Annotated in this window: 52 protein-coding genes and 1 pseudogene (2 of these 53 only partly in view); 36 read left to right on the plus strand and 17 right to left on the minus strand. The window is 69.9% G+C overall.

Going from position 1 to position 56485, the window contains the following annotated elements; genetic code table 11:
• On the plus strand, window positions 1-262 hold the end of the coding sequence (locus AQJ27_RS10575) for a hypothetical protein (protein WP_067365336.1). It extends 317 nt beyond the left edge of the window; the window shows 262 of its 579 coding nt (coding positions 318-579); its start codon lies off the left edge, out of view; its stop codon occupies window positions 260-262.
• A gap of 48 nt (window positions 263-310) precedes the next feature.
• Here AQJ27_RS10575 and AQJ27_RS10580 read toward each other — a convergent pair whose 3' ends face one another.
• Window positions 311-616: a ferredoxin gene (locus tag AQJ27_RS10580; protein WP_067365339.1), complete on the minus strand. Its 306-nt coding sequence runs from the start codon at window positions 614-616 to the stop codon at window positions 311-313.
• A 253-nt stretch (window positions 617-869) separates the two neighbouring features.
• Between AQJ27_RS10580 and arc the strand changes: the two genes are divergently transcribed.
• The 6 genes and pseudogenes from arc to prcA all read left to right on the plus strand — a co-directional run bounded on the left by arc (window position 870) and on the right by prcA (window position 6816).
• On the plus strand, window positions 870-2636 hold the full coding sequence (gene arc / locus AQJ27_RS10585) for a proteasome ATPase (RefSeq protein WP_067366395.1): 1767 nt from the start codon (window positions 870-872) through the stop codon (window positions 2634-2636).
• Window positions 2637-2870: 234 nt separating this feature from the next.
• On the plus strand, window positions 2871-4382 hold the full coding sequence (gene dop / locus AQJ27_RS10590) for a depupylase/deamidase Dop (RefSeq protein ID WP_341866068.1): 1512 nt from the start codon (window positions 2871-2873) through the stop codon (window positions 4380-4382).
• 166 nt (window positions 4383-4548) lie between these two features.
• Window positions 4549-4767 carry a ubiquitin-like protein Pup gene (locus AQJ27_RS10595; protein ID WP_060902297.1) on the plus strand — a complete coding sequence of 73 codons (219 nt, stop codon included), beginning with the start codon at window positions 4549-4551 and terminating at the stop codon, window positions 4765-4767.
• Between the two features lie 219 nt (window positions 4768-4986).
• Window positions 4987-5214 (plus strand): annotated as a pseudogene (locus AQJ27_RS51945) (endonuclease VII domain-containing protein); the annotation flags it as partial.
• The gene (prcB, locus tag AQJ27_RS10600; RefSeq protein WP_067365345.1) at window positions 5166-6011 is read left to right on the plus strand and encodes a proteasome subunit beta; all 846 of its coding nucleotides are present in this window, start codon (window positions 5166-5168) and stop codon (window positions 6009-6011) included. The pseudogene AQJ27_RS51945 and the gene prcB, both read left to right, overlap by 49 nt.
• Window positions 6012-6069: 58 nt before the next feature.
• Complete coding sequence (gene prcA / locus AQJ27_RS10605; RefSeq protein WP_067365348.1) at window positions 6070-6816, plus strand: proteasome subunit alpha; 747 nt, start codon at window positions 6070-6072, stop codon at window positions 6814-6816.
• Window positions 6817-7009: 193 nt separating this feature from the next.
• On the opposite strand, the gene AQJ27_RS10610 is transcribed toward prcA, so the two are convergent.
• Window positions 7010-8026 carry a LacI family DNA-binding transcriptional regulator gene (locus tag AQJ27_RS10610; protein ID WP_067365351.1) on the minus strand — a complete coding sequence of 339 codons (1017 nt, stop codon included), beginning with the start codon at window positions 8024-8026 and terminating at the stop codon, window positions 7010-7012.
• A gap of 123 nt (window positions 8027-8149) precedes the next feature.
• Here AQJ27_RS10610 and AQJ27_RS10615 point away from each other — a divergent pair, with 123 nt between their 5' ends.
• From AQJ27_RS10615 to AQJ27_RS10670, 12 genes are all read left to right on the plus strand, one after another.
• A complete protein-coding gene (locus tag AQJ27_RS10615) occupies window positions 8150-9409 on the plus strand; it encodes an MFS transporter (RefSeq protein ID WP_067365354.1) in 1260 nt (419 codons plus the stop codon).
• A gap of 9 nt (window positions 9410-9418) precedes the next feature.
• On the plus strand, window positions 9419-10780 hold the full coding sequence (gene pafA / locus AQJ27_RS10620; protein WP_067365357.1) for a Pup--protein ligase: 1362 nt from the start codon (window positions 9419-9421) through the stop codon (window positions 10778-10780).
• A gap of 129 nt (window positions 10781-10909) precedes the next feature.
• Window positions 10910-11917 carry an FKBP-type peptidyl-prolyl cis-trans isomerase gene (locus AQJ27_RS10625; protein WP_067365360.1) on the plus strand — a complete coding sequence of 336 codons (1008 nt, stop codon included), beginning with the start codon at window positions 10910-10912 and terminating at the stop codon, window positions 11915-11917.
• Between the two features lie 69 nt (window positions 11918-11986).
• The gene (locus AQJ27_RS10630; RefSeq protein WP_067365363.1) at window positions 11987-12358 is read left to right on the plus strand and encodes an FKBP-type peptidyl-prolyl cis-trans isomerase; all 372 of its coding nucleotides are present in this window, start codon (window positions 11987-11989) and stop codon (window positions 12356-12358) included.
• Between the two features lie 197 nt (window positions 12359-12555).
• Entirely contained in the window at window positions 12556-13509 is a 954-nt protein-coding gene (locus AQJ27_RS10635; protein WP_067365366.1) for a helix-turn-helix transcriptional regulator, read from the plus strand.
• 17 nt (window positions 13510-13526) lie between these two features.
• A complete protein-coding gene (locus tag AQJ27_RS10640) occupies window positions 13527-14543 on the plus strand; it encodes a helix-turn-helix transcriptional regulator (protein ID WP_067365369.1) in 1017 nt (338 codons plus the stop codon).
• A complete protein-coding gene (locus AQJ27_RS10645) occupies window positions 14540-14917 on the plus strand; it encodes a hypothetical protein (protein ID WP_425275201.1) in 378 nt (125 codons plus the stop codon). Before AQJ27_RS10640 ends, AQJ27_RS10645 begins: the two co-directional genes overlap by 4 nt.
• 10 nt (window positions 14918-14927) lie before the next feature.
• Window positions 14928-15122: a hypothetical protein gene (locus AQJ27_RS10650; RefSeq protein WP_067365373.1), complete on the plus strand. Its 195-nt coding sequence runs from the start codon at window positions 14928-14930 to the stop codon at window positions 15120-15122.
• 259 nt (window positions 15123-15381) lie between these two features.
• Window positions 15382-15666 (plus strand): Sec-independent protein translocase subunit TatA, encoded by a 285-nt coding sequence (gene tatA, locus AQJ27_RS10655; protein ID WP_067365377.1) that lies wholly within the window; start codon window positions 15382-15384, stop codon window positions 15664-15666.
• 47 nt (window positions 15667-15713) lie between these two features.
• The gene (tatC, locus tag AQJ27_RS10660; RefSeq protein WP_079064901.1) at window positions 15714-16661 is read left to right on the plus strand and encodes a twin-arginine translocase subunit TatC; all 948 of its coding nucleotides are present in this window, start codon (window positions 15714-15716) and stop codon (window positions 16659-16661) included.
• Window positions 16662-16692: 31 nt separating this feature from the next.
• Complete coding sequence (locus AQJ27_RS10665) at window positions 16693-17583, plus strand: diacylglycerol kinase (RefSeq protein WP_067365391.1); 891 nt, start codon at window positions 16693-16695, stop codon at window positions 17581-17583.
• Window positions 17584-17623: 40 nt separating this feature from the next.
• Entirely contained in the window at window positions 17624-20485 is a 2862-nt protein-coding gene (locus AQJ27_RS10670; protein WP_067365394.1) for a DEAD/DEAH box helicase, read from the plus strand.
• Between the two features lie 66 nt (window positions 20486-20551).
• On the opposite strand, the gene AQJ27_RS10675 is transcribed toward AQJ27_RS10670, so the two are convergent.
• The 5 genes from AQJ27_RS10675 to AQJ27_RS10695 form a co-directional block, all read right to left on the minus strand.
• Window positions 20552-21478, minus strand: a complete 927-nt coding sequence (locus tag AQJ27_RS10675; protein WP_067365397.1) for a hypothetical protein — start codon at window positions 21476-21478, stop codon at window positions 20552-20554.
• A gap of 171 nt (window positions 21479-21649) precedes the next feature.
• Entirely contained in the window at window positions 21650-23311 is a 1662-nt protein-coding gene (gene atzF / locus AQJ27_RS10680) for an allophanate hydrolase (RefSeq protein ID WP_067365400.1), read from the minus strand.
• Window positions 23312-23409: 98 nt separating this feature from the next.
• Window positions 23410-26925 carry a 5-oxoprolinase/urea amidolyase family protein gene (locus AQJ27_RS10685; RefSeq protein WP_067365404.1) on the minus strand — a complete coding sequence of 1172 codons (3516 nt, stop codon included), beginning with the start codon at window positions 26923-26925 and terminating at the stop codon, window positions 23410-23412.
• On the minus strand, window positions 26922-27527 hold the full coding sequence (locus AQJ27_RS10690) for an urea amidolyase associated protein UAAP2 (RefSeq protein ID WP_067365407.1): 606 nt from the start codon (window positions 27525-27527) through the stop codon (window positions 26922-26924). Before AQJ27_RS10690 ends, AQJ27_RS10685 begins: the two co-directional genes overlap by 4 nt.
• Window positions 27524-28348, minus strand: a complete 825-nt coding sequence (locus AQJ27_RS10695; protein WP_067365410.1) for an urea amidolyase associated protein UAAP1 — start codon at window positions 28346-28348, stop codon at window positions 27524-27526. Before AQJ27_RS10695 ends, AQJ27_RS10690 begins: the two co-directional genes overlap by 4 nt.
• Window positions 28349-28700: 352 nt before the next feature.
• Between AQJ27_RS10695 and AQJ27_RS10700 the strand changes: the two genes are divergently transcribed.
• From AQJ27_RS10700 to AQJ27_RS10725, 6 genes are all read left to right on the plus strand, one after another.
• Window positions 28701-29327 (plus strand): TetR/AcrR family transcriptional regulator, encoded by a 627-nt coding sequence (locus AQJ27_RS10700; protein WP_060899895.1) that lies wholly within the window; start codon window positions 28701-28703, stop codon window positions 29325-29327.
• Between the two features lie 290 nt (window positions 29328-29617).
• Window positions 29618-31231 (plus strand): ATP-binding protein, encoded by a 1614-nt coding sequence (locus AQJ27_RS10705; RefSeq protein ID WP_067365414.1) that lies wholly within the window; start codon window positions 29618-29620, stop codon window positions 31229-31231.
• Window positions 31228-31635 carry a roadblock/LC7 domain-containing protein gene (locus tag AQJ27_RS10710; protein WP_054231184.1) on the plus strand — a complete coding sequence of 136 codons (408 nt, stop codon included), beginning with the start codon at window positions 31228-31230 and terminating at the stop codon, window positions 31633-31635. The genes AQJ27_RS10705 and AQJ27_RS10710 overlap by 4 nt, the downstream gene beginning before the upstream one ends.
• Window positions 31632-32069, plus strand: a complete 438-nt coding sequence (locus AQJ27_RS10715; RefSeq protein ID WP_054231185.1) for a DUF742 domain-containing protein — start codon at window positions 31632-31634, stop codon at window positions 32067-32069. The genes AQJ27_RS10710 and AQJ27_RS10715 overlap by 4 nt, the downstream gene beginning before the upstream one ends.
• The gene (locus AQJ27_RS10720; RefSeq protein ID WP_054231186.1) at window positions 32050-32670 is read left to right on the plus strand and encodes a GTP-binding protein; all 621 of its coding nucleotides are present in this window, start codon (window positions 32050-32052) and stop codon (window positions 32668-32670) included. The genes AQJ27_RS10715 and AQJ27_RS10720 overlap by 20 nt, the downstream gene beginning before the upstream one ends.
• Window positions 32671-32791: 121 nt before the next feature.
• Window positions 32792-34261, plus strand: a complete 1470-nt coding sequence (locus AQJ27_RS10725; protein WP_067365417.1) for a cytochrome P450 — start codon at window positions 32792-32794, stop codon at window positions 34259-34261.
• A 16-nt stretch (window positions 34262-34277) separates the two neighbouring features.
• Here AQJ27_RS10725 and AQJ27_RS10730 read toward each other — a convergent pair whose 3' ends face one another.
• Together AQJ27_RS10730 and AQJ27_RS10735 are read right to left on the minus strand one after the other, a co-directional pair.
• Window positions 34278-35225: an RluA family pseudouridine synthase gene (locus AQJ27_RS10730; RefSeq protein WP_067365421.1), complete on the minus strand. Its 948-nt coding sequence runs from the start codon at window positions 35223-35225 to the stop codon at window positions 34278-34280.
• 36 nt (window positions 35226-35261) lie between these two features.
• Window positions 35262-36812 (minus strand): amino acid permease, encoded by a 1551-nt coding sequence (locus AQJ27_RS10735; RefSeq protein WP_067365424.1) that lies wholly within the window; start codon window positions 36810-36812, stop codon window positions 35262-35264.
• A gap of 251 nt (window positions 36813-37063) precedes the next feature.
• Here AQJ27_RS10735 and AQJ27_RS10740 point away from each other — a divergent pair, with 251 nt between their 5' ends.
• The 3 genes from AQJ27_RS10740 to AQJ27_RS10750 all read left to right on the plus strand — a co-directional run bounded on the left by AQJ27_RS10740 (window position 37064) and on the right by AQJ27_RS10750 (window position 39695).
• Window positions 37064-37714, plus strand: a complete 651-nt coding sequence (locus AQJ27_RS10740; protein WP_235613609.1) for a PadR family transcriptional regulator — start codon at window positions 37064-37066, stop codon at window positions 37712-37714.
• Window positions 37715-37905: 191 nt separating this feature from the next.
• Entirely contained in the window at window positions 37906-38922 is a 1017-nt protein-coding gene (locus AQJ27_RS10745) for an ATP-binding cassette domain-containing protein (protein WP_054231191.1), read from the plus strand.
• Entirely contained in the window at window positions 38919-39695 is a 777-nt protein-coding gene (locus AQJ27_RS10750) for an ABC transporter permease (RefSeq protein ID WP_067365426.1), read from the plus strand. Before AQJ27_RS10745 ends, AQJ27_RS10750 begins: the two co-directional genes overlap by 4 nt.
• A 47-nt stretch (window positions 39696-39742) precedes the next feature.
• Here the strand turns inward: AQJ27_RS10750 and AQJ27_RS10755 are convergent, their stop codons facing one another.
• Together AQJ27_RS10755 and AQJ27_RS10760 are read right to left on the minus strand one after the other, a co-directional pair.
• The gene (locus AQJ27_RS10755) at window positions 39743-40591 is read right to left on the minus strand and encodes a siderophore-interacting protein (protein ID WP_067366404.1); all 849 of its coding nucleotides are present in this window, start codon (window positions 40589-40591) and stop codon (window positions 39743-39745) included.
• Between the two features lie 235 nt (window positions 40592-40826).
• Entirely contained in the window at window positions 40827-41759 is a 933-nt protein-coding gene (locus AQJ27_RS10760) for a 5'-3' exonuclease (RefSeq protein WP_235613617.1), read from the minus strand.
• A gap of 120 nt (window positions 41760-41879) precedes the next feature.
• Between AQJ27_RS10760 and AQJ27_RS10765 the strand changes: the two genes are divergently transcribed.
• From AQJ27_RS10765 to AQJ27_RS10785, 4 genes are all read left to right on the plus strand, one after another.
• Entirely contained in the window at window positions 41880-42959 is a 1080-nt protein-coding gene (locus AQJ27_RS10765) for a quaternary amine ABC transporter ATP-binding protein (protein ID WP_067365432.1), read from the plus strand.
• Window positions 42952-45561 carry an ABC transporter permease/substrate binding protein gene (locus AQJ27_RS10770; protein WP_067365435.1) on the plus strand — a complete coding sequence of 870 codons (2610 nt, stop codon included), beginning with the start codon at window positions 42952-42954 and terminating at the stop codon, window positions 45559-45561. Before AQJ27_RS10765 ends, AQJ27_RS10770 begins: the two co-directional genes overlap by 8 nt.
• Before the next feature lie 909 nt (window positions 45562-46470).
• Complete coding sequence (locus AQJ27_RS10780; RefSeq protein WP_067365443.1) at window positions 46471-47052, plus strand: helix-turn-helix domain-containing protein; 582 nt, start codon at window positions 46471-46473, stop codon at window positions 47050-47052.
• Window positions 47053-47174: 122 nt separating this feature from the next.
• Window positions 47175-47930: a helical backbone metal receptor gene (locus AQJ27_RS10785; RefSeq protein WP_201264345.1), complete on the plus strand. Its 756-nt coding sequence runs from the start codon at window positions 47175-47177 to the stop codon at window positions 47928-47930.
• Window positions 47931-47966: 36 nt separating this feature from the next.
• On the opposite strand, the gene AQJ27_RS10790 is transcribed toward AQJ27_RS10785, so the two are convergent.
• From AQJ27_RS10790 to AQJ27_RS10805, 4 genes are all read right to left on the minus strand, one after another.
• Window positions 47967-48959, minus strand: a complete 993-nt coding sequence (locus tag AQJ27_RS10790; protein WP_067365450.1) for an aldo/keto reductase — start codon at window positions 48957-48959, stop codon at window positions 47967-47969.
• 111 nt (window positions 48960-49070) lie between these two features.
• Window positions 49071-50180, minus strand: coding sequence for a PP2C family protein-serine/threonine phosphatase (locus AQJ27_RS10795; RefSeq protein ID WP_067365453.1), 1110 nt, complete (start codon window positions 50178-50180; stop codon window positions 49071-49073).
• A gap of 194 nt (window positions 50181-50374) precedes the next feature.
• Window positions 50375-50941 carry an NADPH-dependent FMN reductase gene (locus tag AQJ27_RS10800; protein ID WP_067365456.1) on the minus strand — a complete coding sequence of 189 codons (567 nt, stop codon included), beginning with the start codon at window positions 50939-50941 and terminating at the stop codon, window positions 50375-50377.
• A gap of 80 nt (window positions 50942-51021) precedes the next feature.
• Entirely contained in the window at window positions 51022-51792 is a 771-nt protein-coding gene (locus AQJ27_RS10805) for an SDR family NAD(P)-dependent oxidoreductase (protein ID WP_067365458.1), read from the minus strand.
• A 237-nt stretch (window positions 51793-52029) separates the two neighbouring features.
• Here AQJ27_RS10805 and AQJ27_RS10810 point away from each other — a divergent pair, with 237 nt between their 5' ends.
• Window positions 52030-52467 carry a winged helix-turn-helix transcriptional regulator gene (locus tag AQJ27_RS10810; protein ID WP_235613610.1) on the plus strand — a complete coding sequence of 146 codons (438 nt, stop codon included), beginning with the start codon at window positions 52030-52032 and terminating at the stop codon, window positions 52465-52467.
• Here AQJ27_RS10810 and AQJ27_RS10815 read toward each other — a convergent pair.
• Together AQJ27_RS10815 and AQJ27_RS10820 are read right to left on the minus strand one after the other, a co-directional pair.
• Entirely contained in the window at window positions 52460-53584 is a 1125-nt protein-coding gene (locus AQJ27_RS10815; RefSeq protein ID WP_067365465.1) for a TDT family transporter, read from the minus strand. The two genes, AQJ27_RS10810 and AQJ27_RS10815, sit on opposite strands and share 8 nt — an antisense overlap.
• A 140-nt stretch (window positions 53585-53724) precedes the next feature.
• The gene (locus AQJ27_RS10820; RefSeq protein WP_159064339.1) at window positions 53725-54990 is read right to left on the minus strand and encodes a tyrosine-type recombinase/integrase; all 1266 of its coding nucleotides are present in this window, start codon (window positions 54988-54990) and stop codon (window positions 53725-53727) included.
• Window positions 54991-55131: 141 nt separating this feature from the next.
• Here AQJ27_RS10820 and AQJ27_RS10825 point away from each other — a divergent pair, with 141 nt between their 5' ends.
• The 3 genes from AQJ27_RS10825 to AQJ27_RS10835 form a co-directional block, all read left to right on the plus strand.
• Complete coding sequence (locus tag AQJ27_RS10825; RefSeq protein ID WP_159064340.1) at window positions 55132-55377, plus strand: helix-turn-helix domain-containing protein; 246 nt, start codon at window positions 55132-55134, stop codon at window positions 55375-55377.
• Complete coding sequence (locus AQJ27_RS10830; protein ID WP_107120676.1) at window positions 55374-55964, plus strand: GIY-YIG nuclease family protein; 591 nt, start codon at window positions 55374-55376, stop codon at window positions 55962-55964. Before AQJ27_RS10825 ends, AQJ27_RS10830 begins: the two co-directional genes overlap by 4 nt.
• A gap of 167 nt (window positions 55965-56131) precedes the next feature.
• A protein-coding gene (locus AQJ27_RS10835) for a hypothetical protein (RefSeq protein WP_067365477.1) crosses the window boundary here: on the plus strand, window positions 56132-56485 show its 5' portion. Its footprint extends 90 nt past the window's final position; 354 of the gene's 444 nt are visible here — the first part of the coding sequence; the start codon lies at window positions 56132-56134; its stop codon lies beyond the right edge, outside the window.

Below are 56485 nucleotides of genomic sequence, written 5' to 3' on the forward strand. Positions count from 1 at the left end.
CCCGCCCAACGGCGTCTACGTCCTCACCCAGGGCGGGGCGGGAGCGAAGAAGCCCCGCGTCGTGGCCACCCTGGTCGACCCGAAGGACCGCCTCGACGTCACCGACTTCGCGGTGCGTGACGGCGCCGTCACGGCGACCCTGCTCGGCTACTCCTCTGCCGACGTGCCGAGTTGCTGCCCGGACGTGAAGGAGCAGGCCAAGTGGCAGTGGAAGAACGGCACGTTCATCCGCTCGACACCCTCCGGGGCCCAGAACGCATGAGAAGCGTGTGAGAAAAGAGACATGTCGTGACGTGGAGTGCCCTTCGGGTCACTCCGCGTCGGGACCGTAGACCTCGACCCTGTCCGAAACTCGACGTACGTGGATGCAGTCGCCCGGGCACTCCTTCGCGGAGTCGGCGACATCCCGCAGAAGCGTCAGCGGTACGGGCGTTGTGGCGCCCGGGGCCTGCAGGAGCTCGTCGTCGGCGCTCTTCACATAGGCCAGACCGTCGATGTCCAGCTCGAAGACCTCCGGCGCGTACTGGGCGCAGATACCGTCTCCGGTACAGAGATCCTGGTCGATCCAGACCTCGAGAGCCTCGCTGCCGCCTGGGGCCTCCTGCTGCACGGTCATTTCTCCTGCCGTTTCCTGCGTCGAGCGATCCGGAGACTGGGGAATCGGGCCAGCTCTGACGGGTGTTGAACACGTCGACCCTACCTCCGCCCGCTTCCCGACCGTGTTCGGTGGGTATTCCCCTGGCGTGAGGGAGAGCGCAAGGGTGAAGATCGGACACACCTCGACAGTCTTTGTGATCTAGGGGTTTCAATCGACACCCACCCAGGTAGGGTCTGGAAGCGTCCAGCTCCCCTTGGAGGAGGTGAGGACCGTGGCAGCCCACGACGACGACATGAACCGCGGCATCCGCCCGGGACGAGGGTCCGATGACCCTGCCGGGCAGGTTGCCTACCTTGAGCAGGAGATCGCCGTCCTGCGACGCAAGCTCGCCGACTCTCCGCGGCACACGAGGATTCTCGAAGAGCGGATCGTCGAGCTGCAGACCAACCTGGCCGGCGTGTCCGCACAGAACGAGCGGCTCGCCAACACGCTCCGTGAGGCCCGCGACCAGATCGTGGCCCTCAAGGAAGAGGTCGACCGGCTGGCGCAGCCACCGGCCGGCTTCGGTGTCTTCCTCGTGGCGAACGAGGACGGCACGGCGGACATCTTCACCGGGGGCCGCAAGCTCCGGGTGAACGTCAGCCCCAGCGTGGAGCTCGAAGAGCTCAGGCGCGGCCAGGAAGTGATGCTCAACGAGGCCCTCAACGTGGTCGAGGCCATGGAGTACGAGAGCGTCGGCGACATCGTCACCCTCAAGGAGATCCTCGAGGACGGCGAACGCGCCCTGGTGCAGGGACACACCGACGAGGAACGGGTGGTACGGCTCGCCGAGCCGCTCCTGGACGTCGTCATCCGTCCCGGCGATGCCCTGCTTCTCGAACCCCGCTCCGGCTATGTCTACGAAGTTGTCCCCAAGAGCGAGGTCGAGGAGCTCGTCCTCGAAGAGGTCCCGGACATCGGCTACGAGCAGATCGGCGGCCTGGGAAACCAGATCGAACTGATCCGCGACGCGGTCGAGCTCCCCTACCTCTACCCCGACCTGTTCAAGGAGCACGAACTGCGGCCGCCCAAGGGTGTGCTGCTCTACGGGCCCCCTGGATGCGGCAAGACGCTCATCGCCAAGGCGGTCGCCAACTCGCTGGCCAAAAAGGTCGCCGAGGTCACCGGCCAGGCCACCGGAAAGAGCTTCTTCCTCAACATCAAGGGCCCCGAGCTCCTGAACAAGTACGTCGGCGAGACCGAGCGGCAGATCCGCCTCGTCTTCCAGCGTGCTCGTGAGAAGGCCAGCGAGGGCACCCCCGTCATCGTCTTCTTCGACGAGATGGAATCCCTCTTCCGCACCCGTGGATCGGGCGTCAGCTCGGACGTGGAGAACACCATCGTCCCCCAGCTGCTCGCCGAGATCGACGGCGTGGAAGGCCTGGAGAACGTGGTCGTGATCGGCGCCTCGAACCGCGAGGACATGATCGACCCCGCGATCCTGCGCCCCGGACGACTCGACGTGAAGATCAAGATCGAGCGCCCGGACGCCGAGGCCGCCAAGGACATCTTCGCCAAGTACCTCACACAACGCCTCCCGCTGCACTCCGACGACCTCGGAGAGCACGGCGGGGACCGGGCGGCCACCGTCCACGGCATGATCCAGACCGCCGTGGAACAGATGTACGCCGAGTCCGAGGAGAACCGCTTCCTCGAGGTCACCTACGCCAACGGCGACAAGGAAGTCCTGTACTTCAAGGACTTCAACTCGGGCGCCATGATCGAGAACATCGTCGGCCGCGCCAAGAAGGCAGCGATCAAGGCCTTCCTCGAGCAGAACCAGAAGGGCCTTCGGGTCTCCCACCTCCTCCAGGCGTGCGTGGACGAGTTCAAGGAGAACGAGGACCTGCCGAACACCACCAACCCGGACGACTGGGCCCGAATCTCCGGAAAGAAGGGCGAACGGATCGTTTACATCCGTACGCTCGTCACCGGAAAGCAGGGCGCGGACACCGGACGCTCCATCGACACGGTGGCGAACACCGGGCAGTACCTGTAAAAGACAGGGCGGCTGCGGGTGCCCTCCACGGGTACCCGCAGCCGACTGCTTTCCGGGGCACGGCTGGAGCAGAGCAATGACGCAAATGATCTCCCCACCAGCGCAGAGGCGTTCTAGGCTCTTTCGTACCGCCGAGTCGCGCGTTGCGGGGACGGGCACCGCACACGCACCGGAGCACCAGCGGTACTTGAGCAGCGCCCCCGACCGAGGGCGCTGCCGGGCAAGGAGGGCCGCATGACCGTACGGCGAGTAATGGGCATCGAGACGGAGTACGGGATCTCCGTCCCCGGCCACCCCAACGCCAATGCCATGCTCACCTCGTCCCAGATCGTCAACGCGTACGCGGCGGCGATGCACCGGGCGCGCCGCGCCCGCTGGGATTTCGAGGAGGAGAACCCGCTGCGGGACGCGCGAGGCTTCGACCTCGCCCGCGAGGCCGCCGACTCCAGCCAGCTCACCGACGAGGACATCGGCCTGGCCAATGTCATCCTCACCAATGGCGCACGGCTGTACGTGGACCACGCGCACCCGGAGTACAGCGCTCCCGAGGTCACCAACCCGTGGGACGCCGTCCTGTGGGACAAGGCCGGCGAGCGCATCATGGCGGAGGCCGCGGAGCGCGCGGCCCAGCTCCCCGGCGCCCAGCCGATCCACCTCTACAAGAACAACACCGACAACAAGGGCGCCTCGTACGGCACGCACGAGAACTACCTGATGAAGCGGGAGACCCCCTTCTCGGACATCGTGCGCCACCTCACGCCGTTCTTCGTCTCACGCCAGGTCGTCACCGGAGCGGGCCGCGTCGGTATCGGCCAGGACGGGCACGAGCACGGCTTCCAGCTCAGTCAGCGCGCGGACTACTTCGAGGTCGAGGTGGGCCTCGAGACCACGCTCAAGCGCCCCATCATCAACACCCGCGACGAGCCGCACGCGGACGCCGAGAAGTACCGCAGGCTGCACGTGATCATCGGTGACGCCAACCTGTCGGAGATCTCGACCTATCTCAAGCTGGGCACGACCGCCCTGGTCCTGTCCATGATCGAGGACGGCTTCATCGCCGTCGACCTGGCCGTCGACCAGCCCGTGCGCACGCTGCACCAGGTCTCGCACGACCCCACTCTGAAGCGGCTCGTCACGCTGCGCAGCGGACGCACGCTGACCGCGGTGCAGCTCCAGATGGAGTACTTCGAGCTGTCGCGCAAATACGTGGAGGAACGCTTCGGGGCGGACGCCGACGACCAGACCAAGGACGTCCTGGCCCGCTGGGAGGACACTCTCAATCGCCTGGAGAACGACCCGATGAGCCTCTCGGGGGAGCTCGACTGGGTCGCCAAGCGGGAGCTCATGGAGGGCTACCGGCGCCGTGACGGCCTCGACTGGGACGCGGCACGGCTGCACCTGGTCGACCTCCAGTACGCCGACGTACGGGCCGAGAAGGGCCTGTACAACCGTCTGGCGGCGCGCGGCAAGATGAAGCGGCTCCTGGACGAGCAGGACGTCGAGCGGGCCCGCACGAAGCCGCCCGAGGACACCCGTGCGTACTTCCGCGGGCGCTGTCTGGAGCAGTACGCGGACGATGTGGCGGCGGCCTCCTGGGACTCGGTGATCTTCGATCTGCCGGGCCGGGACTCGCTCCAGCGCGTCCCAACCCTGGAGCCGCTTCGCGGAACGCGTAATCACGTCAAGGAGCTCCTCGACCGCTGCCGCACGGCGGAAGACCTGGTCAGGGTCCTGTCAGGCGGCTGACCGGGCCGCCAGGGGCGTAGGAGCCCGGGCGGCACAACGGGGTGGAAAGACGCGACGTCCGGGAATCATCGAGGTGGCTCCCGGACGTTGTAGCAACTGCGGGGCCGATGTCGGACCCTGCTTGTAGGGTCTGATCAAGAACGTCGAACCGAGCGGGGTGAGGGTTATGGCGACCAAGGACACCGGCGGCGGACAGCAGAAGGCGACGCGTTCCACCGAGGAGGTCGAGGAGCAGGCGCAGGACGCGCAGGTATCGGACGACCTCAAGGAACGCCAGGAGAAGCTGAGCGACGACGTCGACTCCGTACTGGACGAGATCGACGACGTACTCGAGGAGAATGCCGAGGACTTCGTGCGCTCCTTCGTTCAGAAGGGTGGCCAGTAGGCCGCTTTTCCCTTCGATTCGAAAGCCTTACTCGAGGGCGACTGAACGCCGGATGGGCTGGGCGTGAAGTGCTGCTCGCGGTGACGGGAGACCGGGCCGCGGGCAGTCTTCTTCGGCCGTGCCCGGCGGCGCTCGAAGGGGTGTCGCCTCTTCCGTGGGGCTGCGCGTGATCAAAGGGCTCTGTGAGTTCAAAGGGCCCCGTGAGATCAAGGCGGCTCCGCGTCGTCAACGGGGCTCTGCGGGATCGGTCTGAAAGGTCCCGCAGTTCATGTGGATCACCGCCACGAGACGGGTAGGGTCCGTGGCGTACCGTGCTTCAACTGCAATTCGGCCATCGGCAAGTTGGGAGATGATCCCGACGCTGTTCGTCGGGCTGCCGCCTACTTGGAAGGATCCCCGTGGAAGCCAACACTCGTAGCACCGGGCGTCTACCGGCTGCCTTCCTGACGCCCGGGTCGTCGTCCTTCATGGACTTCCTGTCCCAGCACCAGCCGGAGATGCTGCCGGGCAAGCGGCAGCTGCCGCCCGTCCAGGGCGTGATCGAGGCCCCGCACGGCACGACCATCGTCGCCGTCACGTTCCCCGGCGGAGTGGTTCTCGCCGGCGACCGCCGGGCCACCATGGGCAACATGATCGCTCAGCGCGACATCGAGAAGGTCTTCCCGGCCGACGAGTACTCGGCGGTGGGCATCGCCGGTACGGCCGGTCTGGCCGTCGAGATGGTCAAGCTGTTCCAGCTGGAGCTGGAGCACTTCGAGAAGGTGGAGGGCACCACGCTCTCCCTGGAGGGCAAGGCGAACCGGCTCTCCACCATGATCCGTTCCAACCTCGCCATGGCCATGCAGGGCCTGGCCGTGGTCCCTCTCTTCGCGGGTTTCGACGTGGACCGCGACAAGGGCCGCATCTTCTCCTACGACGTCACCGGCGGCCGCTCCGAGGAGCACGGCTACGCCTCCACCGGCTCCGGCTCGATCTTCGCGCGCGGTGCCATGAAGAAGCTCTACCGCGACGACCTGACCGAAGAGCAGGCCACGACCCTCGTCATCCAGGCGCTGTACGACGCGGCCGACGACGACTCGGCGACCGGTGGTCCCGACGTCGCCCGCCGGATCTACCCGATCGTCACCGTGATCACCGAGGACGGCTTCCGCAGGCTCACCGACGACGAGTCCTCCGACATCGCCCGCGCGATTCTGGAGCGGCGTCTGGAGCAGCCGGACGGTCCGCGGGCCGCGCTGCTCTGAGCTCGGCTCCTTTTGCCAAGGTGACCCAGTGACTTCGACAGAAAGGGACGGATAACCGGTGTCGACGCCGTTCTATGTCTCACCCCAGCAGGCCATGGCCGACCGGGCGGAATACGCCCGTAAGGGCATCGCCCGCGGTCGCAGCCTCGTTGTGCTGCAGTACGCCGACGGCATTGTGTTCGTCGGCGAGAACCCGTCCCGCGCGCTGCACAAGTTCAGCGAGATCTACGACCGGATCGGCTTCGCGGCCGCCGGTAAGTACAACGAATACGAGAATCTGCGGATCGGCGGCGTGCGCTATGCCGATCTGCGGGGTTACACCTATGACCGTGATGATGTGACCGCCCGGGGTCTGGCGAATGTGTACGCACAGACGCTGGGCACGATCTTCTCCTCGGCCGCCGAGAAGCCGTACGAGGTGGAGCTCGTTGTCGCCGAGGTGGGGGAGACCCCCGAAGGCGACCAGATCTATCGGCTGCCGCACGACGGGTCCATCGTGGACGAGCACGGGTCGGTCGCGGTGGGTGGCAATGCCGAGCAGATCAGCAGTTATCTGGACCAGCGCCACCAGGACGGGATGTCGCTGGCGGAGGCGCTGAAGCTGGCCGTGCAGTCGCTGTCGCGGGAGCCGAACGGGGGCGAGCGGGAGATCCCCGCGGAGCGCCTGGAGGTCGCGGTCCTGGACCGTACGCGTCCGCAGCAGCGCAAGTTCAGGCGGATCGTCGGGCGTCAGCTGGACCGGCTGCTGGAGGAGGGCGGCGCGGAGACCGCCACGGAGGCCGAGGACGCCGAAGACGAGGAGTGACCGTTGGTCTTCGCCCTGCCCGCCGGGTGCCGGTGGGTGGGGCGGGGCCGTGCCGGTACATCAGCCCGTCGCCGCCGGATCGGACGTTGCCCTACGGGGAGCCGTTCCAGATCCGGACGTGAGCGACGGGCTTTGATGTACCGGCACGGCCCCTTTCGCGCGTCGGCGACCGCGGGTGAGTGGGGCGAGTGGTCTATGGGGCGCCCGGTGGGGCCGTGGAGCCTCGTACGACCAGGTGCACCGGGATGTCCCCCGCCGGAGGTGTGCGGCCGTCCAGGACGGCCAGGAGGGCTTCCATGCCCCGTTCGCCGAAGCGTTCCGCGTCCAGGCGGACGGTGGTGAGCTCCGGGTCGATGGCCTGGGCCAGGGCCAGGTCGTCTAGCCCTGTGATGGAGAGGTCCTCGGGGATGCGCAGGCCCAGGCGGCGGGCGGCCTTGTAGGCGCCGGCCGCCAGTTTGTCGTCGTCGCAGACCAGGGCGGTGGGGCGGGGGCCGGGGGCGGCGAGTGCCGTCTCCGCGACGGACAGGGCGTCCTCGAAGGAGATCGGGGCTCGGGCGGTGTCCAGGTGTGTGCCGGGGACCTTGTCCAGTTGTGCGCTGAGTTCCCGGGCGCGTACCACGAAGGTCCAGGACGGGATGTCCGCCGCCAGATGGAGGAAACGGCGGTGGCCCAGGGACAGGAGGTGCTCGGCCACCTGCCGTACGCCGTCCTTGATGTCGAGGTTGACGGTCGCCGCGCCCAGGCTGCCCTCGGGGTCGCTGTCGAGCATCACCAGGGGGAGCTGGTCGCCCCGGATGGCGGTCAGGGCGTCCGCGGCCATGGAGGAGGCGATGACGCCGTCCAGGGCGGCCGCCGCGGAGCCGAACGGGTCACGGGCGGGGCCGATGCCCTCGGGGGAGGGGTACAGGACCACGCCGAAGCCGTGTGCCGCCGCGACGCGGGCCGCGCCGGTGTAGACCCCGGCGAAGAACTCGGTGGTCAGCGCGGGGACCACCAGGAGGACCGTACGGGTGCGGCCCAGGCGGAGGTTGCGGGCGGCCAGGTTCGGGCGGTAGCCGAGCTCCTGGGCGGCCTCGCGGACGCGTTCCGCGGTCGTCTCGGAGACCCGGCCGCGCCACTTGTCGCCCAGCACGAGGGAGACCGCGGCCTGGGACACCCCGGCGGCCTGGGCGACGTCACGGCTCGTCGGGCGGGTGCTACCTCGTGCCACCGGCGACCTGCTCCTTCGTCTGGACTCGCGGACTGGGCACATGGTACGTATGACACAGGACGTTATACGTAAAACCTCGTGTGCATGACCATCGGGCGTCACGGGTTACCGGAAGGGCATGACATGGCCGCGGGATACCTGGAGATCCTCAGGGCGAGGCACGCCGCACGGCTGCTCGCCGGCACGCTCACCGGGCGGCTGCCCAACGCCATCGCCGCCATCGCCGTCGTCCTCTTCGTCCGGGCGGAGGGCGGGACGTACAGCCTGGCCGGTGCGCTCGCGGCCGTGTACGGGGTGGGCAATGCCGTGGGGCAGCCGCTGCTCGGGCGGCTCGTGGATCTGTACGGGCAGCCGCGTGTCCAGTTGCCGGCCGCGCTCGTCTCGGCCCTCGGGATGGGCGTCTTCGCCTTCTCGGGCACCGACCCGCTGCCGGTGGCGTATCTCTCGATGGTCGTCGCCGGGCTCTTCACGCCGCCCCTGGAGGGCGGGCTGCGGGCGTTGTGGCCGTCCGTGCTGCGCCGGGAGGAGCAGGTGCACACCGCGTACGCGATGGACGCCGTGGCGCAGGAAGTCATGTTCACCGTCGGACCGTTGCTGCTGACCCTGTGTGCCTCGCTCTGGTCCGCCCGGGCGGCGCTGCTGATCCTGAATGTCGTCGGGGTGCTGGGCGCCCTCTCCGTGGTCCTCTCGCCACCCTCGCGCGCGTGGCGTTCGGCACCGCGCGAGGCGCACTGGCTGGGCGCGTTGCGCTCCCCCGGGCTGCTGGCGCTGCTCGGCGCGTTCCTGTTCGTGGGGATCGCGCTCGGCTCGATCACGGTCGCCGCGGTGTCGTACGCCGACGACCACGGCGGTGACGCGGTGTACGGCTGGCTGATGGCGGCCGTGGGGCTCGGGGCCCTCGTCGGTGGGACGGCGTACGGGGCGCGGCGGTGGAGCGGCGCGCCCGAGCGGCGACTGCGGGTGCTGGTCGCCCTTCTGGCGGTGTGTTATCTGCCGCTCGTGCTGATGCCGGGCGCGGTCGCCATGACGGCCCTCGCGGCGCTCGCCGGGGTCTTCCTGGCGCCCTGCATCGCCTGCGCCTTCATCATCGTCGACCGGCACGCGCCCAGGGGCACCGTCACCGAGGCGTTCTCCTGGCTTGTGACGACGTTCACCGTGGGCGCTTCGGTCGGAACGGGCCTCGCGGGCCCGGTCGTCGAGCGGGGCGGGGCGGTGTGGGGCTTCGCCCTGCCGGGTGCCGCGGGTGCCGCCGCGCTGGTGGTTCTGCTGGCCACGGGGCGGGTCCTCGCAGCTACCGGGGATGGTCCGGTCGTTGCGGTCTCATCGGAAAATGATCCAAACCGTGCCGTCGAACCCCGTTTCAGCTCGGGGGATCGGGCGTAATGTTCAGTCATGGACCGCCGCATTTTCGGGCTGGAGAACGAGTACGGCGTCACGTGTACGTTCAGGGGACAGCGCCGCCTGTCTCCCGACGAGGTGGCGCGGTACCTCTTCCGCCGTGTCGTGTCATGGGGCCGCAGCAGCAATGTCTTTCTGCGGAACGGTGCCCGCCTCTATCTCGACGTGGGATCACATCCGGAATACGCGACACCCGAATGTGACAACGTGACGGAACTCGTCACCCACGACAAGGCCGGCGAGCGCATTCTCGAAGGACTCCTGGTCGACGCCGAACGACGCCTGCACGAGGAAGGAATCGCGGGCGACGTCTATCTGTTCAAGAACAACACCGACTCGGCGGGCAACTCCTACGGGTGCCACGAGAACTATCTGGTGGCCCGGCACGGGGAGTTCTCCCGGCTCGCGGACATTCTCATTCCCTTCCTGGTCACCCGGCAGCTGCTGTGCGGTGCCGGCAAGGTGCTGCAGACTCCGCGCGGCGCCGTGTACTGCGTGAGCCAGCGCGCCGAGCACATCTGGGAGGGCGTCAGCTCGGCGACGACCCGCTCCCGGCCGATCATCAACACCCGCGACGAACCGCACGCCGACGCCGAGCGCTACCGGCGGCTGCACGTCATCGTCGGTGACTCGAACATGTCCGAGACGACGATGCTCCTCAAGGTCGGCGCCACCGACCTGGTGCTGCGCATGATCGAGGCCGGTACGGTCATGCGCGACCTCACCCTGGAGAACCCCATTCGGGCGATCCGCGAGGTCAGCCACGACATCACGGGCCGACGCAAGGTGCGTCTGGCCAGCGGCCGGGAGGCCTCCGCGCTGGAAGTGCAGCGGGAGTACTTCGAGAAGGCCGTGGACTTCTGCGAGCGCCGCGGCATCCGCACCGGCACGGTCGAGCAGGTGCTCGAACTGTGGGGCCGCACGCTCGACGCGATCGAGGCCGAGGACCTCGACCGGATCGGTACCGAAATCGACTGGGTGATGAAGTACCAGCTCATCGAGCGGTACCGGGCCAAGCACAACATGACGATGTCGAATCCCCGGGTCGCGCAGATAGACCTCGCATATCACGACATCCACCGGCGTCGTGGTCTGTACTACCTGCTGGAGAGGAAGGGACAAGCCACCCGGATCTGCAACGATTTGAAGATCTTCGAAGGCAAGTCCGTGCCGCCGCAGACCACTCGGGCCCGGCTGCGCGGCGACTTCATCCGGCGCGCTCAGGAGCAGCGCCGCGATTTCACCGTCGACTGGGTCCACCTCAAGCTCAACGACCAGGCACAACGCACGGTGTTGTGCAAGGACCCGTTCCGTTCGGTCGACGACCGGGTGGAGAAGCTGATCGCGGGAATGTGAGCGCTGAGTTCCGGGTGTGATGACGGAACGCAACGCGGGGCGCCGTACGTTTTCCGTACGGCGCCCTTCTCACGTCGTAGAGTTGCGCGCACGCCATCAACCAAGATCGATCGATACGAGGCCCTCACCGTGCGCCGACGCTCCCTCATGATTGCCGTACCCGCCGGACTGGTCACGCTCGCCGGATGCGGTGACGACAAGTCGGACAAGGCCAAGTCCAGCACCAGTAGCCCGTCCCCGTCGGCCGCCGCGTCCGCCTCTGCGCCGCCGCCGCCGAAGATCGTCGACGGTCCGCTGCCGGCGATCACGGCCGGGACGAAGTTCGGTGAGAAGCCGACCGTGGCCAAGGGCAGCGGCTCCCCGTCGAAGGATCTGGCGGTCAGGACGGCCATCGCGGGCGGCGGCAAGACGGTCGTGGAGAACGACTACATCCAGGCCAACTACCTCGGCCAGGTCTGGGACACCGCCAAGGTCTTCGACAACTCCTACGACCGTAAGACGCCGCTGGTCATCCAGCTCGCGCAGGGCGGCATCATCGACGGCTGGCGCTATGGCCTGGTGGGCAAGAAGGTCGGCAGCCGCGTCGAGATGTCCGTGCCGCCCACCTGGGGCTACGGCACGCAGGGCAACACGCAGGCGGGCATCAAGGGCACCGACACGCTGGTGTTCGTCGTCGACATCGAGAACACCTTCAACGCGCAGAGCTCCGCCCAGGGCAAGGAGGTCGCGCAGAGCGACGCCGCCCTCCCGAAGGTCGGCACCAACACCGACGGCAAGGCCCCCTCCATCGACGTGCCGAAGGCGACGGCCCCGACGAAGCTCGTGGCGAACTACGTCCTCGAGGGCGACGGCGACGAGGTCAAGGCGGACAGCAGTGTCCTGGTGCAGTACAAGGGCGTGCTCTGGGACACCGGCAAGGAGTTCGACTCGACGTACAGCAGCGGCCGGCTGGCGCAGTTCTCGCTGCAGCAGGTCGTCAAGGGCTGGGCGCAGGGCCTGACCGGCAAGAAGGTGGGCAGCCGCGTCCTCATCGTGATTCCGCCGGCGCTGGGCTACGGCAACAACCCGCCGAGCGGCAGTGGCATCAAGAAGGACTCCACCCTGGTGTTCTCGGTGGACATCCTGGCCAAGATGTAACGCGTTGCGGGATGTGAGACTGTCGGTGTTGCTTTAAGGCCTTTACGCGAACAAGCAGGAGCTAGAGACGTGAGCATCGAGAAGCCCGAGATCGACTTCCCGGGCGGCGAGCCCCCGGCGGACCTCGAGATCAAGGACATCTGGGAGGGAGACGGCCCGGTCGCCAAGGCCGGCGACTTCGTCAAGGTCCACTACGTGGGCGTGGCCTTCTCCACCGGCGAGGAGTTCGACGCCTCCTGGAACCGCGGCACCCCGCTGGAGTTCAAGCTCGGTGTCGGCCAGGTCATCAGTGGCTGGGACCAGGGCGTGCAGGGCATGAAGGTCGGCGGCCGTCGCCAGCTGGTCATCCCGGCGCACCTCGCGTACGGCGACCGTGGCGCCGGTGGCCGGATCGGCCCCGGCGAGACGCTGATCTTCGTCTGCGACCTGGTCGCGGTCTGATCCACAGCCGGATCGGGTCTTGATCCGGTCATCATGAAGGCCGGGTTCCCGCCCGATCTTCGTACGCTCTGTGATCGGGATTCGTCCGAAGCCGATCACCTGGGGCCCATGCCTGTCCGGGCATGGGCCCTCGGCTTTTGCCGGGGCACTCCGGAGCGGTACGGTCATCGGTCGGAAGCACCATAGGAAGGGCGTCGATGGCCATTGCCAAGGCCGAGCGGCTGATGAACCTCGCGCTGTGTCTGCTCGGGACGCGGCGGCCGCTCAGCAAGCGCGAACTCCGCGAGTCCATCGAGGCCTACCTGGAAGCCGGGTCGGACGACTCCTTCAACCGGATGTTCGAGCGCGACAAGGACGATCTGCGCGAGCTGGGCCTGGTCATCGAGACGGTGGAGAACCTCGACGGCGAGGTCGGTTATCTCGCCCGCCGCGACAGCAACCGCCTGCCGCCCGTCACCCTCGACGCCGAGGAGGCCGCCGCCCTCGGCCTCGCCGCCAAGGTCTGGCAGCAGGCCCGGCTGGCCGGCGCGGCGAGCGGTGCGTTGCAGAAGCTGCGCGCCGCCGGGCTGCCCGAGGACTTCGACCCCTATGAGGCGCATGGCGCCCTCGAACCGCACATCCCCGTGCACGAGGCGGCCTTCGAGCCGCTGATGCTGGCCTGCCGCGACCGCCGCCCGGTCGTCTTCGACTACCGCAAGGCCACCGCCGCCCACCCCGAGACCCGGCAGGTCGAGCCGTGGGCGCTGGAGTGCTGGCGCGGCCACTGGTACCTGGCGGGCTGGGACCGCGACCGCGGCGCCGAGCGCGTCTTCAGGCTGTCGCGGATCACCGGCAGGGTCCGCTCCCGCGCCGGGCGCTACACCGCCGAGGTGCCCGACGTCGTCACCGTGCGGGAGACCGTGGCGAGCTGGGCGGGTGAGATCGCCGACCGCTCCGCGCTGATCCGGCTGCGCACCGGCTCCGGCTACCCGCTGCGGGCCAAGGCGGTCTCCGTACGGGAACTCGGCGACGGCTGGGACGAGTTGGAGATTCCGTACGGGCACGGCCTGGACGCCTGGCTCGTCGAGTTCGGGCCAGACGTGGTGGTCCTGGGGCCCGCCGAGCTGCGGGCCGATGTAGTGGACCGGCTGCGCGCCGTGGCCAAGGGCTGAGGGGGAACGTAGAGAACGTGGCAGGAAAACCGGCCAGGCCCACGAACGCGATCGACCAGACCCGGCGGATGCTGTCCCTGGTGACCTATCTGCGCGAGCGCCCCGGGGCGCACGTCGGTGATGTCGCCCGGGCCTTCGGGATCACCGAGGACGAGCTGATCGCCGACCTCGACGTGCTGCCGCTGTGCGGGACCAGCTTCCGTGGCGGTGACCTCCTCGACATCGACACCGACGGCGACCGCATCTGGTGGCACAACCCCGACGACGTCGCCGAACCCCTCCGTATCGCCGCGGACGAGGCGACCGCGCTGCTGGTGGCCGCCCGCGCGGTCTCCACGCTGCCCGGGCTGCGCGAGGGTGACCGGCAGGCGCTGCTGCGCGCCACCGCCAAGGTGGAGGCCGCCTCGGGCGAGGCGGCGGGCGCCAGCTCCCGCCTCTCGGTGACCTTCGAGTCCGAGGGCGGGGTCTTCGCGGACGTCGACCGGGCGATCTCCGAGCGGCGCCGGCTGTGGATCCGCTACTACTCGCCCTCGCGTGACGAGCTCACCGAGCGCGAGATCGACCCGATCCGCCTGGTCAGCGTCGGGCACACGTACGTGGAGGCCTGGTGCCGCCGCTCCGAGGCGCGCCGCACCTTCCGGCTCGACCGGGTCGCCGAGATCCGCATCCTCGACGAGCCGTCCGCGCCGCCCGAGATCGAGCTGCGGGACCTCTCCGAGGGGCTGGTGCAGCCCGCGGCCGAGGACCCCGAGGTGGTCGTCGAGGTCGGGCCGGGCGGGCGCTGGGTCGCGGAGTACTACCCGCACGACAGTGCGGATGAGCTGCCGGAGGGCGGGCTGCGTATCACCTTGCGGACCCCCGACCCCGCGTCGCTGCGACGGCTGGCGCTGCGCCTGGGCCGGGACGGCCGGATCGTGTCGCCACCGGAGCTGGCGGACAGCGCCCGCGAGGCGGCTCGGGAGGCACTCGCGGCGTACGACGGGCTCGAGGGCGATCAGGACGGACCGTACGACAGGCAGGAGCAGGGGCTTTGACCACGTCGGCGATGTCGGGCACGTCGGGGAGGGCCGGTACCTCGCAGAGGGCCGGCGGGTCGGTGAAGGCGGGCGGCGCGGAGCGGGCCGGGGAGTCCGTGAGCGCGGCGGAGATGACGGTCGTCACCGCGTTCGCCGGTATGCGGAGAGTCGCCGACGTGCTGTTCAAGGCCGGCTGCCCCGACTGCCGGGCCGCTCTGGAGCTCAGGGCGAACGCCCTGATGCTGGCCATCGGCGCCACCAGCCGCACCACGTTCTACTCCTTCACCTGCACCGAGTGCGGTTCGGCCGTCCGCAAGCCCGCGGGCGAGCGCATCGTCGAACTCCTCACCGGCGGCGGGGTGCGCACACTCCGCCTGCACTCCACGACTTAGGCTCGATCTCATGTTCTGGCCGATGTTCGCGATTGTTGTGGGTTTTCTTGGAATCGCCGTTCTCGGCGTGCTCGCTGTCCGTGTCTTCGTGGAGGCGGAACGTCTGGGAAAGCAGGTGACGGACTCCGCGCGGCGGATCAACCAGGCGGCCGACGACCTGGAGCGGGCGGCCGTCGGGGTCGCGCGTTCTGTGGATGCCGTATGACCTGCCAGGGATCCTGGTATGAGTCCGTCGAGGTATGCGCAATGAGGCGTTTGAGCCTGTCGACTTGCCGGTGAGGGCGGGTACGCTTCTGATCGTGGTCCGCAGAACGAGGCGCGGGCCGCGAACTGGGAGTACGCACAGGGATTGCCCCGCGTTCACCCCTGAGCGTTACGATCGCTGTCATCACGGCGTTCGGACACATGTCCGACCGATCGGACAGCACCCCGACCCAGCCGCCTCGGTGAGAAGGTAAAGACTTATGTTCGGAAGGCTCGGCGCTCCCGAGATCATTCTCATCCTCGTCGTCATCATCCTGCTGTTCGGCGCGAAGAAGCTTCCGGACATGGCGCGCTCCCTCGGTAAGTCCGCGCGCATCCTGAAGAGCGAGGCCAAGGCGATGAAGGACGAGGGCAGCACCCCCGCCCCGGCCGGTCCGCCCAGCACCGAGGAGCAGACCCCGGCTCAGCGCACGATCCAGGCCGCGCCCGGCGATGTGACCAGCTCCCGCCCGGTCACCGAGCCGACGGACACGACCAAGCGCTGACGCAGGGCCGGACGCCTCTGGCCCGCCGCACGAGATGAGGACGTGGGTTGCCTAAGTCTGCCCGCAAGAAGGAGAAGGATCCCGAGGGACGGATGCCCCTTGCGGACCACCTTCGTGAGCTCCGCAACCGGCTCGCGAAGGCGATGCTGGCCATCGTCATCGTCACGGTCGTGGCCGCCTTCTACTACAACGACATCATCAACTTCTTCACCAAGCCGGTGCTGGACTCGGTCGGGTGTCCGTCGGACTTCGCCGAGCTGGCGAAGATGCCCAAGGGCGGGCAGTGCGCGCAGATCACGATCAACGGTCTGCTCGCCCCGTTCACCCTGGCGTTGAAGGTCTCGTTGATGGCCGGCGTCGCGCTCGCCTCGCCGGTGTGGCTCTACCAGCTGTGGGCGTTCGTCGCGCCCGGTCTGCACCAGAACGAGAAGAAGTACGCGTACGCGTTCGTCGGGACGGGCGTTCCGCTCTTCTTCGCCGGTGGCTTCTTCGCCTACAAGGTGCTGCCCACCACCGCGAAGGTGCTGATCGACTTCACGCCGGACGGCGTGAACAACCTGCTGCCGCTGGACGATCTGCTCGACCTCGTCACGCGCATGGTGGTCGTCTTCGGTCTCTCCTTCGAGCTGCCGCTGCTGCTGGTCATGCTCAACCTCACCGGCATCCTGACCGGCAAGCGCATGCTCGGCTGGTGGCGCGCCATGATCATGGGCATCACGGTCTTCGCGGCGGTCGCCACGCCGAGCACCGACCCGCTGACGATGCTGGCGCTCGCGGTACCGATCTGGGTCCTGTACTTCGGCGCCGTCGTCTTCTCGCTGATGAACGACCGGCGCAAGCGGCGCCGCGAGGCCGAGGGTCCGGCGGACGACGAGGCCTCCGACCTGGACCTCACGCCCGAGGACATCGGCGACGTCGAGAGCGTGTCGTCCAGTCGCGCGCTGCCCGGGCAGTCGAGCACGGACCGGGTCAACGGTTATGACGACGTGACCTGACGAAGCCCGGAGATCTCGTAAGGTCAGGGCCGTGACCAGCGAGATCACCCTTTTCGTCAACCCCACCGCGGGACGCGGCCGGGGCGCCCACGCGGCGCAGCCGGCCGCTTTCGCATTGCGGGCGGCGGGATTCTCCGTCCGTACGGTCCTCGGGGAGAACGCCGAGGACGCCCTCAAGCGCGCGCGTGAGGCCGTCGAGGGCGGCACCGGCGCCCTGATAGCCGTCGGGGGCGACGGCATGGCGAACCTCGCCCTCCAGGCCGTCGCCGGCACCCGCACCCCGCTCGGCCTGGTCGCCGCGGGCACCGGGAACGACTTCGCCCGCGCCCTCGGACTTCCGGTGCGCGACCCGGCGGCCGCGGGACGGCTGATCGCCGAGTCCCTCAAGGGGGCGCGGCTGCGCGACATCGACCTGGGCCGGGTGAACGGCACCTGGTTCGCCACCGTCCTCGCCTCCGGCTTCGACTCCCGGGTCAACGATCGCGGCAATCGCATGCGGTGGCCGGTCGGCCGCTTCAAGTACGACCTCGCCATGATCGCCGAACTGGCCGCCCTCAGGCCCCTCCCGTACCGGATCACCCTGGACGGCGGCGAGGTCCGGGAGATCGGGGCGACCCTCGTGGCGGTCGGCAACGGATCGTCGTACGGCGGCGGGATGAGGATCTGCGCGGACGCCGACCTGGAGGACGGGCTGTTCGACGTCACGGTCGTCGGGGAGTGCAGCCGTACGACCCTGCTCAAGGTGTTCCCCAGGGTCTACCGGGGCACCCACCTCGACCACCCCGTCGTCACCGTGCACCGGGCCGCCAAGGTCGAGCTCCTCGCGGAGGGTGTCACCGCGTACGCGGACGGGGAGCCGCTGGGGCCGCTGCCGCTCACGGCGGAGTGCGTGCCCGCCGCGGTGCGCGTGGCAATTCCCTGAGCTGCGGGAATCCGGGGTTTGAGATAAACAGATCCGGATATTGATCGTCATGTTGTCAGTGGCTGCCGGTAGTCTCGAAAGCACGATGACAGAGGACCTCTCACCGGCCGAGCGGTATGCGGCAGCACGGAAGCGCGCTGTCGAGCAGGCCACCGCGCTCGCCTCCTTCCGCGAGATGTACGACTTCGGCCTCGACCCCTTCCAGATCGAGGCCTGCCAGGCGCTCGAGACGGGCAAGGGTGTGCTCGTGGCCGCGCCCACGGGCTCGGGCAAGACGATCGTCGGCGAGTTCGCCGTCCACCTCGCCCTCCAGCAGGGCAAGAAGTGCTTCTACACCACGCCCATCAAGGCGCTCTCGAACCAGAAGTACGCCGATCTGTGCCGCCGTTACGGCGCGGACAAGGTCGGCCTGCTCACCGGCGACAACAGCGTCAACTCCGAAGCCCCGGTGGTCGTCATGACCACCGAGGTGCTGCGCAACATGCTGTACGCGGGCTCCCGGACCCTCCTCGGCCTCGGCTATGTGGTCATGGACGAGGTGCACTACCTCTCCGACCGCTTCCGCGGCGCCGTCTGGGAGGAAGTGATCATCCACCTACCCGAGTCGGTGACCCTGGTGTCACTCTCGGCGACCGTGTCGAACGCGGAGGAGTTCGGCGACTGGCTGGACACCGTGCGCGGTGACACCGAGGTGATCGTCTCCGAGCACCGGCCCGTCCCGCTGTTCCAGCACGTGCTGGCCGGGCGCCGGATGTACGACCTCTTCGAGGAGGGCGAGGGCAACAAGAAGGCGGTCAACCCCGACCTCACCCGCCTGGCCCGGATGGAGGCCAGCCGTCCGTCGTTCCAGGACCGCAGACGCGGCCGCGCCATGCGCGAGGCCGACCGCGAGCGCGAGCGCCGACAGCGCTCACGGATCTGGACACCGGGCCGCCCCGAGGTCATCGAACGGCTCGACGCCGAGAGCCTGCTGCCCGCGATCACGTTCATCTTCAGCCGCGCCGCCTGCGAGGCCGCCGTCCAGCAGTGCCTGTACGCGGGCCTCAGGCTGAACGACGAGGAGGCGCGCGCGAAGGTCCGCGAGATCGTCGAGGAGCGCACCGCGTCCATCCCCTCCGAGGACCTGCACGTCCTGGGCTACTACGAGTGGCTGGAGGGCCTGGAGCGCGGCATCGCGGCCCACCACGCGGGCATGCTGCCCACGTTCAAGGAAGTCGTCGAGGAACTCTTCGTACGTGGCCTGGTGAAGGCCGTGTTCGCGACCGAGACCCTGGCACTGGGCATCAACATGCCCGCCCGCTCGGTGGTGTTGGAGAAGCTCGTCAAGTGGAACGGCGAGCAGCACGCCGACATCACACCCGGCGAGTACACCCAGCTCACCGGTCGTGCCGGGCGGCGCGGCATCGATGTCGAGGGTCACGCCGTCGTGCTGTGGCAGCGCGGCTTCAGCCCCGACCACCTGGCGGGACTCGCGGGCACCCGCACCTATCCGCTGCGCTCCAGCTTCAAGCCGTCGTACAACATGGCCGTGAACCTGGTCGAGCAGTTCGGCCGGCACCGCTCGCGCGAGCTGCTGGAGACGTCCTTCGCGCAGTTCCAGGCCGACAAGTCGGTCGTCGGGATCTCCCGGCAGGTGCAGCGCAACGAGGAGGGTCTCGAGGGCTACAAGGAGTCCATGACCTGCCACCTCGGGGACTTCGACGAGTACGCGCGACTGCGCCGCGAACTCAAGGACCGCGAGACGGAGCTCGCCAAGCAGGGCGCGGCGCAGCGGCGCGCCGAGGCGGCCGTGGCGCTGGAGAAGCTCAAGCCCGGCGACATCATCCATGTCCCGACCGGCAAGTTCGCGGGCCTGGCGCTGGTCCTCGACCCGGGGCTGCCCGCGGGCCGGTCCAACGGCCACCGCGGCTTCGAGCACCACGACGGGCCGCGCCCGCTGGTCCTCACCGCCGAGCGTCAGGTGAAGCGGCTGGCGTCGATGGACTTCCCGGTGCCGGTCGAGGCGCTGGAGCGGATGCGCATCCCGAAGACCTTCAACCCGCGCTCCCCGCAGTCCCGGCGCGACCTCGCCTCCGCGCTGCGCACCAAGGCCGGGCACATCGTCCCCGACCGGCTGCGCAAGCGCCGTTCCGAGGCCGCCGACGACCGTGAGATCGCCCGGCTGCGGACCGCGATCCGCGCCCACCCCTGCCACGGGTGCAACGACCGCGAGGACCACGCCCGTTGGGCCGAGCGCTACCACCGGCTGCTGCGCGACACCAAGCAGTTGGAGAACCGCATCGAGGGCCGGACGAACACCATCGCCCGCACCTTCGACCGGATCGTCGCCCTCCTCACCGAGCTGGACTACCTGCGCGGCGACGAGGCCACGGAGCACGGCAGACGGCTCGCCCGGCTGTACGGCGAACTCGACCTGCTGGCCAGCGAATGCCTGCGCGCCGGGGTCTGGGAAGGTCTCGACCCGGCCGAACTCGCGGCCTGCGTCTCGGCGTTGGTGTACGAGTCGCGGGTCGGTGACGACGCGATGGCGCCGAAGCTGCCGTCCGGCAGGGCCAAGGCGGCGCTCGGTGAGATGGTCCGCATCTGGGGTCGTCTCGACGCGCTGGAGGAGGACTTCCGGATCACCCAGTCCGAGGGCGTCGGCCAGCGCGAGCCGGACCTCGGCTTCGCCTGGGCGGCCTACGAGTGGGCTTCCGGCAAGGGCCTCGACGAGGTGCTGCGCGAGGCGGAGATGCCGGCCGGAGACTTCGTCCGCTGGTGCAAGCAGGTCATCGACGTGCTGGGCCAGATCTCGGCCGCCGCACCGGTCTCCGGCGGTGAGAGGTCGACGGTCGCGAAGAACGCGCGCAAGGCGGTCGACGGTCTGCTGCGCGGAGTGGTCGCCTACTCGTCGGTGGGCTGAGCCGAGCCGGTGGCCCGGGTGCTCGTGGTGCGCCGCCTCCCTGCCGGGGGGCGGCGCACCTTCTTGTCAGCTCCAGCTCGGTGAGGACGCGTGCGGCCCCTCATGAGGCACGGGGCGGCCGGTGTGGGCGTCCAGGAGGATACGGTCGCCGAGCGGACGTGTCAGCGTCACCGTCACCCTCGCGCGGATCATCTCAGCGGTGCAGGGACCTTTCCGCACTCCGAGGACGGACGCGGACAGCACCACGTCGGTCCCGGTCTCCAGCACGTGCACGGCGGGGCCGGAGTCGCAGGCCCCGTGGTCGGCCAGGACCGTGACGGACCGGCCGTCGCCGGCCACCTCGACGAGTCGGTCGAGCGGGACCAGCGTGTCGGCGGGGACATCCCGGCTCGGTCCGATCGGTGGCTCGGGAAGCTTCGAGGGGCCGACGGCAGCGCGCTTGAGCGGAGTGTCGTAGCCCTCCAGGGTGAACAGCCAGGCCGGGACGGTCGCCGGGCCCCGGCTGGTGGCCAGGGTCATCTCGCCGGGCTTCACCCCGGTCACGGTCAGGTGCGGGCCGTCGTTCCCGCCGCGCGCCACCCTCCCGTACGCCTCGCGCGCCTTCACCAGCGGCAGGGTGAGGGAGGCTCCGCTCGTCCACCTCACCTTCCCGTCCCCCCGCGGAAGTGCCGGAAGGGTGGCGCGCAACACGAAGTTCTGGGTGGTGAAGGCCCGCTGGTCGGCTTTGTCGCGCAGGCCGCCCGCGGGCAGCTGGACCGCGTCCGCCATCGGGTAGTAGCCCTTGCGCCACTGCCGAGCGGCCTCGGACCCGTCCCAGGCGTCGGCGACCTGTCGGGCGCGGCTCTTCGCCTGCGGTTCCTGACCGGTGTCGGGGGCCTCCACCCCGTTGCCGGCGGCCTCTTCGCCGCCGCACCCCGTGACGGCTCCGGCTCCGGCGGTCAGGAGGGCGAGGGTGACGAGCAGACGGGCGATGCGGGTGGTCTTGGACTGCATGGGTCCCCCGGGGGCCGGCGCTGACGAACGGAAGGCGAGTGGTGCGGCGCGAAGCTCGTGCCACGCCTGTGACGCCCCGGCCCCGGGGCACGTTCGTCCCACGTCCGTTTTCGCGGTGCTCGTTGCCGCATCGTGACTCGCCGGCCTTCCGGCCCGACCACGGCCGTGAGGTCAGACGCGGGTCCGGAGGTAGCCGCGCCAGCCGCCGTACTCCGTGATGTCCTCAGCGCCTTCGAGCGCCGCGGGCTCGCACAGGAAGCCGGGCACATGAGTGCCGTCGGCCAGTTCGACCCGGCCCAGGGCCATCGGCCTGGGCAGGTCGGCGAGCAGTCGGCCGAGGCCTGCCGCGGGCAGTCGCCACACCTCGGCCTCGATGCCGGCTCCGGCGCTCTCGCCGACATGGACCAGGCCCGGCTTGGGCGGGGTGGTGGACAGTGCGTGCAGACGGTAGGCGGGTGCCGTCGTGGTCGTACGTTCCCACTCCGCGCCCAGGGACAGGAGCTGGGGGTTCAGCGGCTGGCCGGACAGGTGGGCGCCGACCACCGCGATCCGCAAGCCCGGCTGGAGCAGCGCGGCGATCCGGGCGAGGCGTTCGTCGGTGAACGCCGGGCCGATCAGCATCACGCCGAAGGGCAGAGCGGCGGGCGTGAGACCGGCCGGGACGGCGACCGCCGCCAGGTCGAAGAGGTTCGTGGAGTTGGTGAAGCGGCCCAGCCGGGCGTTGGTGCCGAGCGGGTCGGCGGCGACCTCCGCGAGCGTGGGGTGGCCGGGCGTGGTCGGCAGCAACAGGGCGTCCGCGTCGCCGAGTTCGGCGAGGGCCTGGGTGCGCAGGGCCGCCAGCCGGTCCTGGTCGGCGAAGAGCCGGTGGGCCGGGATGTCGCGGGCGCGGGTGATGATCCCGGCGACGGTCGGGTCGAGACCCGCACCCCCCTCGCTGATCAATTTGTCGACAAAGCTCCCCACTGCCGTGTAGCGCTCGGCGACGAACGCGCCCTCGTAGAGCATCGCCGCCGCCTCGGTGAACGGGGTGAGGTCGAGTGTGCGCAGCTCGGCCCCGGCCGCGGCTAGCTGCTCCACGGCGGCCTCGTACGCCTCGGCCCAGCCCTCGTCGAGTTCGCCGAGCTGTGCCGTCGTGGGGACGGCGACGCGCCAGGGGCCGGGGGCCCGCTGGGGGAGTGCGGGGAGTTCGCGTCCGGAGGGGGACGCCAGATACGCGAGGGCCTGCTCGGCCTCCGGGAGCGTACGGGCGAAGACGGTCACGCAGTCGAGCGAGGCGCAGGCCGGGACGACACCGGTGGTCGGGACCAGGCCGCGGGTGGGCTTGAGGCCGACGATGCCGTTGAAGGCGGCGGGGACGCGTCCGGATCCGGCCGTGTCGGTGCCGAGGGCGAGGTCGACGATGCCGAGGGCCACGGCCACGGCCGATCCCGAGCTGGAGCCGCCGCTGATCCTGGCCGGGTCCAGGGCGCCTCGTACGGCGCCGTGCGGGGAGCGGGTGCCGACCAGGCCGGTGGCGAACTGGTCGAGGTTCGTGGTGCCGAGGACGAGTGCGCCGGCCGCGCGGAGGCGGGCGACCGCGGGGGCGTCGCCCTCCGGGGTGTACGCGTAGGCCGGGCAGCCTGCGGTGGTCTTCAGACCGGCCACGTCGATGTTGCCCTTCACGGCGAGGAGCTTGCCGGCGAGGGGGAGGTGTTCGCCTGCGGCGAGGCGGGCGTCGATGGACTGCGCCTCTTTCTCGACCTCCGCCTGGGCGCGGAGGTCGATCCAGATCTCGGGGCGGTCGACGGTTTCGATGCGGGCGTAGGCCGACTGGACTCGGGTCAGGACGGACATGGGTTGCTCCTGGTTCTTCGGGTGCGGGCCGGTGGGTGGTCTGTGCCCACCCGTTCCGCCCCTTGCGGAACGCCTGCCCACAGGCCACGGGCGTGTTTTCAGCTCACCGGTGTCAGGATCACCAGTGCTGTGCCCGCTTCCACCTGGGCGCCCGGTTTGGTGAGGACTTCTTGGACCACTGCGTCCATCGGGGCGGGCACCCTGGACTCCATCTTCATCGCCTCCAGCGCCAGCAGGGGCTGGCCGGCCGTCACCCGGTCGCCCGGCTTGACGTTCAGCTGCCACACGGAGGCCGCGAACTCGGCCTCGATCAGACGGCCACCCGGGGGGACGGTCACCTCGGCGGCGGGCGCCGCGGGAGTGGACGCGGCGTCCGCGCGGTCGAACTCGCCCGCCGCCTCCCAGGCGTCCCGCTCGGCGGAGAACGCGGCGCCCTGCCTGGCCCGGAACTCCGCGATGGACGCGGAGTGGGTGGCGAGGAAGGCCTCGTACTCGGCCAGCGAGAAGACGCCTTCCTCGATCCGGGGCACGAAACGGCCCGAGACGATGTCGGCGCGCAGGTCGAGGAGTTCGTCGGGCTCGACGGCGTACCACTTGATGCGGTCGAAGAAGCGCAGCAGCCAGGGCGAGCCCGGCTCGAACGCGCCGCGCTGCTGCCACCCCGACCACACCTGGGTCGTACGGCCGACGAACTGGTAGCCGCCGGGGCCCTCCATGCCGTACACGCACAGGTAGGCGCCGCCGATGCCGACCGAGTTCTCGGCGGTCCAGGTGCGCGCCGGGTTGTACTTGGTGGTCACCAGGCGGTGGCGCGGGTCCAGCGGGGTGGCCACCGGTGCGCCGAGGTAGACGTCGCCCAGGCCCAGGACGAGGTACTCCGCGTCGAACACCGTGCGGTACACGTCGTCCACCGAGTCCAGGCCGTTCACGCGGCGGATGAACTCGATGTTCCACGGGCACCAGGGCGCGTCGTCGCGGACGCCCGCCATGTAGCGGGCGATCGCCTCGCGGGTCGCGGGGTCGTCCCAGGAGAGCGGGAGGTGCACCGTGCGGGAGGGGACGACCAGCTGGTCGCTCGGAGGGAGCGTGCGGACCGTCTCCCGCACCGTGGCGAGGAGTTCGCGTTGCGTAAGTCTGCCGGGGTCCGTCTGGATCTGCAGGGAGCGGATGCCGGGGGTCAGGTCCGTGACGCCGTCGAGCGAGGCCTCGGCCACGGCTTCCATCAGCGCGTGAACCCGCATGCGCAGCGCCAGGTCCAGTTGCATGGGCCCGAATTCGACCAGGAGGTTGTCGTCGCCACTGCGGCGGTACGTCACGTCGCCGTCCCGCGCGAGCACCCCGCCGTCGACGATCGCGGGCCGCCGGGAGCCGTCGTCGGCCAGCGGTGCGAAGCGCACGGTGTCACCGGGACGGAACTGGCCGAGCTTCCAGCGTTCCGTGCTGACGACCGTCGCCGGGCAGACGAAGCCGCCGAGCGAGGGGCCGTCCGGGCCGAGCAGCACCGGCATGTCGCCGGTGTAGTCGACGGCGCCGACCGAGTACGGCGTGTCGTGGATGTTGGACGGGTGCAGGCCCGCCTCGCCGCCGTCCGTGCGCGCCCAGCGGGGCTTCGGGCCGACCAGCCGTACGCCCGTGCGCGCCGAGTTGAAGTGGACCTTCCAGTCGGCGGCGTAGAAGTCGTGGATGTCGTCCTCGGTGAAGAACTCCGGTGCGGCGTGCGGGCCTTCGAGCGCGCCGACCCGCCAGGTGGAGGAGAACCCGGGGCGGTCGCCGACCGGTACCGGCGCCCCGTGATCCGTCGCCGAGCCGCCGTGCAGTACGTCGCCCGTGCGCAGGGCGCGGCCTCCGTGCCCGCCGAATCGGCCCAGCGTGAACGTGGACGCGCTGCCGAGGAACGCCGGTACGTCCAGGCCCCCGTCCGCGAAGAGCACGTAGGTGCGCAGGCCGTGCTCGGTGGGGGAGCCGACCTCCAGCAGGGCCCCCGCCGGTACCGTCACCGGTTCCCACTGCGCGATCGCCGCGCCGTCCACGGTGATGTGCGCCGGTGCGCCCGTGACGCACACCGTCGTGGCATGGGTGAAGCGCAGGGTCGGCCCCTGGAGGGTGCACTCCAGACCGGGTGCCCCCTCGTGGTTGCCGAGGGCGCGGTTGCCGAGCCGGAAGGAGAGGTCGTCCATCGGGCCGCACGGTGGCACACCCACCTGCCAGTAGCCGGTGCGGCCCGGCCAGTCCTGGACCGTGGTGAGGGTCCCGCCGGAGACGACCTCGATGCGCCGAGTGGGATCGGTGACGTGGGCCAGCGTCGCCGTCGAGTGCGTCGCCCGCCGCAAGGACGGGTCGGCGAGCGCGGCCCGCACCAGCCCCAGGTTCGTCTCGATACCGTCCACCCGGGTCCTGGCCAGCGCCTCGTCGAGGCGTTCCAGCGCGTGCGCCCGGTCCCGGCCGTACGCGATGACCTTCGCGAGCATCGGGTCGTACGACGTGGTCACCTCGGTGCCCGTCTCCACCCAGCCGTCCACGCGGACGCCGCCGGGGAACTCGACCCGCGTCAGCAGGCCCGCGCTAGGCCGGTGCTCGCGCGAGGGGTCCTCGGCGTACACCCGGGCCTCGACGGCGTGACCGCGCGGCGCTCCCGGATCGCGTACGACCTCCGACTCCCCGCGCGCGAGCCGCAGCATCCAGGCGACGAGGTCGACGCCGTAGATCTCCTCGGTGACCGGATGCTCCACCTGGAGGCGGGTGTTGACCTCCAGGAAGTAGGCCTCCTCGCGGGCGGCGTCGTAGACGAACTCGACGGTTCCGGCCGAGCGGTATCCGACAGCGGCACACAAGTCTCGTGCGGCGGTGGCCAGTTGGGTGCGGACGGAGGGCGGCAGGCCCGGTGCCGGGGCCTCCTCCAGCACCTTCTGGTTGCGGCGCTGGAGCGAGCAGTCCCGGTCGCCCAAGGTGACGACCCGGCCCCGGCCGTCGCCGAAGACCTGTACCTCGACATGGCGGGCGTGCTCCACCAGCCGCTCCAGGAAGACCCCGGCGGAGGAGAAGGAGGCGGCGGCGACGCGCTGTACCCGCTCCCACGCCCCGGTCAGTTCATCGGCGGAGCGACATGCCGACATACCGATGCCGCCGCCACCGCCGGTGGCCTTCAGCATGACGGGATAGCCGATGCGGGCGGCCGCCTCCAGAGCCTCGGCGAGACCGGGGAGAAGTCCCGTGCCCGGCGCCAACGGCACCCCGGCCGCCTCCGCCGCCGCCCGCGCCGTGTGCTTCGCCCCGAACAGCTCCAGCTGCTCCGGCGTCGGACCCACGAACACGATCCCGGCGTCCTCGCAGCGCCGCGCGAAGGCCGCGTCCTCGGAGAGGAAGCCGTACCCGGGGTGGATGGCTCCGGCCCCGGTGTCCTTGGCCGCCTTCAGGACGAGGTCGGCGTCGAGATACGACTCCTTCGCGGGCGCGGGCCCCAGCCGTACCGCCTCGTCGGCGAGCCGGACGTGGGGTGCGGAGCGGTCGGCGTCGGAGTACACGGCGACCGTGCGCAGGCCGAGTTCGCGAGCCGTGCGGATGATCCGTACCGCGATCTCGCCGCGGTTGGCGACCAGCAGGGTGTCGAAGGTCATCCCGTCGCCCCGCTCGCCTCGATGGTCATCTCCACCGCGGTCGGCTCGAAGCCGTTGCAGGGGTTGTTGATCTGGGGGCAGTTGGAGACCAGCACGAGGACGTCGCACTCGGCGCGCAGGGTCAGCGTGAGCCCCGGGGCCGAGATGCCGTCGACGATGCCGAGGGTGCCGTCCTTCTCGACCGGCACGTTCATGTACCAGTTGATGTTCGAGACGAGATCGCGCTTGCCGAGGCCGTACTTGGCGCCCTCCGCGAGGAAGTTGTCCACGCAGGCGTGCTGGGACCAGGTGTGGTGGCCGTACCGCAGGGTGTTCGACTCCTTGGAGCAGGCGCCGCCGACCGTGTCGTGCCGGCCGACCTCGTCCGCGACCACGGTCATCAGCGGGGTGTGCTCGTTGGACATCAGCACGCTTCCGGTGGTGAGGAAGAGGTTGCCCTGCGCGTGGATCGTGTCGGGCGCGCTGTAACGGACGGCCGTGTCGTGGGCGTCGTACACCAGGAAGTCGACGGCCTGGTTGCCGTGCAGGTCGGTGACGGTGAGCGTCTCTCCGGTGCGGACGACGGCGGACCAGGCGGCCCGGGCCGAAACCACGGTCTTCATGCGATCCCCCTCGCGGCAAGGAACTCGGCGGTGTTCAGGAAGGCGCGGCGGCCCTCGGGCGTGGCCTCCCACAGCGGGTCGCCGGGCGCGGTCGCGGCCGCGCGCCAGGCGAGGACCTCCAGGGGAGTGCTGACGTACTCCGTACGGGGGTCGACGGGGTGCGGCACGTTCGCGATCAGCACGGTCACGTCCTGTTCGGCGCGGAGCGTCACGCTGCCGCCGGGGCCCGCGGAGCCGGTGAAGTCCAGCGAGCCGTCGTCGCGGACCTCCACGCCCTGGAAGAAGGAGAGCGAGGGCGGCAGGTCGCGGGGTTCCAGGCCGTTCTTGGCGGCGGCCAGCTTGAAGAGTTCACGGCCGGCGGGGGAGGCGGACTGCGGGGTTCCGTCGCCGTAGCGCTGGGTGTTGCGTACGAGGGTGGAGGTGCCGCAGAGCGTGTCGTGGCGGCCCGAGGTGTCGGCGACCAGGGAGGCGAGGACGCGGCCCTGGTCGGAGAGGAGCAGCTGGCCCTCGCCGAGGTAGGCGTTCCACTGGACCTTGACCGTGTCCGCCACGTTCAGACGTTCCCAGGGGCGGTCGGCGGCGTACAGGAGCAGGTGTGCGCAGGCGTCGCCCCTGAGGTCGGTGAGCCTGAGTTCCGTGCCGCGGGCCAGCACCTTGTGCGTGTAGTTGCCGGCCGCCACCGTCTCCGCCCACACCAGGTGGCCCGCCTCGCAGGGGGGTGCGGGCCAGGCGCTCGCCGGGACGACGGGCATGGCCTCCGTGCGGGAGCCCTCTTGCGCCCGGGCGTGGGCACGGGCTCCGTAAGTGGTCGCTGTCGCCATCGCGAGTCCTCCGGCTCCTGGGTGATTTCTGTCGCTCGACAGAAATTAGGGGCGGGGAGGGTCGGGGCCGTGTCCCGAGTGTTGCCGGACGGTTACCGACCCCTCACCGGGCGGGGCGCTCCGCGGGTTCGGGGGTGCGGGTTGTGTGGGGCTGGGCGCGCAGTTCCTCGCGCCCCTGGTGGGCGGGGCGCTCCGCGGGTTCGGGGGTGCGGGTTGTTAGTGGCTGGGCGCGCAGTTCCTCGCGCCCCTGGTGGGTGGGGTGTGCTGTGGGTTTGGAGCTGCGGGTCGTGTGTGGTTGAGCGCGCGGTTCCTCGCGTCCCTTGGGGTGGTCCCGTGTGCGAGGATCGAACGCATGGGAAGTGGTGGTGGGCGACGGGTCGGGCGGCCCCGGGCTGCGCAGCGGCCGGACAGCGGGCTGTCGCCGCGGGACGAACTGCTCGACGCCGCCGCCGAGTTGTTCACGACGCGCGGATACGCCGCGACGACCACCCGTGCCGTCGCCGAGCGCGCCGGGATGCGCCAGGCGTCGATGTACCACTACGTCTCCGGCAAGGAGGAGTTGCTCGCCGAGCTCCTGGAGTCGACCGTCACACCCTCGCTCGCCTTCGCCCGGGAGCTCCTCGCCGACGACGCGACCCCGCCCGAGAACCGGCTGTGGGAGCTGTGCCGCACCGACGTGGAGCTGCTCTGCGGGGGCCCGCACAACCTGGGCGGGCTGTATCTGCTGCCCGAGGTGCGCGCCGAGCGCTTCGCCGGCTTCCATGCCGTACGGGCCGAGCTGAAGGACACCTACCGGCAGTTGCTGGCCGCGACCACGGCGGGTGGCGCGCTCGTCAAGAGTGAACTCGACCTGCGGACGGATCTGTTGTTCGGTCTCATCGAAGGGGTGATCCTCGTGCACCGGTCCGACCCCGAGCGGCCCGTGTCCGCCTTCGCCGAAGCAACCGCCGACGCGGCGCTGCGGATCGCCGGAATCTGACGTACCGCCCTGTGGAGGTGCGGTTTTCGCACGCCCGTACGCCGCTACTCGCCGTGTGCGAACGAAGCCTGAGCGTGTAAATGGCCGAGAGTACTCCTGTCGCGCGGGCGATTTCAGGCGGTTGCTGAATATGACACGGCGATGATCCGGTCGGACTAAGCTCGCCCGCAGCGCACCGAGTTGAGATGGAATCGTGCGCTTGTTCCCAAAAGTTCCGAAGATTCGGTTTGACCACGTAGTTTCCCCACGAACTCCCCCCTACCCCAGCCGATTTGTCTCAGAGGGCATACATGGTGAGTGTTCAATCGCCTCCCGGTGGCCGTGAACTTCCCTACGCGCGCGTGCTGTTGCCGCCGGCCATACTGATGGCCGCGGTGACCGGGGCCGCCGTCGCCTTGGTGACGGGCCCGGCCCGGGCCGCCGTCGGCTGGTGCGGCGGCATCGCGACGCTGCTGGTGATCGCGGTCGCCGCCGAAGCCGTACGCCGTGGCCGCGTCATCCGTGCCGTGCGCGCCGAACTGGCCCGCCGTACCGCGTACCTGGAACAGCGCATCGCCGCCCACGACCAGGACATCGTGCGCTTCCACCACGAAGTCCTGCCCGCCGCGATCCGCCGCATGAACCGCGGTATGAACCCCGACACCGTGGCGCTCCGCTTCGGCGTCGACGACCCCAGCCTGCCGCAGATCTCCGAGGTGGAACGGGACCTGCTGAGCACCTTCCTCCAGTTGCTGGACACCGAGAAGCTGCTGCTGGACTCCTCGCACCGCTCCTTCGTCAACATCGCCCGCCGGGTGCAGGCGATCGTCCACCAGCAGAACAAGGAACTCCGCGAGATGGAGGAGGACCACGGGCGCAACCCCGAGGTCTTCGACGACCTGCTGCGCATCGACCACGGCACGGCGCTGATCGGCCGCCTCGCCGACTCCATCGCGGTGCTCGGCGGTGGCCGCCCGGGCCGCAACTGGCCCAAGCCCGTGCCGTTGTTCAGCGTGATGCGCGGCGCGATGTCCCGGATTCTCGAGTACCGCCGCATCGAGCTGCACTCGATCGCCGACGTCAACGTCAACGGCATCCACGTCGAACCGGTCATCCACGCGGTCGCCGAACTCCTCGACAACGCGACGCGCTATTCGCCGCCGAACAGCAAGGTGCACCTGACCGCCCTCAAGGTGCAGACCGGTGTCGCCATCGAGATCGAGGACTCCGGCGTCAGCTTCAGCGACGAGGCCCGCGGCAAGATGGAGGAACTGCTCCGGCAGGCCGCGGCCGGCACCGACCTCCAGGTTCTCGGCGAGGCCCCCCGGCTCGGCATCTCCGTCGTCGGCCGGCTCTCGAAGATGTACGACATGGCGATCGCGCTCCGCCAGTCCGCGTACGGCGGTGTCCGCGCGGTCGTCGTGGTGCCGAGCAACATGCTCACCAAGGACCCCGCGGCCTCCCTCGCCCACGGCATCGGCGCGAACTCCACCGCGACCATGGACACCGACGGGGTCGAGGGGCCCGACCGCAAGCCGAAGAAGCGCCGCCCGACCACCGGACCCCGCCTCCCCGAGCAGGACGACGGGTCCAGGGACGACGACGCCCCCCTCGTCACCGAGTGGACGCCCAACGGCCTGCCGCAGCGGCGCAGCCGGGTCAAGATCCCGCTCAGGGAGCGGTACGCCGAGGCCGCCCGGATCGCCGCCGAGGAAGAGGCGGCGGCCGCGGCCGCTTCCAAGGCGCCCTCCTGGGGCACCGCGCCCGCCACCCCGAAGCAGGAGCAGAAGAAGGAGAAGGAGAAGCCACCGGGGCATTGGGTCGAGGCGTTCTGGGAGGGCCTCAAGCGTGACCCGGACCCCAACGCGTTCACCAGGAAGAACCAGCCGGCCGCGGAGGCCGACGACGAGGGGGACCTCAAGTGATCCATCAGCGGGACAACTTCGACTGGATGCTCAGGGATCTCGCTGACGGTGTACCGGGCATCCAGCAGATCGTGGTGCTCTCCGCCGACGGACTGCGCATCGCACGCTACGGCGGCAACCCGGACGCCGCCGACCGCGTCGCCGCGGCGTGCGCGGGTCTGCAGAGCCTGGCCGCGGCGGTCGCGAGCGAGGTTCCCAGCAGCGACGGCACGATGAAGATGGTCCTCATCGAGATCGACGGAGGCTACTTCTATCTGATGTCGGCCGGGGCCAACGCCTATCTCGCGGTCCTCGCCAACCAGATCGCGGAGCCCGGCCTCATGAGCAACCGCATGAGCGACCTCGTCGCCCGGATCGGCGCCCATCTGACCAGTCCGCCGAGGCGCAACGGGCAGACCGTATGACTCCTCCGCAACGCCGACGGCGATACCCCAAGGAAGAGTTCACCGAGCCTCCCCGGGAGCGGCCTCCCCAAGAGGGTGAGGAAGACGGTGAGGAAGAGGACCCCAAGAATCCCGGGCGCCTGTATCTGCTCACCGGTGGGGGCGAGGCGGGCGAGCGGGCCGATCTGGACCTGGTCACCTTAATCGTGGCGCGCGCCGACGCGCCGACACCCACCACCCAGCCGGAGCAGTCGGCGCTGCTCCGGCTCTGCCAGGCCCCTCTGTCCGTGGCCGAGCTCTCGGCCTATCTCAATCTGCCGTTCAGCGTGGTGACCGTCCTGCTCACCGAGCTGCTGGCGGCCGAACTGGTACAGGCACGCGCCCCGATCGTTCGCTCGGCGCTCCCCGACCGTTCCCTCCTCGAAGCGGTGATGCATGGACTTCAAAAGCTCTGAGACGATCACCGGCCCGCGCGCCGAGGACCATCTGCCGCACACGGCGCAAGCCGCCGTGAAGATCGTGATCGTGGGCGGGTTCGGAGTCGGCAAGACGACCATGGTGGGTGCCGTCAGCGAGATCAAACCGCTGACCACCGAGGAGACCATGACGCAGGCCGGGATCGGCATCGACGACAACTACGGCTCGGAGACCAAGACCGCGACCACCGTCGCCATGGACTTCGGCCGTATCAGCATCACGGAACGGCTGGTGCTCTACCTCTTCGGCACCCCCGGCCAGGAGCGCTTCTGGTTCCTGTGGAACGGCCTCTTCGAAGGCGCGCTCGGCGCGGTCGTGCTGATCGACACCCGCCGACTGGAAGTCAGCTTCGACGTGATCGGCCGTCTGGAGGAGCGCGGTGTGCCGTTCGTCGTCGCCATGAACACCTTCCCGGACGCGCCCAGTTATCCGATCGAGGACCTGCGCGCCGCGCTCGACCTGTCCGAGGACATCCCGATCGTGCAGTGCGACGCGCGCCGCCGGGCCTCCAGCCGGGACGTCCTGATGACGCTGATGCACTTCCTGTACTCGCTCACGATGAGCCAGGCACACACCTGATGCCCGCGGCGGCCGTCACTCCCGTCCCAGGACACCGGACCACCCCCAAGCCACCGGACACCCCCAAGAACCCGGACACCCCCAAGACACCGGATCCACTTCAGTTTTTGGAGCGATCACCGTGACGTCTGAATCCCACTTCCCGGCCGGTACGGACGACCGTACGCTCGCCCCGCCGCCCGGCTGCCCCGCCCACGGCCTCGGTCCCGGCGGACTGCACCGGCTGTACGGTCCCGAGGCGGACGACCTGGGAGACCTGTACGAGAAACTCCGTCAGGAGCACGGTGCGGTCGCCCCCGTCCTGCTCCACAACGACGTGCCGATCTGGGTGGTGCTCGGCCACGCGGAGAACCTGCACCTGGTGAGCACCCCCACACACTTCTCCCGGGACAGCCGGCTGTGGAAGGCCGTCCAGGACGGCACGGCCGGCCCCGACCACCCCCTCGCGCCGCACATCGCCTGGCAGCCCATCTGTTCCCACGCCGAGGGCGACGAGCACCTGCGGCTGCGCGGCGCGGTCATGGGCGCCATGTCGACCATCAACCACCGCACCATCCGGCGGCACATCAACCGCGCGACCCAGCTGCTCGTCAACCGGTTCTGCGAGAAGGGCCGGGCCGACCTGGTCAGCCAGTTCGCCGAGCACCTGCCGATGGCCGTGCTGTGCGAGATCCTCGGCATGCCCGACGAGTACGACGACCGGCTGGTGCAGGCCACCCGCGACCTGCTCAGAGGCACCGAGACGGCGATCGCCAGCAACGAGTACGTCATGAACATCCTGATCCGGCACACCGCCCGGCGCCGGGCCGAGACCACCGGGGACTTCACCAGCGTCCTGATCAACCACCCGGCCCAGCTCACCGACGACGAGGTCTCCCAGCATCTGCGCCTGGTGCTGCTCGCCGCGTACGAGGCCACGGCCAACCTCCTCGCCAACGTGCTGCGCGTGGTGCTCACCGACCCGCGCTTCCGCGCCCAGCTGAACGGCGGGCAGATGACGGTGCCCCAGGCGGTCGAGCAGTCCCTGTGGGACGAGCCGCCGTTCAGCGCGGTCCTCGGCTACTTCGCCAAGCAGGACACGGAGGTGGGCGGCCGGCAGATCCGCCGGGGCGACGGCCTGATCCTGGGGATCGCGCCGGGCAACATCGACCCCAAGGTGCGTCCCGACCTCAAGGCCAACATGATGGGCAACCGCGCCCACCTCGCCTTCGGCGGCGGACCCCACGAGTGCCCGGGCCAGGACATCGGCCGTGCCATCGCGGACGTCGGGGTCGAGGCACTGCTGATCCGGCTGCCCGACGTCGAACTCGAGGGCGACGAGGACGAGTTGCGCTGGCGCTCGTCGATGTCCTCGCGCCACTTGGTGGAGCTTCCGGTGTACTTCGCGCCGCAGGCGCCCCAGGACGTCGAGGACGTGCCCTCCATCAACCCCCTCCCGCGGCAGCGGCCGAGCCTGGAGGTCACGACGGACGAGCCGGCCGCGGCGCCCGCCCCGGCACCCGTGGCATCGCCCGCCCCGCCGGCGGCACCGGAACCCGTGCGCGGACTCGGCGCCTGGCAGCGCTTCCTGCGCTGGTGGCGGGGCTACTGAGCCCGGCCGCCGACGATCACGCCTCCCGGGCCCAGTCGTCGTACGAGGACCAGGCCCGCAGTGCCCGCCCACTGACGAACCGGTGCGCGCGTCCCGTGACCGGATCGGTGAACTCCAGGACCCGCGCGAGCAGTTGGAGCGGACGCCGGAAGTCGCCGGCCGGCACGGGGCCGGTCACCACCGGGTAGAGGGGATCGCCGAGGATCGGCACGCCCAACGCGTTCATGTGCACGCGCAGTTGATGGGTCTGCCCGGTGCGCGGCAGCAGGCGGTAGCGCCCCAGTCCGTCGCGGTGGTCGGTGAGTTCGACCTCCGTGAGGGCGTTCGGCTCGCCCGTCACCTCGCGCGCGGCCAGCACCCCGCGCTCCTTCACGATCCGGCTGGTGACCGTCCGGGGCAGCGCGAGCCCCGCGTCGTACGGGGCCACCGCCTCGTACTCCTTGCGGACCAGCCGGTCGCGGAACAGTGTCTGGTAGGCGCCGCGCTCCTCGGGCCGCACGGTGAACAGCACAAGCCCGGCGGTGAGGCGGTCCAGCCGGTGCGCGGCGCCGATCGCCGGCAGGCCGAGCTCCCGCCGCAGCCGGGCCAGCGCGGTCTCGGCGACATGGCCCCCGCGCGGGGTGGTGGTGAGGAAGTGCGGCTTGTCGGCGACGACGATGTGCTCGTCGCGGTACACCACGTCGAGGGCGAACGGCACCGGTACCTCGTCGGGCAGCTCCCGGTGGAACCACACGAACATCCCCGGCTCGTACGCCGCGTCGGGCGCCACCGGACGCCCGTCGGCGCCGACGATCAGCCCGTCCCCGAACATCCCGTCGATCACCCCGGCCCCCGCCGCGAGCCGCTCCACCAGATGCTCCCGCACGGTGGCCCACCCCCCGTCCCGCGGGAGCCTGATCCGCACGGGGTCGACTCCCTCGCGCTGCGGGAGGGGGGAGGGCGGGATCCGGGGTCTGCGTCTCACCTGGTCAAGCCTACGAGGCTCGGGCGGGGGAGGGATTCAGGCGTACGAGGCCGGGACCACCTCGGGAGTCTCGGCCACCGGTGTCCGCGCCCGGTACGCCCGGTAGGCGGCGCCCGCGACCAGTGTCAGGCCCAGGAACAGCACCGTGAACCATTGGAAGTACCAGTGCCCGCCTGCCGGGTCGTACACCGCCGCCCGTGGCCAGGCGAGGTTGACGGTCATGAAGAGGCCGTAGACGAGGGCGATCGCGTTGACGGGGACGCCCCAGCGGCCCAGCGAGAAGAGCGGGGCGCCGCTCTCGTCGGTGCCGTCGGCGGTGAACTGCCCGCGCAGCCGGCGCACCAGCAGCGGACCGGTCACCATCGCGTACGCCAGGTACAGCATCACGATGCAGGTGGTGCCGATCGCCAGGAAGGCATCCGGGGAGGCGAAGTTGAGCAGCAGCAGGGCGGCGGCGAGGACGCCGACGACCAGGGCGGGGGCGCTCGGCATGCCGGTGCGCGGGTTGACCTCGCCGAGGCGGCGGGAGAAGGGGAGCTGGTGGTCGCGGGCCATCGAGAAGAGCATGCGGCAGGCTGCGGTCTGGATCGCCAGGGTCGCCACCGCGATGGCCACCACGACATCGGCGAGCAGCGCGCGGCCGACCCCGTCGCCGAGGCTGCTGGTCAGGACATAGCTCAGACCGTCGACGCCGAGACGGCCGTCGGTGAGGCTGGGCGCGGCGAGCAGTCCGCCGAGCACGATCAGTCCGCCGAGCAGACCCGCCGCGCCGAGCGCGGTGAGGATCGTGCGGGGCGCGGTGCGGCGCGGGTTGTGGGTCTCCTCGCTCATCTCACCGGCGCTGTCGAAGCCGATCATGACGTACGCGGCCATGAACGAGCCCACCATCAGCGCCCCGAACAGGCCGGTGCTGCCCTGGCCGGTGTGGAAGGTGATGCCGGGGGAGCGCTCGGAGTGGGTGAGCAGGAGCACGATGATCAGGACGGCGCCGATGATCTCGGCGGTGACACCGATCCGGTTGATCATCGACATCACACGGTTGTCGATGACGTTCACCAGGGTGGTCAGCACGAGGAGGAGCACGCCGAGGACCGCCGCGTTGGCCGCGCCGTCGGGGCTGGTGGGGGCCGGATCGCTGCCGACCAGCTGGAAGCCGGACCAGATCGCGGGCAGCACCATCTGCAGTGCGAGCGCCGCCGCCGCGACCACCACGATCTGTCCGATCACCATGATCCAGCCGGCGAACCAGCCGAAGGAGAGGTTCGACAGGCGCGAGGACCACTGGTAGATCGCGCCCGAGATCGGGTAGCGCGCGGCCAGCTCCGCGAAGCAGGCGGCGACCGCCAACTGGCCCACCAGCACGGCCGGCCAGGTCCAGAAGAAGACGGGGCCGCCGAACGCGTACCCGAAGGCGAAGAACTGGAAGACGGTCGTCAGGACGGAGATGAAGGAGAAGCCGGCGGCGAACGAGGCGTACCGGCCGAGGCTGCGGTGCAGCTCCTGGCGGTAGCCGAACTCGGCCAGGGAACGGTCGCCGGAGGACTCCGGAGGGTCGGGGCGTACGTCGGAGGGGGCGGTGGTGGTCACGGCGGCACCTGCCTTCGGCGCGGAAGGGTGGGCGGGGTGGGTGTGCTGGACGGCGTGAGCCGGATTCCTGTCGGGTGACAGAAATTAGGGAGTGCCTGTTTCGCTCGCGTGACACGGCCATGTCGGGGTCGGGCCTAAGTCCTCACGCCCTTGCGGTCCATGGAGAATCGCGATACATCGTGTGTATTGACGCTCGCCGCGCACACGCGATATGTTCGGCCACGGATATTCGGAGACGAGGTGAGGTCATCGTGGCGACGAAACGCCGGAAACTGAGCAATCCGCTGGCGCTCGCGGTCATGGTGCTGCTCACCGAGAAGCCGATGCATCCGTACGAGATCGCCCAGACCCTGCGCCGACGGGGCAAGGACACCAGTCTGAAGATCAACTATGGCTCGCTCTACACCGTCGTGCAGAACCTGGAGAAGCACGGCTTCGTCGAGGTCGCGGAGGTGCAGCGACAGGGCAACCGCCCCGAGCGCACGCTGTACGGCATCACGGACGCCGGACGTGCGGAGGCCACGGAGTGGCTGTCGGACCTGCTCGCCGTCCCGGCGCAGGAGTATCCGATCTTCGAGGCCGCGCTCTCACTGATGGGCGTGCTCCATCCCGACGAGGTGGCACGCCTGTTGGGTGAGCGGCTCAGCATGCTGGAGGTGCGGGCCGCGAGTCTGCGCGGCGGCCTGGAGAAGCTCTACGAGACGCTGCCCCGGCTCTTCCTGATCGAGTCCGAGTTCAAGCTGCACATGATCGAGGCGGAGGCCGAATGGGTCCGCGGCTTCCTGGCGGAGGTCACGGCGGGCACGTTTCCGGGCGTCGAGCAGTGGCGGTCCTTCAGCGAGACGGGGGAGGTCCCCGAGGAGTTCCGGCAGCTGGAAGCCGGTGAGGCCGAAAGGCCGTAGCCGAACAGAGAGAAGACCCCGGCAGCGCTGTTGCAGCAGCCCCGCCGGGGTCTCGAACCCCGAACCGAACCCGCCGTGAGGCAGCTCCGGGCCATCGAGGTGCGGCACACCCAGGATAGCCCGGCGCTCTTCACGCGGATCGGCTCGGCATACCCACCCGAGATCACCGCTCACACAGGAGAGCAGTCGTCATGAGCAGTACCCGTGCGCCCGCGGTCGAGGCGCGTCAGCTGATCAAGACCTATCCGGGTGACGTCACCGCGCTCAGCGGCATGGACGTCACCGTCGAGACCGGCACCGTCTTCGGCCTGCTCGGCCCGAACGGCGCCGGCAAGTCCACCACCGTCAAGATCCTCACCACCCTGGCCCGTCCCGACTCGGGCACCGCCACGGTGGCCGGGCACGACGTGCTGCGCCATCCGGACCGGGTGCGCCGCGCGATCGGCGTCGTCGCCCAGAACTCCGGCGCCGACCCGGTGGCCACCGGCCGGGAGAACCTCCAACTCCAGGGCAGGCTCTACGGTTTGAAGGGTGCGGGCCTGAACCGCCGGGTGGACGAGCTGCTCGACCGCTTCAAGCTCGCCGACGCGGCGCGGCGTCCGGTCAAGGGCTACTCGGGCGGCATGCGGCGCCGGCTCGACGTGGCGCTCGGTCTCGTCCACCGCCCCGAGGTGCTCTTCCTCGACGAGCCCACCACCGGACTCGACCCCGAGGCGCGCACCGCGATGTGGGACGAGATCGCCCGCCTCGCCGGCGACGAGGGGCTGACCATCCTGCTCACCACGCACTACCTGGAGGAGGCCGACCGGCTCGCCGAGCGCATCGCGATCGTCGACCGCGGGCGGGTCGTGGTCGAGGGCACCCCGGACGCCCTGAAGGGCGAACTCCGCGGTGACGCCGTCCACGTGGAACTGCGCGAAGCCCTGGGAGACGCCGGTCGTACGCTGCTGAACGGCGCCCTCACCGGGCTGCCGGGCGTGCACGAGGCGCTGTTCGACGGCCGTCGTGTCAGTGTCCGCGCCGATGACGGGGCCGCCGCGATGCCCGCCCTGCTCGGGGTGCTGGAGCGGGCCGGGGTCGGGGTCGCCGCCGCGACGGTCGCCCGTCCCTCGCTCGACGACGTCTACCTCCGCTACGCGGGCCGCCGTTACGCGGAGGCGGAAGCGGAAGGCGCCGAGAACCTCGTCCTCGCCGGAGGTGTCCGATGAGCGCCGCCGTCTCCCAGACCTGGTACATGACCCAGCGTCAGCTGATGGTGTTCGCACGTCAGCCCGCCTACGCGATCATCACCCTGATCCAGCCGGTGATCTGGCTGTTCCTGTTCGGCAACCTCTTCAAGAAGGTCGTCGAACTCGGAGGCTTCGGCACCACCTCGTATCTGGACTACCTCGTCCCGGGCGTGGTCGTGATGAGTGCGCTCAGCTCCAACATGTGGGCGGGCATGGGCACGCTCGACGAGATCCAGCGCGGCACGCTCGACCGCTTCCTGACCACGCCGGTCAGCCGGGCCGCCCTGATGAACGGCAACGTCGTCAACAACGGCCTGATCACCGCCCTGCAGTCGGTCATCATCGTGCTGCTCGGCCTGCTGGGCGGCGCGGACTACCCGGGCGGCATCGGCGGTGTCGCGATCCTGATCGTCGCCTCGGTACTGCTCGGCACGATCTTCGGAGCGCTGTCCAACGCGCTGGGCATGCTGGTCCGGGAGCGGGAGTCGATCATCGGCATCAACACGTTCCTGCTGCTGCCGCTGACCTTCCTCTCCTCGGCCTTCATGGCCCCGTCCCAGATGCCCGGCTGGATGCGGCACATCGCCGACTTCAATCCGCTCAACTGGGCGATGGTGGCGGGGCGTTCGGCGATGTCCGAGCATCCCGACTGGGGTGTCGTGCTGGGCCGCTCGGGCGCGCTGCTCGCACTGGCCGTGGCGGCGGTGTGGCTGTCGATCCGTACGTTCAGGTCGTACCAGCGTTCCGTGTGACCCCGAGGGCCCGGGGTCGACGTCCTGAGTGACGCGAGGGGCGGGAGTCAGGAGGCGGCCGACGCGGTCGCCTCCTGCTCCGCCTCCACCTGCGCGTTCCAGTCCCGCTTGGACGCCTGCCAGCCGTCCTCGTTGTGCCCAAGACGCCAGTAGCCGGAGATCGACAGGTCCTCGCGCGGGATCTCGCGCTCGACCCGCAGCAGCCGGCGCAGCTCCTTCACGAAGCCCGCCTCGCCGTGCACGAACGCGTGCACCCGGCCCGCCGGGAAGTCGAGGGCGCGGACGGCCTCCACCAGGGCCTCGCCGAGCGGCCGGTCCCCGCGGTGCAGCCAGACGACCTCCACGTCGGAGTCGATCTTCTGCTCCTCCTCGCGCCCGGAGATCTCCACGAAGGCGCGGGCCACGGCGCCCTCCGGCAGTGCCTCCAGGGCGGCACTGATCGCGGGCAGCGCGCTCTCGTCACCGGCGAGCAGATGCCAGTCGGCGCCCGCGTCGGGCGCGTAGGCACCACCCGGACCCATGAACCGCACGGCCTCGCCCGGCTGGACGTGCGCCGCCCACGGCCCGGCCAGTCCCTCGTCGCCGTGCACCACGAAGTCGAGTGTCAGCTCGCGCAGTTCGGGGTCCCAGGCGCGCACGGTGTACGTCCGGGTCACCGGCCACTGCTCGCGCGGGAGTTCCTCGCGGATCCGCTCCACGTCGAAGGGCTCGGGGTAGGTGACACCCGCCGGGGCGAACAGCAACTTCACATAGTGGTCGGTGCTGGTGCCCGCGGTGAACTCGGCGAGGCCCTCGCCGCCCAGCACGACACGCTGCATGTGGGGGGTCAACCGCTCGGTCCGCACGACGTGCGCGGAGTGGGGCTTCCTGGACCTGCGTGCCGGACGCTCTGCCATGACGGCCTCCTCGTTCACTCGCTTAGGCTTACCTAAGTTAGCATCTCTCCCCTAGTTAACACCCCCCGTGTGAGAAGCCCATGAGCCCCCCATGCCAGGGCTTGAGTCGCGCGTTAGCCGGGGTTGAGCCCTGCTCTGCGAGTAAGGATACCCTAAATTGAGAATGTCACTCTTTTGAGTGAGAACGTCACTCTCACTCGCTCCCGTTCACCCGCTCCCCTTCACCCGCTCCCGTTCACTCGCCGAGCGTGGTGAGCAACCGCTGCAGCGACCCGCCCAGACCCCAGCGCGCGGCCAGTTCCTCCAGCGCGGCCGGGTCGCGCGGCGCGTGCGGCAACGCCGTGTCGACGTCCGGCAGGGGAACGTCACCGGCGACCCGTACGACCTTGGGCGCGACCGCGACGTACGGCCGGGACTCGTCGAGCCGCTTGCGCTGAGAAGGCGTCAGCTTCGCCTTCGGATCGTCGACCGCCGCCATGATTCCGGCCAGGTCGCGGAACTGGTCGAGCAGCTTGGCCGCCGTCTTCTCACCGATCCCCGGCACCCCCGGCAGACCGTCGCTCGGGTCGCCGCGCAGCAGCGCCAGATCCGCGTATCCGGAAGCGTCGACCCCGTACTTCTCGCGCAGCCAGGTCTCGTCGGTGAGCTGGAGCGTGCCCACACCCTTGAGGGGATACAGGACGCGCACCCCCCGCGCATCGTCGACGAGTTGGTAGAGGTCGCGGTCGCCGGTGACGATGTCGACCGGGCCCTCGGCGCGCCCGGTGAAGGTGCCGATCACATCGTCGGCCTCGTACCCCTCGACCCCCACGCGCGCGATGCCCAGCGCGTCGAGGACCTCCTCGATGACCGGCACCTGCGGGGAGAGCGTGTCCGGCACCTCCTCCTCGTCCGGCCGGCCGGCCTCGGTCTCCACGGCGACGCGGTGCGCCTTGTACGAGGGGATCAGGTCGACCCGCCACTGCGGGCGCCAGTCCGCGTCCATGCAGGCCACCAGATCGTCGGGGCGGTGGTCCTTGACCAGCCGGTCGATGAAGTCGAGCAGCCCGCGCACGGCGTTCACGGGCGTGCCGTCCGGGGCCTTCACCGAGTCGGGGACCCCGAAGTAGGCCCGGAAGTAGAGGGAAGCGGTGTCGAGCAGCATCAGGCGTCTGGTCACGCCTCGCATCATGCCGTACGCCACTGACAGTGACCTGGACCACTCCTGTGTTTGCTCCGTGTAAGCGTGGGCAGGCGCGGCACCGGGACAACCCCGTTGGTTTTTCAACTGTCCGATCGAGAGGCACCCGTGTCATCCAGGCTTGAGGCCGAGCATTTGTACAAGGTGTTCGGGAGACGACCCGACGCCGCGGTGGAGCGGCTCCGTGAGGGAGCCGACCGTGAGGAACTGCGCGCCGACGGCACGACCGCCGCGGTGATCGACGTGTCCTTCACGGTGGAACCCGGCCAGATCTTCGTCGTCATGGGCCTGTCCGGATCCGGTAAGTCCACCCTCCTGCGCATGCTCAACGGACTCCTGGAGCCTACCGCGGGCCAGGTGCGCTTCGACGGCCAGGACCTGACCGCGCTCAGCGCCCGCGCGCTGCGCGAGGTCCGCTCGAAGAAGATCAGCATGGTCTTCCAGCACTTCGCGCTCTTCCCGCACCGCAGCGTCCTGGAGAACGCGGCCTACGGCCTGGAGGTCCAGGGCGTGCCGAGCGCCGAGCGCAAGGAACGCGCCACCAGGGCCCTGGAGCTGGCCGGGCTCGCCGGCTGGGAGAAGTCCTGGCCCGACGAGCTGTCCGGCGGTATGCAGCAGCGCGTCGGCCTCGCCCGCGCGCTCGCCACCGACGCCGATCTGCTGCTGATGGACGAGTCGTTCAGCGCGCTGGACCCACTGATCCGCCGTGACATGCAGGACCAGCTGATCGAGCTCCAGAAGAAGCTCAAGAAGACCATCGTCTTCATCACCCACGACCTCAACGAGGCCATGCGCCTCGGCGACCGGATCGCCGTCATGCGCGACGGCCGCATCGTCCAGACCGGCACCGCCGAGGACATCCTCGTGCGTCCCGCGAACGACTACGTCGCCTCCTTCACCCAGGACGTCGACCGCTCCCGGGTCCTGACCGCCGGGGCCGTCATGGACACCGACGTACGCGGCGACGAGGCGGACTGCGACTGCGAGACCGCCACGCCCGACACCGCCTTCGTGGACCTCTGCGCGATCAGCGCCCGCCTCACGCACCCGGTGGCGGTGCTCGACGAGCGGCGCGAACTCGTGGGCGTCGTCCACCGGCAGCGCCTCGTCGCCTTCCTCGGCGACGAGCAGGGGACCCCCGCACGCTGTGCCAGTCCTCGGGACGAGGCGGTGACGGCCGGTGCCTAGGATTCCCTTCGGCGACTGGGTCAACAGCGCCGTCGACTGGCTGCTGAACCACATGGCGTGGCTCTTCGACTTCTTCAAGACCGTCTTCCAGGGCACGTACGACGGTATCGACGCCGTCCTCCAGGCCCCCGAACCGCTCCTCCTCGCGGGCATCTTCGCGGTCATCGCGTTCTGGCTGCGCGGCACCTCCGCCGGTGTCCTCACCTTCGTGGGATTCGCGTTCATCGACTCCCTCGAACTGTGGGAGGACGCGATGGTGACCCTCTCGCTGGTCCTCGTCGCCACGCTCATCGCGCTCGTGGTCTCGGTACCCGTGGGCATCTGGGCTGCGCGCTCCGACCGGGTCAGCGGCATCGTCCGCCCGGTGCTGGACTTCATGCAGACGCTGCCCGCGATGATCTACCTCATCCCGGCGATCCTGTTCTTCGGCACCGGCGCCCCGGCCGGCATCGTGGCCACCCTGATCTTCGCGCTGGCCCCCGGCGTCCGCATGACCGAGCTGGGCATCCGGCAGGTCGACAAGGACCTCGTCGAGGCCGCCGACGCGTTCGGCACCCCGCCCCGCGACACCCTGCTGCGCATCCAGCTGCCGCTCGCGCTGCCCACGGTGATGGCGGGCGTCAACCAGGTCATCATGCTGGGCCTGTCCATGGCCGCCATCGCGGGCATGGTCGGCACCGGTGGCCTCGGCGGCGACGTCAACGAGGCCATCGGGCAGCTGAACGTCGGCCTCGGCTCCGAGGCGGGCGTCGCCATCGTCATCCTGGCGATCTACCTGGACCGCATGACCAGCGCCCTGGGCACCCAGGTCTCCCCGCTCGGCCGCCGCGCCGCCGCCAGACTGCGCGCCGCGCAGGGCCTGAAGATCTGGTCCTACCGCCCCAGCGCGGCCGTCGCCGTCATCGGCGTCGTCGTGCTCGCGCTGGTCGCGGGCGGCATGGGCATGTTCGGCGGGACCGACTCGACGTCCACCGCGGCCGAAGGCCGGAACGTCGGCCAGGGCAAGAAGATCACCATCGGCTACATCCCGTGGGACGAGGGCGTCGCCTCCACCTTCCTGTGGAAGGAGATCCTCGAGGAGCGCGGCTTCCAGGTCGACACCAAGCAGTTCGACGCGGGCCCGCTGTACACCTCCCTCTCCCAGGGCGACATCGACTTCGAGACGGATTCCTGGCTGCCGACCACCCACGAGCAGTACTGGAAGAAGTACGGCAGCAAGCTCGACGACCTGGGCTCCTGGTTCGGCCCCACCTCGCTGGAGCTGAGCGTCCCCTCGTACATGAAGGGCGTCGACTCCCTGGCGGACCTCAAGGGCAAGGCCGGCACCTTCGGCGGCAAGATCACCGGCATCGAGTCCAGTGCCGGAATGATGGGCCTGCTCAAGAGCAAGGTCCTGAAGGACTACGGCCTCGACAAGGAGTACAAGGTCGTCGACAGCTCCACGCCCGCGATGCTGGCCGAGCTGAAGCGCGCGTACGCCAAGAAGGAGCCGATCGTCGTCACCCTCTGGTCGCCGCACTGGGCCTACAGCGACTACGACTTGAAGAAGCTCAAGGACCCGAAGGGCGCCTGGGGCAAGGGCGACGGTGTGCACACCCTCTCCCGCAAGGGCTTCGCGCAGGACAACCCGGTCGTCGGGCAGTGGCTGAAGAACTTCAGGATGACGGAGAAGCAGCTCACCGGTCTCGAGGCCGAGATCAACAAGGTGGGCAAGGGCAAGCAGCAGGACGCGGTGCGCGCCTGGCTGAAGCGGAACCCCGGAGTCGTCGACAAGCTGGCCCCGGTGAAGAACTCCGCGGCCGCTGCCGAGACGAAGCGCCCGCTGGACGTGGCCTGGTTCCCCTGGGACGAGGACGTCGCCGTCAGCTACCTCTGGAAGAACGTCCTGGCGCGGCGCGGCTACACGCTGAACCTCAAGCAGATGGACGTCGGCCCCGTCTACACCGGCCTAGCCTCCGGCGACCTGGACCTCAACTTCGACGCCTGGCTGCCGTACGCCCAGTCGAACTACTGGGAGCAGCACAAGAACGACCTGAGAGACCTGGGCACCTGGTACCGGCCGACCTCGCTGGAGATCGCCGTGCCCTCGTACGTGAAGGACGTCAAGTCCCTCGCGGACCTCAAGGGCAAGGCGGGCACCTTCGGCGGCCGGATCATCGGCATCGAGCCGGGCACCGGCGAGATGAACCTCCTGAAGACGAAGGTGCTTCCGGGCTACGGCCTGGACAAGGAGTACAAGGTCGTCGACGGCTCCACGCCCGCGATGCTGGCCGAGCTGAAGCGCGCCTACGCCAAGAAGCAGCCCATCGCCGTCGTCCTGTGGTCCCCGCACTGGGCGTACAGCGAGTACGAGCTCACCAAGCTCGCCGACGACAAGAAGCTCTTCGGCGAGGGGAACACGATCCGGACCATCTCCAGCAAGAAGTTCCCCGAGCAGTACCCGCAGCTCACCAAGTGGATCAAGAACTTCAGGATGAGCGAGTCGGAGCTCGGCACCCTGGAGAGCGAGATCAAGCAGCGCGGCCAGGGTCACGAGGAGGCGGCCGTCGCCGCCTGGCTGAAGGAGCACCCGGACGTGGTGGAGCGGATGACGCCGCAGTAGCCGCGAGGACGTCCGGCGAGGGGTGGCCGTCGGTGGCACGGGTGTCGGGACCCGTGCGGCCGACGGCCACCCCTTTCGGCGTTCCCGGAGCCACCTGTTCCGGCCCGCACTCGCGACCGACGACACCAGTGGCTACGTACTGGCGTACGAGAAGGATCCGGACAACCACATCGCCGTGCGAGGCCGGGCCGATCCGGACGCCCTCCTGTCCGGGAACGCCGCCCAGGCGTTCGACGCGCCGCGCACCCTCTCGCGCTGCGTCGAGGCACTCCGGACATCACCTCCGTGCCCGACGGCACGGTCGAGCTCACCGGTCACCACCGTGCACGCTGCGCCACCGACGGTGAACTCCGCGCCACCCTCGAGGAGTTCACGACCTGGCACGCAAGCCCCGACCGACGGTCGGACCGGGCCCCGGAATGCTGTGGCGTGCGCGGCGACATCGGCGACCGCCCGCTCCGCCAACTCGGCGCAGACAGAGTGATTTTGACGGAAAGTCAGCAATGATGTCGCGCTTCGGAAGGTGACGGACGTACGCCTATGATCCGACGACCGGGCGGGCTGATCGGCTGACCATCCGCACCCACGGCGGCAGTCGCGCTCGCGCTGAACTCTCCGTAACTCCGCTCATCGATCCGGAGGGGCATCCGGCCCTGCTGGTCAGCCTTTTCGTCCCGCGGGAGGGCGTGGCGCAAGGAGAGCAGGGGCGACTCGTCTATTGGCGCGAATTGTGGCCCTCACCCTCCTCCGGTGTGTCAGCGATGTGACGGGTGCATGAAACGGTTTGCCGAACATGCGTAGGGTGCAAACAACTCAGCAGAAGTTGTGCGCCGAAGCAGCAGCCCGAGCGGCGGCCGAAGCGGCAGACCGAAGCAGTGGACCGACGACGCGTGGGAGGGAGCCGGAGCGATGGGCGACCACAAAGAACAGCCCCTTCGGGTGGGTGCGGCCGTCCGGCGGCGGCGCCGGGCACTGGAGCTCACGCTCGCCGTCGTGGCCGAGCGCAGCGGCCTGTCGGTGCCCTTCCTCAGCCAGGTCGAGAACGAACGGGCCCGGCCCAGCCAGAGCTCCCTGGAGAGGGTCGCCGACGCCCTCGGCACCACCGCCGTCGAACTGCTCGCGGCGGCCGACCCGGCGTGCAGCGTCGATGTGGTGCGCGCCGACTCGGGCGCCGAGTTCACTCCCGAAGCCCATATGCGCCCCCTGGTGCGCGGTCACCACCAGCTGCACGCCACGGAGTTCACCGGTGACCACGAGGAGGGCCGCGAACTCCAGCACCGCAACGACAAGTTGATGTACGTCGCCGACGGGGCCGTCGAGGTCGAGGCGGAGGGCCGCGCCCACCGCCTGGGGCGCGGGGACACGCTGTACCTCACCGGTGGGGTGCGCCACCGGTGGCGGGCGACCGTGCCGGACACCCGGGTGGTCGTGGTCGAGGTCGCCGACCACATCGAGGCGGTGGAGGACCGCCAGACCTTCGGCAGGCGCTGAGCCGTTCCCGCGCGGGCCGCGGCGCTCGCGAGGGGCCACGGTCGCGGGCCGCTGCGATCGCGAGCGGCCACAAGCGCGGGCCGCTGCGATACTGGGTGCCATGCCGCCCAAGACCTCCCGTCATGTCTAGCGGGGCCGCCGGAGTGCGTGTCGTGTCCCTCGTGCCCTCGCTCACCGAGGCCGTGGCCGTCACCGTCCCCGGTGCCCTGGTCGGCGCGACCGACTGGTGCAGCCGTCCGCCGGACCTCGACGTCGTGCGCGTCGGCGGCACCAAGAACCCCGCGGTCGACCGGATCGTAGGTCTCGCCCCGGACCTGGTGATCGCCAACGAGGAGGAGAACCGCGAGCCCGATCTGACGGCCTTGCGGGAGGCGGGGATCGAGGTGCTGGTCACGGAGGTCCGCGAGGTGCCGGGAGCCTTCCGCGAGCTGGCGCGGGTGCTGGGCGCGTGCGGCGCGCGGACCCGCCCCCGCTGGCTGGACGAGGCGGAGGCCGCATGGGCGCGGCCCCCCGCTCCCGACCGCCGGACGACCGCGATCGTGCCGGTCTGGCGGCGCCCCTGGATGGTCCTCGGCCGGGACACCTTCGCCGGGGACGTCCTGGCGCGCCTGGGCGTCGACAACGCGTACGCCCACCACGCCGACCGCTACCCCCGCGTCCCGCTCCCCGAACTCCGGGCGGCGGCCCCCGATCTCGTGGTCCTGCCCGACGAGCCGTACCGCTTCACCGCCGACGACGGACCCGAGGCGTTCGAGGGTGTGCCCTGCGCGCTCGTCGACGGCCGCCTGCTGACCTGGTACGGGCCGTCGCTGGCACAGGCGCCGAGCCTGCTCGGCGCGGCGCTGCGAGCAGGGCCTGCGCAAGCTCAAGGTCGATGAGACAGCGGCAGGACGCCGGCCTTCGGCCAGGTCGGACTACTGGTTGATGCGGCTCATGTCGGCGTACCGGTCGCCGACCGGCGCCGCCACCTCGGACAGCCGCTCCAGCTGCTCGGCCGAGAGCACCAGCTCGTCCGCCGCCACGTTCTGCTCCAGGTTGGCGGCCCGGCGTGTGCCGGGAATGGGCGCGATGTCGTCGCCCTGAGCGAGCAGCCACGCGAGCGCGACCTGAGCGGGCGTCGCGCCGAGCTGCTGGGCGGCGTCGTCCACCTGCTCCACGATCCGGATGTTCGCCTCCAGGTTGTCCCCCTCGAAGCGCGGGTTGGACCGGCGCCAGTCGTCGGCGTCGAGCTGGTCGAGCGAGCGGATCGTGCCGGTGAGGAAGCCGCGGCCGAGCGGCGAGTAGGGCACGAAGCCGATGCCGAGCTCGCGCACGGTGGGGAGCACTTCGGCCTCGGGGTCGCGTGTCCACAGCGAGTACTCGGTCTGGAGGGCGGTCACCGGGTGCACGGCGTGCGCACGCCGGATGGTGGCGGGCGCCGCCTCCGACAGCCCGTAGTGGCGGATCTTGCCTTCCTCGATCAGCTCGGAAAGCGTCCCGACCGTGTCCTCGATCGGCGTCCCCGGGTCTATTCGGTGCTGGTAGTAGAGGTCGATGTAGTCGGTGTTCAGGCGTCGCAGCGAGCCCTCGACCGACCGCCGCACATTCTCGGGGGTGCCGTTCAGCCCGAGGACCGGCAGCCCGTTCTCCTCGGGCACGAGGTGGTTGATCTGGCCGAACTTGGTGGCGATGACCACCTCGTCGCGGTGGCCGGCGAACGCCTTGGCCAGCAGTTCCTCGTTCGTGTAGGGACCGTAGATCTCGGCGGTGTCGAAATAGGTGACGCCCAGCTCCATGGCGCGGTGGATCGTGGCGATCGACCCGGAGTCGTCGGTGCCGGCACCGGTGTAGCCCCCGGACATGCCCATGCAGCCGAGGCCCAGACGCGAGACCTCGAGCCCCTCGCCTCCCAGGGTGATCTTCTTCATGCGGATGGCCTTTCCTGATAGAGACTGATCTTGTAGTCGATGGCGGCGCGCCATGCGCCTGCCGCCACGTGGCACATCCCTGGCCGAGCGGGCGAACGTGGCGGGCCGCCTTCACAGGCGCACGATGACCAGGGCGGTGTCGTCGGTGGCGTCACCGGGTGGGGTGAGGTCGGTGAGTACGCCGTCGGCGAGGGTTTCGGGGTCGTCTGCCCGGTGGCGGGCCAGCGAGTCGGCGAGCCGGGCGAGGCCCATGTCGATGTCTTCGCCGCGGCGTTCGATCAGACCGTCGGTGTAGAGCACGAGGACGGCGCCCTCGCGGAAGGCCGCGACAGCCTGGATCCGAGGGCCGTGTTGAGGACGGGCGGCCAGTGGCGGGTCGGTGGCCTGGTCCAGGAACTCGACGGTCCCGTCCCTGTGCAGGAGCGCTGGTGGGGGGTGGCCGGCGCTGCTGTAGGTAATGGTGTGCTTCTCCCAGTCGATGAACGCCGTGGCCACAGTGGCGTTCTCGGCGCCGTCGACGGTGCGGGCGTACAGCCCGAGGACTTCCAGGGCGCGGGCGGGGCCTTCGGGGACGAGAGAGGCGGCGGTGAGAGCGCTGCGCAGTTGTCCCATGACGCCGGCCGCGGCCAGGCCGTGGCCGACGACGTCGCCGACGGCGACGGCGATGCGATCGCCGGGCAGGTCGACCAGGTCGTACCAGTCGCCGGCCACATTCAGCGCTTCGGCGGCGGGCCGGTAGCGAACGGCCGCCGGGTGCCGGCCGACCGGGCGAGGAGCGGGCAACATGGCTTCTTGCAAGGTCAGCGCGACTTCACGGGCGCGGATGAGTTCGGTTACGTCCTCCACCCGGTGCAGCAGCACCGTCACCCGCCCATCAGGTCCGAACACGGGAATGTTGGTCATGTTGAAATACCGCTCGTGCCATACCCCGGGCTGGTCGGGGTCCTCCACGTCGTAGCGCTGCAGCGCTACGATGCTGCGCTCACCGGTGTCCGCCGCCCGGCGCAGTGACGCCAGAACTCTGAGCAGGAGAGGCTCGGCGGGGTCCTTTTCGGGGCGGTCCTCGGGCAGGAAGCGACCGACCAATTGCTCGCGGGGGAGGCCCCGCAGCCGCAGGAACTCCGCGTTGGCGTCCGCGAAGATCAGCTGCGGAGTCACCAGCGCCACCGCCCCGGGAAGGGCCTGGAACACCGCCGCGTAGTCGACCGCCGGTTCTGCCATGATTTTCCTGCTCACCGTGCCGCTGTCTGACTTTTCACGATACGAGCAGGGAGTCCCGGCTCGCACCATGAGGTTGCGGCGTTCCCACGCCGTCGGTGCGCCTTGCCCGGGGATCACGCCGGGTGGGAGGCCGTCCCTTGCCCACCACCCGGCACCGGAACGCCTCCGCTCGGAGCGTGCCGGGGATACGGGGCTCAGGACGCGGGGGCCTCGATGCCGGCGGCGAGGGCGCTGAGCACCTGCCTGAGCTGCGCGACGGCTTCGCTGTCATCGGCCGGGTGGGTCTCGGCGAAGCGGGTCACCGATCCGGGTATCGCGAGTCTGGCGTCCTCCAGGATCGTGGCGCCGGCGATACCGGCGGACTTGCGGGCGTCGTCCTGGGCCCACACGCCGCCGTACTGACCGAAGGCGGTGCCGACGACGGCGGTCGGCGTACCCGCCAGGGCACCGGCGCCGAACGGACGGGACAGCCAGTCGATGGCGTTCTTCAGCACGGCGGGCATGGTGCCGTTGTACTCGGGGGTGACGAGCAGGAACGCGTCGGCGCGCGCGGCGGTCTCGCGCAGGCGGGTGGCGGCGGCGGGACGCCGCTCGTCGGTGTCGATGTCCTCGTCGTAGAAGGGCACCTCGGCCAGGCCCTCGTAGAGGGTGACCTCGACGCCCTCGGGGGCGTGTTTGACGGCGGCCTCGGCGAGCTGACGGTTGTGCGAGCCGGAGCGCAGGCTGCCGACGAGGGCGAGGACGTGGACGTGGCCGGACATGGGTTCTCCAGATATGGACGTGCTGACGGAGCGAATACGTGGGGAGAGGCGTGGACCTTGGTCCGCGGTGGCGAGCGGCGCTACTCGCGCATGGTCAGGCCGCCGTCCACCGACAGGATCTGGCCGGTGATCCAGCTGGACTCCGCGGACAGGAGGAAGACGATCATGGAGGCGAGGTCCTCGGGCTCACCGAGCCTCGGCAGCGCGGTCTTCTCCGACAGGGCCTCGCGGACCTCGGGGGGCGTGCTGGCGCGGAGGTTCTCCGTGAGGACGACCCCGGGGGCGACGGCGTTGGCCCGGATGTTCTTTCGGCCCCACGCATGGGCGGTGTGGCGGGTGAGCGCGTGCAGGGCGATCTTGGACGAGGCGTACGCGGTGAGCCACGCCTCCCGCTGCCACGCCGCCAGGGAGGAGACGTTGACGATCGAGCCGCCGCCCGCGGCGACCAGGGCGGGGAGGCTTTCGCGGATCACGAGCCCGGTGCCGGTGACGTTGATGCGCATCATGTCGGCCCACACGTCGGGGTCCATGGTGTCGACGCCCTGGTCACGGGTCATGAGGTCCGCGCTGACGGCGGCGGCGACGTTGGCGACGCCGTCGAGTCGGCCGAACCGGTCGGTGGTCCGGGCGACCAGGGAGGTGATGGAGCCCTCGTCCCGGAGGTCGAACTGGACGGTGAGCAGCCGATCGGCCGCTTCTCCGGCCTGCTCGCGGGTTCGCGCGAGCTTCTCGGCGCTGGTACCGGCCGCGGTCACGCGGGCGCCTTCGGCCAGCAGTCGCCGCACGGTGACCGCGCCGATGCCCGATCCGCCGCCGGTGACGATGAAGACCTTGTCCTTGAGCCCTTCCATGGCTGGACACATCCTTTCGGCTTGTGAGGATGCGGCGCTGATGCGGCAGGTGGGAACAGTGCCGGGGGCGATGCGGCGGGAATACGCCTGACGTGCCCGGTGGTTGCCGCCCTGTGCGCAGAACGACCGCTTCGACCAGTGCGTTGACGCCTGGTGCGCAGCCCACTGTGCAGGAGCGCGATAAGGGTTACAAAAGGCATGTTTATGTTCCTGAGGAACATCGGAAGGGCGTTTTCAGTGAGCAACGATGAGGGTCGGGCGGCTTCCACCGGCGCGTCGCGGGTGAACGTACTGCGCCTCTCGGGCCCGTGTGAGCGCTGGGACGAACGGGACGCGGACTTCATCCGCGAGATCCTCGACCTGGTGGGCGACAAGTGGAGCATGCTCGTCATCGGCGCCCTGGCCGTCCGCGACGCCCGCTACTCGGACCTCGACACCGAGATCCCCGCCATCTCCCGGCGCATGCTCACCCTCACCCTCAAGCGCCTTCAGCGCAGCGGGCTGGTCGACCGCACCGCCTACGCGGAGGTGCCGCCCCGCGTCGAGTACTCCCTCACCAGCCTCGGCTCCTCCCTGCTCTCCGCCATCGAGCCCCTGGCTGCCTGGTCCGCCGAACAGCGCGCCGAGATCCGACGCCACCAGGACGCGTACGACAGCGCAGTCACATCTACCTAGGTGTCGCGAGCAGTTCGCCGCTGACCAGGCCGCGCGCGGTGCGGACGGCGGCCACGCTCCAGGCGGCGACGAGAAGCGCGAACAGGGCGACCGCGAGCCAGTCGAAGGCGACCAGCCCGGTGTGCCGGGCCAGGCCCTCGGCGCCGGTGACACAGGTCCCCACCGGGAAGGTGAACGCCCACCAGGTCATCGCGAACCCCATGCCCTGCCGGCGGGCCCGCGCCACCAGCGCGCCGGCCAGGCCCAGCCACAGCAGTGCGAAGCCCAGCACGGGGACGCCGTAGAGGACGGCGAGCATCCCGAAGCCCTGGTCGTAGGGGGCCGGCACGACGCCCGGTGCGAAGTCCGCGAACTTGCCGACCGCGGTCGTGGACTGGCCGAGCGGACCGAGTACGAGGAACAGCGTCGGAGTGAGCGCGAGCGGCAGCGGCCCCGCGGTGATGAGCCGGGCGAAGATCACCGGCAGCATCACGAAGGTGGCCAGCAGGCTCAGTCCGAACAGCGCGAAGCACCCGAGAAGCAGGGTCTCCCGGGGCTGGCCCGGGGGCAGGTGGGGCACGAGGAGCGGTCCGACGGCGGCCGACACCATGGGCGCGACGAGGGGGAGCAGCCAGACGGGCGTGGCCTGGTCGGCGCGGATGCGGTGGCGTACGACCATCAGGTACGGGATGGCCAGGGCGGCGGCGAGTCCGACGGCCGTGCCGACGGTGAACAGTACGGCGTCCACGGCGACCGCCGCCCGCATCCCGATCCAGTACCGGCCGACGACGAGGGCGCCGCCGCCCACGGCCAGCAGGGCCATCGCCAGGCAGCCGTAGAAGGGGGCCATCGCCGGGTCGAGAAGGTGGGCGCGGGCCTGGTCGCGGTGGTACGTCCAGTGCAGGGCGCGGGCGCCGAGCAGGGTCACGAGCATGAGGGCCGAGAGGGCCCAGACAGCCGTGCAGACGTCTCGCAGGCCCGGGACGTCGCCGGGGAGTCCGGCGCCCGCCGTCGCCACGATCGCGGTGCCCATGACGGAGGCGTACCAGTTCGGGCCGAGATACCGGACCGCGGTGACGCGCGGGCGTCCGACTTCGGCGGCGGGGGTCGACAGGAAGGGCTGGGCTGCGGTGACCATGCGTCCACGGTCGCGCGCCCGCCGGGTCCCCACCAGGGAGTACGCGTCTATGGGGGCATAAGCTGGCTTTATGCCGTCTGCCCTGGTCCTAGGGCTGCGACCTGGGGTTTTCCAGGTCCGTGATACCTCAGTGATACTGATCATGCACCCTGACCAGGGAATTTACCCTTGACGACCCTGAGAGAGGGCCCTTCGGTGCCGGTATCACCGACGACCGGTGAGACCTGCCGTCGAAGTGCCGCAACCTGCTTCGCGGCGGCCGCCTGAGAGCCCGGGATGACGTGGGCGTACGTGGTGAGCATCGTGGCCACGGTGTGGCCCGTGCGCTCGGCGACGACCTTGACCGGCACCCCCGCCGTCAGCCAGGTGGTGACCATCGTGTGGCGGAGACCGTGAAGCGAGAGGCGAGGGAGCTCGTCCTCACCGAGATCCTTGCGGCACCTGGCCACCGCGCGGTCGAACGCGGCACTGACGCTCTTGGGGGTGAGCCGCTTCCCGTTCTCGTCCCCGAAGATCGGCGCCGTGTCCCGGACGAGGCTGAGGTGCAGGCCACCGCGCCCGACTCGCCACGCCTTGAGAACCGCCACGGTCTCCTCGTCGAGGTCGACGGTGCGGGACTTGCGGGTCTTCGTCGGCCCGAGCACCGGCTTGCCACCGGGGCCGGGGCGCGCGTTGCGGTAGACGCTGATGACGTCCCCCTTGGCGTCTCGCCAGTCGAGGGCCAGGAGCTCACCCCGCCGCATGCCGGTCGTGGCGGAGACGTACCAGAACGCCACGTGCTCCTGGTCGTGCTCCGCCGCCCAGGTGAGGAAGGCGTCGAGCTGCTCCGATGACCACGCCCGGGGAGTGGCGGCCTCCTCGTCGTTGAGGCGCGGCGGCGTGGCCTTGGTGGCGGGGTTCTTGGCCAGGAGCGGCGGCTCGGCCTCCACGGCGGCCTTAAGTGCCATGCTCATGACAGCCGCAGCCAGGCGGACGGAGCGCGGCGCGAGCGGGCCGCCCCTGGCACTCCCGGTGGCCTCCAGCTCGCGGTACAGGGCGTTGAGGCGCGTCGACGTGAGCTTGGCCAGCTTCACGCCGCCAACGCGGGGCTTGAGCGTGACGCGGATCATCTGGCCGTACGTCTGCCGGGTGCTGGGGGAGGTCCGGAGGCCGGTCAGCCAGGTGTCGAGCCACTCCGCGACGGTGACGTCTCCCGGGTCGGCGAGCGTCCCGGCGTCACTCTGGGCGAGCGTTGCCCTCATGTCCTTGAGAGCGGCCTGCTTCGTGAGGAACCCGCGCTTCAGCTTCGGTTTGCGGACGCCGCCGATCGACACGGTTGCCTTCCACATCCACCTGGTGCCAGACGCCGTCTGATAGCTGTATGCGCCGCCCTCACCCGGGCTGCGACGCGGCTTTTGCGTGCTCATGGCATTCCTTCCACAGTGGGTCACCCTGCGTGACCTTCTGGTCATATTTTATCACGATGTGTGAATCGATGGAATGCGGAGAGTCACAAATGCCTGGTCAAAGCACTGGACGATATGCTCACTCATTGTTACGATAAGGGCATGGACACGACAACGGACACGCGTCGCGGGCGACTGCTGACGTGGCTGGAGAGCGGCACCGCGCAGCGGCTCCGAGAGCGGGCCGGCCTCACCTTCAACGAGGTTGCGGAGCGGATCGGCGTCTCGCACGTGACAGTGCGGCGGTGCGAGAAAGAGCGGTACGTGCCGCGCGACCGTGACGCGGCGATCAGGTACTACGAGCTCCTGGCGCGGCTTCGCGACGAGCTGAAAGACGCTGAGCGGTGACCAGGCGTGAGGTCGAGTACGAATGGGCCTATGTCTACGCCGTTTTCGGGCCGGACGGTCGGCCACGGTACGTGGGGTGCACCGCACGACCGAAAGGGCGTGAGAAGGACCATCAGAGGGCTCACCGCTCCAAAGGTCGTATTCGCAACAAGCAACTTCACGCCTGGCTCACGTCACTCCATGAGCAGGGGCACGTGCCGGTGCTGCGGGTCATCCAGGTGGTGCCGTACGACGAGCGGCGGTACGCCGTCGAGGCGCGTTGGACGAAGCGCTTGAGAGCTCGTGGGTATGACCTCGTCAACAAATGGGACGGCACGGCACGTGGCCACAAGTTCGGCCCGCTGAGCCAGGAGCACCGTCGCAAGCTCAGTGAGTGGCAGAAGGGCAAGCCGCTGAGGGACGAGCACTGCCGTGCGATCAGCGAGGGATTGCGGGACTACTACGCCGCTCTACCCGACGAGCTCAGGGCCAAGAGGCACGACAAGCGACGCGGGCGGGAGCTCTCCCCGGAGCATCGGGCAAAGGTCAGCGAAGGTCGCAAGCGGTACTGGGAACGCGTCCGCGCCGAGCGAGAGACGGCGATATGACCATCTCAACTGGTTTGCGCCACGGGGCACTCCGCCCCTACAGTCAACGACGAACCGAAGCCATCCGGCGGAGGAGCGGAACAGGAATCCCTGGGCTGCTCCATGCCGTGGTGGCTTTTGCCGTTCCGAGGATTCCCTCTCCGCGTGAGCGAGGGGAGGCGGCAGCCATGAGCGACTGGGATCCGGGCTATTTGTGGCACAAGCGGAGTGAGGTGTATTTCTCCCTCCAGCGGCGATATGACCGTGCCAACGAGACGATGCCCGAGGGCCAGCGAGATGACCCAGTGCTGCTGGGCACGCGCTGTGCTGACGGGACCTTGCCATGCGGCGGGTGTGGTCGACCGATCCTGGCGCACGAGCCGTACTTCTTCATGCCTGGTGAGGGTGCTCATCACCTCATCGGCTGCATCAACTCGAACTGCGTGCTTTGCGGTGAGTCGATCTTTGAGTCCAATCACCTCGTGCGCTCTCCCGATCCGGTGGAGTGGGGATACGAGGACGGGGACGATCACGTGAACCAC

This window comes from Streptomyces olivochromogenes (assembly GCF_001514115.1).
Lineage (GTDB): Bacteria > Actinomycetota > Actinomycetes > Streptomycetales > Streptomycetaceae > Streptomyces > Streptomyces olivochromogenes.

What these genes read in the sequence shown, in the direction of transcription:
- AQJ27_RS10580 (WP_067365339.1), bottom strand. Translation starts at nt 616, where the DNA reads ATGACCGTGCAGCAGGAGGCCCCAGGCGGCAGCGAGGCTCTCGAGGTC.
- dop (WP_341866068.1), top strand. Translation starts at nt 2,871, where the DNA reads ATGACCGTACGGCGAGTAATGGGCATCGAGACGGAGTACGGGATCTCC.
- AQJ27_RS10595 (WP_060902297.1), top strand. Translation starts at nt 4,549, where the DNA reads ATGGCGACCAAGGACACCGGCGGCGGACAGCAGAAGGCGACGCGTTCC.
- AQJ27_RS10615 (WP_067365354.1), top strand. Translation starts at nt 8,150, where the DNA reads ATGGCCGCGGGATACCTGGAGATCCTCAGGGCGAGGCACGCCGCACGG.
- pafA (WP_067365357.1), top strand. Translation starts at nt 9,419, where the DNA reads ATGGACCGCCGCATTTTCGGGCTGGAGAACGAGTACGGCGTCACGTGT.
- AQJ27_RS10635 (WP_067365366.1), top strand. Translation starts at nt 12,556, where the DNA reads ATGGCCATTGCCAAGGCCGAGCGGCTGATGAACCTCGCGCTGTGTCTG.
- AQJ27_RS10650 (WP_067365373.1), top strand. Translation starts at nt 14,928, where the DNA reads ATGTTCTGGCCGATGTTCGCGATTGTTGTGGGTTTTCTTGGAATCGCC.
- tatA (WP_067365377.1), top strand. Translation starts at nt 15,382, where the DNA reads ATGTTCGGAAGGCTCGGCGCTCCCGAGATCATTCTCATCCTCGTCGTC.
- AQJ27_RS10675 (WP_067365397.1), bottom strand. Translation starts at nt 21,478, where the DNA reads ATGCAGTCCAAGACCACCCGCATCGCCCGTCTGCTCGTCACCCTCGCC.
- atzF (WP_067365400.1), bottom strand. Translation starts at nt 23,311, where the DNA reads ATGTCCGTCCTGACCCGAGTCCAGTCGGCCTACGCCCGCATCGAAACC.
- AQJ27_RS10685 (WP_067365404.1), bottom strand. Translation starts at nt 26,925, where the DNA reads ATGACCTTCGACACCCTGCTGGTCGCCAACCGCGGCGAGATCGCGGTA.
- AQJ27_RS10690 (WP_067365407.1), bottom strand. Translation starts at nt 27,527, where the DNA reads ATGAAGACCGTGGTTTCGGCCCGGGCCGCCTGGTCCGCCGTCGTCCGC.
- AQJ27_RS10695 (WP_067365410.1), bottom strand. Translation starts at nt 28,348, where the DNA reads ATGGCGACAGCGACCACTTACGGAGCCCGTGCCCACGCCCGGGCGCAA.
- AQJ27_RS10700 (WP_060899895.1), top strand. Translation starts at nt 28,701, where the DNA reads ATGGGAAGTGGTGGTGGGCGACGGGTCGGGCGGCCCCGGGCTGCGCAG.
- AQJ27_RS10705 (WP_067365414.1), top strand. Translation starts at nt 29,618, where the DNA reads ATGGTGAGTGTTCAATCGCCTCCCGGTGGCCGTGAACTTCCCTACGCG.
- AQJ27_RS10715 (WP_054231185.1), top strand. Translation starts at nt 31,632, where the DNA reads ATGACTCCTCCGCAACGCCGACGGCGATACCCCAAGGAAGAGTTCACC.
- AQJ27_RS10720 (WP_054231186.1), top strand. Translation starts at nt 32,050, where the DNA reads ATGGACTTCAAAAGCTCTGAGACGATCACCGGCCCGCGCGCCGAGGAC.
- AQJ27_RS10745 (WP_054231191.1), top strand. Translation starts at nt 37,906, where the DNA reads ATGAGCAGTACCCGTGCGCCCGCGGTCGAGGCGCGTCAGCTGATCAAG.
- AQJ27_RS10750 (WP_067365426.1), top strand. Translation starts at nt 38,919, where the DNA reads ATGAGCGCCGCCGTCTCCCAGACCTGGTACATGACCCAGCGTCAGCTG.
- AQJ27_RS10755 (WP_067366404.1), bottom strand. Translation starts at nt 40,591, where the DNA reads ATGGCAGAGCGTCCGGCACGCAGGTCCAGGAAGCCCCACTCCGCGCAC.
- AQJ27_RS10760 (WP_235613617.1), bottom strand. Translation starts at nt 41,759, where the DNA reads ATGCGAGGCGTGACCAGACGCCTGATGCTGCTCGACACCGCTTCCCTC.
- AQJ27_RS10780 (WP_067365443.1), top strand. Translation starts at nt 46,471, where the DNA reads ATGGGCGACCACAAAGAACAGCCCCTTCGGGTGGGTGCGGCCGTCCGG.
- AQJ27_RS10785 (WP_201264345.1), top strand. Translation starts at nt 47,175, where the DNA reads ATGTCTAGCGGGGCCGCCGGAGTGCGTGTCGTGTCCCTCGTGCCCTCG.
- AQJ27_RS10790 (WP_067365450.1), bottom strand. Translation starts at nt 48,959, where the DNA reads ATGAAGAAGATCACCCTGGGAGGCGAGGGGCTCGAGGTCTCGCGTCTG.
- AQJ27_RS10795 (WP_067365453.1), bottom strand. Translation starts at nt 50,180, where the DNA reads ATGGCAGAACCGGCGGTCGACTACGCGGCGGTGTTCCAGGCCCTTCCC.
- AQJ27_RS10800 (WP_067365456.1), bottom strand. Translation starts at nt 50,941, where the DNA reads ATGTCCGGCCACGTCCACGTCCTCGCCCTCGTCGGCAGCCTGCGCTCC.
- AQJ27_RS10805 (WP_067365458.1), bottom strand. Translation starts at nt 51,792, where the DNA reads ATGGAAGGGCTCAAGGACAAGGTCTTCATCGTCACCGGCGGCGGATCG.
- AQJ27_RS10815 (WP_067365465.1), bottom strand. Translation starts at nt 53,584, where the DNA reads ATGGTCACCGCAGCCCAGCCCTTCCTGTCGACCCCCGCCGCCGAAGTC.
- AQJ27_RS10820 (WP_159064339.1), bottom strand. Translation starts at nt 54,990, where the DNA reads ATGAGCACGCAAAAGCCGCGTCGCAGCCCGGGTGAGGGCGGCGCATAC.
- AQJ27_RS10825 (WP_159064340.1), top strand. Translation starts at nt 55,132, where the DNA reads ATGGACACGACAACGGACACGCGTCGCGGGCGACTGCTGACGTGGCTG.